This is a genomic window from Paenibacillus sp. 23TSA30-6, from assembly GCF_014858585.1.
In the GTDB taxonomy this organism is placed as follows: Bacteria; Bacillota; Bacilli; order Paenibacillales; family Paenibacillaceae; genus Paenibacillus.
On record NZ_SLTL01000003.1, the window covers coordinates 57672 to 115342 of the forward strand.

Consider the following 57671-nt stretch of genomic DNA (forward strand, 5'->3'; position numbering starts at 1 on the left):
GAAGAAAACCGCCAGTATTTCACGACGGACCGGATATTCATGTCTTGCTTCGGTGACCCGGTAACTGCGAATCATTTCAATAAACGGTTGAAGCTTTACGGGGAAAAGGCGGGCGTAGCTGGTAAGAAGATGACGGCGCACGTTTACCGTCACACCTGGGCTCGCGCAATGATACTTAACGGAGCTGACCCGTTCACCGTTCAGAAGATGGGCGGCTGGTCTGATATACGGACAATGCGGAGGTATATTCAGATGGATACGAACGATATACGGCGAAGTCACGACGAGTATTCGCCAACATCACGCTTTATTAAGAAGCGAGTTTAATAACGACGCTCATCTCTTCGGGGGTGGGCGTTATTTTTGCATAAAAGGTAGGAGGGAAAAAGTAGTAGGCGTTAAGTAGAGGGTGTTGTATAATTAGGCAAGCAGGGCATAGCAAAAAGCGGCTACCCAGGAGGTGACCGCCTATGACCGTATATGAAACGTTGTCACTTATGATAATGTTCGTAGCACTTGTCATCGAAATAAGACGCGAAAAATAGCCGTTATCTTTGGCGGGATGCTCGGCTATTTTTCGTAATTTCATACTTAAATAGGGCCGCGCTATGTCTTGCGATATTAGCGGCCTATTTCTTTTTGTAATACGTTACATTTTTAGTTTACACAATATCATCCCAATTGTCATTATCTAATTGATTAGTTAGATAGTAAAAAAAGATTATTTAGCTGATAGAAAAAGTCAACTAATGAAACAACGCTTAACTAATCCGTTATTCATCGCAGCCGTCGTCGGCCTTGCGTAAGTACGGAGTCGCGCCCGACTTCGGAACGTGGCAGATCGGAGCCGTGAGCGCCTAATTTTACGGTAAAAGCCCGTAATCCTCTACGTTGAGGTCACGGGCTTTTTCGTTGTTTATACGAGTGGAGTTGACCTCCGTCATCGGTTCTGCCCGCGCTGTACTGCGCGGATAAGCTCTTCGTTTCGCAAGTCGGCTTTGTGGCTGTTTACAACGACCAGTGCGTGAATAACACCGGGCACGAAGAAAAATAGGCAAAGTATAAAATTCAAAATAGCCTGGCCGGGTTTGCCACAAAGTAGGACCGCCAGCGGCGGAATCAGAATAGCAAGAAGGTATCGCATCAGATGTAACCCCTTTTACGTTTATTTACTTTGAGCACAATTTTATCAGATAGAGGGGAATTATGCTACGAAAAAACTGGAAATTATGTCCTCGGCGGTTGCGCACGCACTGCTTCGAGCGTATCGCACATAAGGCCGTAATCGTCCTCCGCTTTCTCTGCGCGTGCCTCCGCAAGTTCCCGTGCCTCACGTTCGGCCTTCAGCGCTGCTTTAACTTCGCGTAGTTCGCGGACGGTCATTTCGTCAACAGTTTTGGTGGCGCCTGTTGACGGGATAGTATGCGAAGAAGAGACGAAGGACGAACGGTCGATATCGGAGGGTAACTGAAGGATCTCAAATACTTTACTAGATGAGATTCGGGACGACGTCGTCCCAAGTTCGTCAAATGCCTGGATGAACCTGTTAGCGGACCTCCGCGCCATGTCACACTCCTCAGCACACCAGCGCTCCCAATCACGGTAACCATTAAGACCATACTTTTGCGGCTGATCTCTAACGGATTTGAGACGGCGCCCAATTTCGTAAATCGCCTCACCAGCAACGCGTTTGTATGTGTTGATTTCCGCAGTGATCGTAGGTAAATCCGTTGGTAAAGTTGCGATTTCACTCACGTTGATTCCTCCTGAATATTTATCCCCTTCTTGTGGATACTAATTGTTGTATTAACACTAAAAGGAGGATTAATAAACCTATGACACTAGGCGTAAATGTAGTGAGTTCATTCGAACGTAATGGGAAAATTTATGTCACTTTAGAGATTGATGGGCAAGAAAGTAATGAGACAATGCTCCGTTCAGGTATAAAAATAGGGGATTTTAAAATTGAAGTAAATAGAAGTGGAGATCAATTTATAATTAGCTTGTATTACGGTAGCCACAAAATAAAAGACTGGAATATAAGTATTCCTGAAAATGCATGTGTGAGTTTAGGTGATGAATCATTCGAGATACTCGGTTTTGAGATTAAACTCAAAAATATTCAAATATGCTTAGAGGGATTAAATAAAGTTTGTTTTAAAGCGGAGGTATATATTAAAGTTCCGATTATTGGAGAGAGGAAGCTTGGGGACATTAATGTATGTTCTTAATCCACAAAAAATAATGCAGGCATATACGGATACAGATATGTATCTAAAACCTTAAAAACTAGAAAAAAAGACCGCAGCCCATACTAGGGGTTAGCGGTCTTTTTCGTTTTGATCGGTACTTTCTTTGGCATTCGTTATGTATTTAATTAAATCCCCCGGTTGACAGTCTAATACGGAGCAAACTCGATCAAGAGTCTCGATAGTTATAGACTTTACGTCAACGCCCTCGTTTGTTACCCATTGGCTTATGGTATTTGGACGGATACCTGAACTTTTAGACAATGCGTACATACTCATTTCTCTTTTTTTGAGCATCTCTTCAAGTGTAAAACGAATCATCCGCGACCCTCCTTGTTATTAATTTTATTTTATCATAAAAGAGGCTTGACTGTATTAACTCTATGAGTTATTATCGTATCAGGTTATTAACGTAATGAGTTAATAAAAAGTTTCATCTTTATCCGAGCAACAACGTACTGTTCCGAAGCATCAACGCAATTCATCCTATAATCCCGCTTGGAGGCGAATCATATGTCAATAACGTTAGGTTTCATCCGTAATCGTCGCGACAACCTTATAATCATCACGGTCGGAAGCGGCCGCAAACGTCAAGAACTCCGTATCACATCGGAATTATTCTTCACTATTATACCGCAAGCTGATCCGTATCTCTACGGTGATACAGTCGAAGCTACTCCGGCACAACTCGTCGAACTCGGCTTTGAGTTGGACGCAGAAATGAAGCGGGAAGTCTTCCGTGTCGTCCGTCCGCTAGTTACTCCGGCTCAAGTCCGCTACGTACTCGATCCGACTACGGGCAACTATATACTTCGGTACGTCGGCACACGTCAGGAGCTCGTTATACAGCCGCGGGCGTTCTGGAAAATAACCGGAGTCAGTCGTCGGTCACCACTCGGTAGTTTAACGTTGTCAATGGACGTCATGAAGGAACTCGGGTTCATCGTAAGGAAGGGAGGCGTACAGATTGAACGCAGTAACCAATATATTAACTACGCGTAACATCGTATTATCACGCAAGGCTCGTAAACGTATCGTCGCGGTACTCAAATTCATCTACGCAGTCGTGTTGGTTGCGCGTGAGGTGTTGACGTAATGTCTTACTTGGAAATATTCACGGATTATCGGCTTGGTTCGGAAACCTACGGTGATGCCTTAATGATCGCGTTCCGTTTCTATACACTCGCAGTCGGTAACGTATTGGAGAGTCCGCACTTCACCGATGCCGAGCGGATTGAGACGTTAAAAGAACTAGATACAGCGTTTAACAACGTATTTCCGAATGGAGGCGTTTCTTAATGGCGGCCGATCACTGTTATAGATGCGTCGTCGAGTTCGGAGACATCCGCATGACCTTTCCGGTATACTCGCCGCGCCAGCTTACGAAGGGCGAACTCCGGGCACTTGTGATCGAGCAGGCGGTTCAGAACGCGAATGACACCGGGCACAACGTCACGGCTACCGACATCAAGCCAGTCGGATTTAACTACGAAGGAGTCGATAATTATGGAAACTAAATCAGACGTACTAGAAAAGGCGGCGCTTGCTTACGGCCCGTACGACCTGCCGCATATGTATGAACTCGTGGAGGGCGTTTTGTACGATGGCCGTTATTTCTTCCATCTTGAGACCGGAATTTTGTGGCTCCGTCACGTCCGCAAGGTCGAGCATCCGGAACACACGCACTTATTTATCGACGGAGACTCCGGCGGCCTTCAACTCGGGAAGAACATTCAGCGCGACTTGTTCGGAGTAGTTACGGAAGTCCTCAATCATATCCGCGCCATGAACGGGTTAACGTTTTTGGTGGATGAACTCTTATGGCTCGAAGACCGCGGTGATATCGAATTGAATCTCGTTAAAAAGAAGGGATGACGCGCTCTCTGATGAACTAACGGTGTCCGGAATGGCGCCAAACGTTCCGAACGCCAATATGGGGAGGAGACGCGCGTGTACTATCCGGCTGTCTTTGCGTCAACATTGACAGTCAAATGTCCGTACTTTCCGACGCCAATCGGAGGGATCGCTATGCGGACAAACGCTGAGTAGCGCTAACTGCTCGGTGGTTCTCCGGTCGGTCTACGTAAGACGCGCCAACGTCTCGGTAGGCTGGCCGACTTCATTAGAACGAAACTCGGGTTTCCTTTTAATTACAACGCGATGCGGAGGCGGCAACCTCCGTTCAGGCACATCGCTTCATATAAATAGTGGAGGGACGAACGTAACAGGCTGCGGACGTCTCTTCCGTGCTTTATAATAAGGTATACGATGGGAACTCACGTTTGGTTTCGCAATTCGTGATTTTTCTTGTATTGGACAGATAGTATCCTCAGAGTAATGTATTGATACGCGTAACCACGTGGAGACACCGCTTAGATGTTGCGACGTCACAACATCGGAATTGCCTACTCTACCCTGTATCGACGTCGATACATGTATACCAGGGTATACATCGTTTCAAATTACGAGACGTCTCTAGATTCCCAGATGTTCGAACGTTCGAACGCGTGTCCACATGGGCGCATCATATAAATGTTGCGATGTCGCAACACGTATCCCCGGGGTTACATCGTATTAATGTTTCGACGTCGAAACACGTGTACTCGATTTGAGGTCGCCAGATGTTAGACGTCGATTGAGTGACGATGTGGTTTCAACCCACACCGTCAAATGTCGCGACGTCTGGACATATCTGAGCGGCCACCAACATTCTACGAGGCCGGAGGACTAAGTTGAAATTAGGGCGTTGGTATTAGTGTTCCGATCACTGATTCTTACTGCTTTCCTTCCACTAAAGTGAATAAATAAATCTATTATAGGACAAATCGTACATTTCTCCGACGTCGGAGAAAACGGCAGACATCTACCGAATTGGTACGACGCCGTACCGTGGTTGTAGCAAATTACAACGAGTGCAAACCGAACCCCGAGGTTCGATCTAAAACGAATACGTATTCGCATTTGGCCATGTATGACACGCGTGCCACATATGGGATAGTACGACCACGTGGTCGCATTTGGTCGCGTTTGATACGAGCCTACGAGCAGTTTTCAAATGTTCCGACGTCGGAACCTCGGGATGAGATGGTTCACAAAACGGAAGGGCTCCGTTAGACTAATAGAAAACAAGAATCGGAGGATGCGTATGAACTTCAAAGACTCGATTAAAACATACCAGGAAACAGGCGACCTGAGCGTCATCAATGGAATTATGGATGATGTTGAGACAGTCGACTTCTTGGACAATCCTACACGGAGGTACTTATCGTCTGAAACACGGGATGTAATCATTTCCCTGGCAGAGCCGCGACAATATATCACTTATCGGATCAAGGCTATACGTGAAATGGCGATAAAACACGCTTGGTACGTTCGGCAGCCGTTAAAATATAGCTATCCTGAGTTGAACCGCTATCTCTCCATAATGGCTATCGACTTAAACATTGATATTCCGTTTGAGCCGTTTGAATTTGATAGGTATTTGTACACATACGAAATTAACACGGAACTTATGGCGTGGCTCCGGAAAGAAGAGAACACAATAGAGGAACGTTTTATATACGGCGGGTTCGAACACGATTATAAATGGTATCTTCACGTATTGACTCTTATTGAGAAGACGGAGATAGAGGCAGTTAAAGAGGAAGCGCGCATCCGTACGGAAGTTATGGAAGATATGGAGAAGGCGCTCAAACACGTACTAAAATACGTCGACTTCGAACGCAGCGAACAAGAAATAGTCAAATACGTTAACGCCTCGCTGATGACCCGGTATTATGGCGAGCAATCAAAGCGGAACGGTTTTCGACGTGTCCGGCGTGGTGGTGACGATTGGATGATAAAACCGCAGTTCGCTAGTCCGATCGCGTCCATACTTGGCGTAGATGTGCCACCGTCGAAGTTGGCGAAAAGCCTAACCGAGCAGCAGAGCGAGTTCTTACGCAAGCTTACGGACAAGGCGGAAGAGGACATGCGAGAAAACCGAAATGAGGGCTACAGCGTTACGAGAGAAGGGCGATTCATAATGAAAGGAGCGTATGCGGCGCAGATTAGCGGCCTTCCATACGAGGTAGCAAAGCGGAGGTTAACAAGAATCAAAAATAAATTTCGAAATTTTCGCCTCTAGTTGTCCCTTTTTGACAGTATATTTATAACCTACGAAGGAGCCGATAAGGGGTATAATCATCCAAACATATCATACGCCGAAAACGTCCAGATTGCAACTCAAATTGATCGCTCTCGTGTCGATTGTCTGACGGCGCGATCAGCGGTTTCTTTTTATTTACACTACACGCAAGAAATCTTGCGCAATTAAAGGAGGCTAACGTAATGATTATCGATTTTACCACCGCCAAAAAGCTGCGGCTGATCTACCGTCTATCCCTTGCGGAAATGGCGGCCTTACTCGGCGTGTCCGAATCGCATCTATGGCGCGTGGAGAAAGGAGAACGCCCGATTAATGAAACGATGCGCAGGCGCTGTGTTGAGGAACTCGAACTTACGTCCGATAAATTAACGCGCCTACTCGATATGTACCAGGATACGTTACTACCGGGAAAGTAGACGCTGCAACGGTAGGTATGGCGTGTTCATACGCTTTACCTTCCGCGTCGCTACGCTCCTGCGGACATCCGCCCCTAACCGGGACGTCTGTACATATTCTAAACGCGAGAAAGATTATGGTAGAGATATATTTTCACCGTGCCATCTTTTGGGTGCGGTGAGGCAACGACCGAAGGGAGGCGGCAGCATGGTGTTATGGTATGTTCACATGTATTCTGCGCGTCCAAAAAGAAAAAAAGAATAAGACTTACTATAGGGATAGAAATTCCGAAAAGTCGATAAAAATGGAGGAAAACCGCGGCAGACGTGGGTTTTTAGCCTCTAATCACCAAAAAGTTATGTAACTGAAAGGCAGGGTATCTGGCCGATTTTGTAACTGAAAAGCAGGGTATTTTTCATCCGGGAGGGGTAACATGAGCAATTCTGATAAAAGATCACGTGCCAATCGAGTTTGGAAAAACCTACCGCAAAAGACGAAGGGGGCCGCGATCGTAGCGCAGGAGCGTGCGGATAAACTGCTAGCAGAAGCCGGACTTTCCTCTACGATTGACACGGTCATCCGGACGACTGAGGCGCAGGCACGCGGGGCGCGCAACGTCACAGTACTCGGCCAATGGGCGGAGGAGCACGGCGGTTTTGTGTTCGCGCTCTTTAAAGGCTGCGAAACATTTATCGAGCGGTTCCCGTCGCTCAGTCAATCCGATTATGCTCGTGTAATGTTCCTCGGGACTTATACGAGCTACGACGGCGGCAGGCTCCAGCACGACAACGGGCGGCCCATTAAACGCGCCGGCCTTGCCGATCTCCTCGGCATACACCGTGTTAGATACTCCGAACTACACAGGAAGCTGGTCGCGGAATCAATCATCTCGGAGGACGAGGAAACCGGGGACTTATACATGAACCCGTCAATATTCTATCGCGGCGAGATCAAGAAAGAGAACACATACGATCTTTCCGAGTACCGCTATATCTGTATGTTCCGCAATACTGTACGCGGCTTGTATGAGACTTACGGAAAAGGCCGTGAAGTCAAACAATTAGCGATCCTCTACGCGGTGCTTCCGTTTATCAACTTCAACACTAACATCGTATGTTTTAATCCGGAAGAGACGCAGGAAGACCGGCTGCAACCGATGGACGTCGAGAGACTCGCGGCATTACTCGGGTATAAGGACGCGCAGAAACTTCGCAAAGCACTCGACGCGGTTAAGCTCAACGGCAAGAACGTTTTCCTGCTCGTGCCCGACGTCCATGATAAACGGAAGCGCCGGGTTATAGTTAATCCGCGAGTTGTCTTCGCAGGGTCAGCGGAAAAGCTGGCGGCGATTAAAGTTCTCTTCAATTAAAAAGGCATCACCAAGGCGGCCCTGATTTCCGAGGCGGCTTATTTGTCGTACCCAAAAGGAGGACTTTACGTGGGTAACAAGATATGGCGGATTGACTCGGACAACCTCGCAGCTTACACAGAGGACGCTACCGTCATGGCGAAGATCAAGCGCAGTTATTCGGATTTTCACGTCATGGCCGAGTATTTCCGATTCGGCAAGTTAATCGCGATTCAGTATCGTGTCCCGGAAGCGCGGAAACGGTCAATCAAGCGGCTGTTAAATTGCCAAATCAGCGCATGACGGCGCAGTAACCTATACGTTGAATTAGCGTGGTATTAGCGCTTCAAACGAGCGGAGGAACTATGACCCTCGGCTTATTTTTGCGCGTCTGAAATCAAGCGAAAACACGGAAATGAGCACCGGTTATGCGGGGTTTTAGCGGGAGGTGTGCTAGTGAGTGATCGAGAGGACGCGGCTACATATTGTCCGTATTACAAGCCGGATTCGAGCTGCGTATTGCTTCACGCGATGTCTAAAGCGGATAAGCGGTGTAAAGCCTGGCGCGGCGATGATTCCGTCCGCTGTCGGTATTTGAGTACACAAGTAGCGAGGAGGGTGTAACCATGTTGAACAACGGAGTCAACCAGTATCATACGGTGATATCGTACGCGGACGGCATTACGATTACGTTTGGTGATTCGGTGTCCCGACGATACATACGCCTCAACGCGGCCCGGATCGCTGAGGACGAGCGGAAACGTAGACGGAAGGAGAAAAGGAAATGAGCGATCAATACACACGTGTAATTCACCGGCAAGTAGACGGTAATAACATCGTCAAGCTGTACGACGTGCAGGGACGCGACACGCTAACGGGAACCTGGCCGATCGAGGACGATAAGACGCCACTGGAGAGCGCTGTTGAGGCGTTATGGTCCGGGTACTTCGAGGTGCAAGATCGGAAGCATTTATTCGGAAAGCATCGGGTATCCGTATGGTCTAGCGTGAAGGGCGCAATGGAGCAATTCGTCAAGGAATTTGAAGGGGAGGATGCTGCGTGAGGCCGCTCATCATTGCCAACTTCGAGCGCGTGGAGGATACAACGTTCGTCGTTTCGCAGCTTTTTGGTGAGGATGGATATTTATTCGATACGGTCATGTATCCGTGTGACGACTCGGCGGCAGTAATCGAGCTCATACGCAAACTGGCGGAGAGACACCGTATTGATACATTCGAGTTGTGGACGCGTGAGCCGAGTCTCTATGCTGCTTCTTTAGGTGAGATAGGCGTTGCCGCAAGTATCAAACATCCGTCAGACGTTGCGAGTACCCAATGTGTGATTGAGGAAAACCGGGACGTACTAATCGAGCTGTACGGGTTACGCCTCCAAGAAGAGTCCGCGCCCGTCCGAGAGCTGACGGGTTGGCGTCGAGCTCTTGTTAACGTATTGAAAAAACTAATCAAGAGAATAGAGGGGGCTGTCGGTTATGGAATTTGAAAAAATCGAAGAGTATCGGAAGCAGTCAGAAGATTATCTCGCACAACAAACGGAGCGGAGTCGTCAACGTGCTTCCGTGCTTGAGGAAGTACAGGCGTTAAAGGCGGAGTATGAAAAACTGATGCGCGACTCTCTTGTAAGCGGGACGGACGCCAGCAAAGAACTGGACGATATCTCCGACAAGATTGCCGCCGCCGAACGCACCTATGAACGCAAGAACCGTGAGTATCAAGTAGCGTCGACGTTGTACAACCATACGGTTACGCCGGAGGATGTTATTGCGGCGTGGAATGCAGAATTTAAGCCGCAGTTTAAAGCGGAAAAGTTCGACCCGGCTGCGTCTGCGCTACTGGCGGCAAAGTTGGCGTATATTGACGCATTTCAGGCGTACCGCGAAGTTGTTAAGGAATACACGGACGTCAAGGAGGACGTATCAAGTACGCTCGTACCAAGCGGAGATGACGGCAAGTACCGTTACAAGCTTGAAGAAGTAGACTTCCAATTCACTACGGAGACGGACACGCATTTTGTTAAACAAGCCGACCTGTATTGCCTTGGAAACGGCGAGCCTGTTCGTAGTATTCAATACGTAAAAAGAGGTGACGAGTAATGGAGGAATTGACAGTAACCGCCCGCAAGCTGGAGGACATGAAGCTTATGGCACGTGGAAATCCGCAAAAGATTGCGGAGTATGTGGTTAGAAAACGTGAGTACGACGACACAGTCGATCGGTACTTTAAGGAGCAATATAGCGGTTTTAATTTTGTAGACTTGCCGAGCGAGGAATATGTAATCAAGGCGGAGGCACGTGCGGCTGAAACAGGGGATGACGCCGACGCTATGAGAGCGGCAATCCTACGTGACCGTATCAAGTATCACGAGAGCCAAAAGGACGTTCATAAGGACTGGCGCAGAATCCGCGAAGAACTGACTACTAAGCTGGCAAACGGCGACACGATTACAAAGAGGGACATAGAGAGCGTTGAACACCTCACACGTCAGAACAGTTCGGTCGATAATCTCGCCCTCTATACGAGAGTTAAACGTGAACTGACATCTTAACGGTTTATAGCAATAACACGGAGGTCCTTCGGGGCCTCTTTTTAATTCCCTAAAAAACACATACGGAGGCTGATTATATGACAACAAGCAGACTGGACGCATTACTCGGAGCCACTACGGATTTACAGGAGGGCGTGTACATCCCTCGTTTGGGTACGGACTTCATCGTCAAAGCGCTGGATGAAGATACGCTCGAAAAGGCTCGCGCACAGGCCACTACCGGTAAGGATAGATCGGTCGACGAGTCGCTATTTAACCGTCTACTCATCGTTAAAGCCGTAGCCGATCCGGACCTTAACGATAAGGCGCTGAAAGACCGTTACGAAGCGTCTGACGCAGCCGATGTCGTCAAAAAGGCGTTGTTGCCCGGCGAACAGGCCCGCGTCGTACAGGCGTTGCTTAAACTGTCCGGATTCGTAGACGATGCGAAGTTGATTGACGAAGCAAAAAACTAATCAAGTCGGGCGGGGAGGCTTACGTGCTGCACGAGATATTTCAACGGCTCGGCATCCCGCCCGACGAGGTTTATGCGAAAGAGCGACGGCACCGGATGTTTATGTACGCGTCGATGATGCTCCAGCTTGAACGGGAAGCGAAGGCGGCGCAATAACGATAGGGGGAGTTATATGTCGGACAATATTACGGTAGCTTTTGAGCGTGCGGTCCCGATCACGGTGTTACTGGCGGAGATCATTACGTATACACGGCCGGGTAACTACGGATTCCGGACAAACCATGCGGAGCAGTACGTAACGTGGACGGAGACAGCCGCACAATTCGAGGCTTCCGGGGTTCACTCGATTAAGACCGTTGGCTACCGTATGCGTCGTCTTTCGGATGCGCTAGAGAAAGCGGATGAGGCCGTGGATCGCGGTCGAAACGCTATGAGGCAGACACTAACCGTTCACGATGCGTTGCGTAAGTTACTGCGTGCGATCGATCGTTATCGGGAGTGGGTGGTACGGAATGTCGTTTGATTTAATTGGGCATTTACGGTTAAGAGACGAGATGAGCAGCAAGCTCAGTAAGGCTATGGGCGGCATGATGAAGTTCGGAGCAGCGGCGGGCCTTCTTGGGTCTGCCGTTTCTGCTGTCGCCGTTGCGGGAGATTCCGTTAAAAAAGCAATGGATTTTGAGGAGCAAATGTCCACGATTAAAGCTTTAACGGGTTCTACAGATGCACAAATGAAGCAGATGCAACAGCTCGCGCTGGAGCAGGGAATGGCTACTAAATATTCAGCACTTGAGTCAGCAAAAGCGATCGAGGAGTTGCTTAAAGCGGGAATGTCCACCGCGCAAGTCCAAGCGGGCGGGCTTAACGCGTCCCTTAATCTTGCAACAGCCGGTGGTCTCGAACTCACGGAAGCTGCGGAGACAATGGCAACGTCGCTAAACGCGTTTAAGAAGGACGGGCTTACAGCGGCACAAGCTGCGGATATTCTCGCGGGTACTGCCAATTCCGGGGCAACCGACGTGAGAAATCTCGGATATGCTCTCGCGAGTGCGGGCGGCGTTGCGGACATGGTAGGGGTATCGTTCAAAGACTTTAATACCGCGATTGGTCTAATGTCTAATGACGGGTTGAAATCCGGGTCGGATGCCGGTACCTCTTATAAGTCTATGCTGATGTATCTACAGCCTCAGACGAAGAAGGCTACGCGACTGTTCGAAGACCTCGGCATCGGCGTCGGTAAGGCGAATAAGTTCTTCGAAAAGGGTAAGATCAAGGACTTGGCGGGCGTGGCTGATGTATTGCAGCAGACTCTCGGCAAAATGTCGAACCAAGACCGTACGGCTACGCTGCTGGACATGTTCGGTACGGATGGCGTGAAGGCTGCAACTACGTTGTATAAGGCTGGCTCAAAAGGCGTCGAGGAATTTCAGCGCCAGATGAGCAACGTCACTGCGCTCCAAGTAGCCAAGGAAAAGATGAACAACGCAGCAGGCGCGGTGGAACAATTCAGGGGGGCCGTGGAAACTCTCCAGATATCCGCTTTGCTTCCGACGATGCCGATGATTGCTGCACTTGCAAATAAAGGGTCCGAGTTCGCTATTCAATTAAATAACTGGTTGGATTCCGATCAAGCGAAGTCGTGGGGCAACGCGATTAAGTCTACGTTTAATAGTGTCATGACTGCGTTGGCTCCTATAGGCCAAGCCGTTATGAACGGAGTTAAATCGTTGCTTCCGACGGCGCAGGCGACATGGACCGCACTCGTAAACGGGGTCACGAACGTAGTTGGCATATTTAAAAGCTACTTCCCGCAGATATCGAGCGCTCTCCAGTCAGCTTGGACGTTCATGCAGCCGGTGTTCACGCTGGTTCAATCGGCTATTAAAGCGATCGGTGAGGTTGTGGTCGCGGTATTGCCGACCGTTCTGGACATATTCAACACGGTATTTCCAATTGCAGCCAAGCTCGTCGGATACCTCGCGCAAGGGATTACGTTCCTGATTGATAACGTTGTGAGGCCGATGCTTCCGACGCTCGGAGAATCATTTGCGGCCGCGTGGGAAGCCGTTAAGCCCATCCTGAAGTTTATGGAGGCGGCGATTGATGCGGTGGCTTCTGCGATCGAGTACGCGTATAAGAAATGGCAGGAGTTCAAAAATTCCGACGCGGCGCAGGTATTATCCGGTAATTTTTCACTTGGTATGCCGGAGGCTTTTGGCGGAGACGGCGTTATTCAAGTCGAACGTCCGAATGCGAATGGCCATGCGGGTGGGCTCGACCGGGTACCTATGAACGGTTATCCTGCGCGTCTCCACAAGGACGAAGCGGTCTTAACGAAGCACGAAGCGTCCGAATGGCGTGACCAACAACGCGGTGGCGGATCGGGCGATGTGAACATATATCTCGGCGGGGTCACGATTAACAACGATTCTGACATCGAGGTACTGTGTGGGCGTCTTGTAAAAGCGTTGTCACGATAACCTTACGAAAGGGGAACGATTGAATTGAATGACGTTGCACGTTTAACGGAGCGCATACGTAAACTTCGTATCGAACAAGGATTAGACCAGTACCCGAAGCTCGTTCCTAAGTTCGTCAGCACTCCACTGGCGTGGTCTATAATTGGCCGACTCAAACCGTTTACCGCGATCGTAGTCAAGTACGCTCGGTTACTGGCCGAGGGTGAGGTTACACGTATTGATACGGATAGACTATCCCAATACGTTGAGTATGCGAAACTACTGAAGCACGCGGAGGAGGAACTTTACGGCGTACCGGGCTGGGGCGTTAGGCTATCTCTCGGAGTTATCAACCGCGTGAACAACGCAGTAGATGAAGACAAGCTGGATACACTCGATATTAACGCTCAAGTGCGGAGTCTTCATATTGCACTAAAGTGGTTGACGAGTAGGGACACAATGAAAAAGGTGGGAGCGTTTAGCGATGAGGAAACGTTTCAATCCGCAATAGCCGACGTAAAGAAACGTATAGAGGAGGAGACCAAGTGAGCTCACAGCGTAGACGACTGGAGGAACAGCTTACACCGCAGCAGCAACGGGCCGCGCAATTACTCGTATCTAACGAGTGGGGCGAACTGTTATCGGATGGCGGGAAGAAGCGCACAATGCAGGAGCTTGCGGACGAACTCGGCATAGCGCGCTCAACGTTGTACGAGTGGAAGGCGCAGACGACGTTCGCTGCTTACGTTAACTACCTGGCCGAGCGTCAACTTGATTCGATGCGGTCGACCGTGTACACTCAGTTGATGAAAGCAATTATGGGCGGAAATAACGGTATGCCTTCCGTAAAGGCAATTGACCTGTTCATGCGTAGGTACGGATTGCTAACGGATCGGACGGAGGTTGTCGATATGCGTGAAGAGGTCGAGAACAGACGTAGATCGGACGAAGCTATCCGCAAAGACATCGAAGAGTTGGACCGATTGCTCACGGAATAATCCGACGATTCCGGACATATAGCCTGTTTTACCTACACGAAGCTTCCAGCGCACGCCTGCCTTGTAACTCGGGGGTTGGGTGGCGCGAGGGTTCCAAAATGGCGGATTTACGCTATACGTTCGTTGTCCTATCCAACGTTAAATATGCATAACCACTCGTGTATAAATTACCAGCGTGTACACCCGCCCGGCCGCGTCGTTACGCGGTTTTCTCACGTATTAACTGGAAATGTATATACGGTGTATACGGGCCATTTTCGTACTCGTCCGTCAAACGCAGACGGGGCGCTGGATTCGGACGTTTACACAGGATTGCGGACTACAAATTAGTAATCCCGGATATGAAAGGCGGCTGTATATTTATTCGGCACGTGGGTCTGCGCGTCCGAGTGTCCGATTTATAAGTAACGTAAATGAGTCGGTGAAAAGCGCTGAGTAAAGCGAAGATGAGAACGCTATGAGGATCGACCGTTACCCCCAAGCGCCCCCTCGCGCGGCCCCAAATCTGGTGCGCAAACAATCCGAACAATATTTTTAATCTCGGGGGTAACAAGATATAACGATAAACTAAGCGCTTGTCTCTCCGGAGGCAGGCGCTTTTTCTTCGTTTATAAGCGTTGCGTTCCGCCGCTCATTGGGGTAGAATACGATTAACGTGATTATACGCTGTAGAGGCGTGTGATTAACAAGTAGTCGTGCGGATTAACAATCCCGCCTAACGTTCAAAAACGTTAATCTGACGCGGTTTTGGCCGAGTGTTAGCCTAACGCCAGTTTCACGATTCATAATCCGAATGCAGTAGCGACATGCGGCTGCGGTTCGAGCTTCCGTACAGCTACGGATGCAGGGAAGCCGAACGAAGAACCTTGTTAATTAATGTTTTCGAGTGGTGGTCTGAATTATAGAAGCCTAAATGTCAGGATGGTTCCCTAAAAACATGCGTTTAGGTTGCGGATAACGGCCTTTGTGACGGGATTTTACTCGTTGCGGAGGTCGTTTTTTTGTTGTTTTTTCTGTTTATTATCATCATTTGCTTTTGAAATGCCGATATAACATGGAGCTCTGGAGAACTATTTTCTACATAAATTTTACCTAAAGGAAGTGGCAAGAGAAGATGTTGAAAAAGAAATGGCTTATCACTTCGCTGGTTGCGGTGGCACTGTTTTTCAGTCAATCCGCATTCGCGGCAAATACGTTTTCTGATGTGAACGGGACAAAATATGAATGGGCTGCCGAATCCATTCGTTCGATGGTCGACAAAGGCGTTGTCAAGGGCTATGCGGATGGAACCTTCAAGCCGGGCAAAACCATAACGAAAGCGGAATTTGTAAATATGTTTCACAAGCTTTTTCCAGAAATCAATCATTCGTCCGGAAAAGCTTCAGACTTTGTTGATGCGCGTAAGCACTGGGCGAATAAAGATTTTGCAGCATTATTCAACGGGGATTATGTTTGGCCGTTCACTGAAAGTGTAGGAGGCAAATATCCAAACTATCAATTCTATATCAAGCCCGACAAACCGCTGACCCGCTGGGATGTCATGATGATTGCTTCCGTTCGGACGGATTATACCAATCAGACTCTTCATCCTGAGATCAGGGAAGTAATCTCTGCAGCTGCGCAGTACAAGGATATGAAAATTCGTCAGGCGAATTACAATGACAATTTCTCAATCAACTATCCGGTACTATACATCGACACGACTCAAGAAGAGTATGATGGAGATTCCCAAGAACAAAAGGCAGAAGCATTCTACACCCTGACTAATATGGGCGTTCTTACCGCTAATGAAGGATATCTTCACCCAAAAACGCTAGTCACACGGGCTGAAGCTGTTACCATTTTACAGCGTTTGTACGAAGCCACAAAGCAATCGAAGTGATTTTTAAAGCAATCGAAGGACAGACGAAAGCAAAGAAATGATCCAACTATAAATGAAGGCCCCTATAGCGGTATAGTCGCGTACTATATTGCTAAGGAGGCCTTTTTGAATGTGTTTAAGAAACTTTATTTAAGATCATTATCACTACGTGTGGATTGGACAAATTTACTCAGGGCATTAAAAAAGGCAAATACAACTGTAAAAAGTAAGAGTGCTATGGGTTTAATTTCAATCTCAGAAAAAACACTATATAGAACTAAAAATGCAAAAAAGAGCACTGAGGTATTTATGTTTTGTTTTGTGTACATCGATTTTATAAAGTGCATTTTATCACTCTCCATTTTACTATAAGTGATTACCCTGGCATGACGTATAAAGCAGTGGAGCAACCAATCAAAAGATCGAATATATAAATGGAACTTAAAAGTTACTTTAGTGCCACTCCGCAGACGGATGGTGCTTCCCATCGCCACCGCCCCCGGATTTCTTGAATAAAGCTTATAATTGGGTAGAAATCCGGGGACAAAAGCGACCGCTTCGCTTGTACAGCACCATTCCATCTTCTCCGTTTTTCATGTACATTTCCTAAGTTTAGCTAATGCAGACGAAAAGTACTTACAAAAATAGAACCGCTTTTATAGGCGATCCTTTTCAGAATTTTCAATTACTATGAGTTCAGATATATCATCAATTTCAAGTGCATCCGCGATTTTGATAAGTGTTTTTAGATTTATTTGTTCACGAATGTTCCGTGACATTTCTGATATAGCCGCCTGACGAACACCAGATAGTTGGGAAAGTTGAGTTTGCGTAAGTCTCCGCTGTGTCAAAACTTCGTTCAATTTAAGCCGAATCGTTCTCATATGTACACCATCCTCCAGCCCATTATATCCAATATACGAATATCCGTAAAATAGACGTTGGCTTTATACTAAAAGTCGTATATATTATTACTCATAAACGTATATACGAATTTTAGTATAAAATTTATTTTCCCTTCAGTATTGTTACTATTGATCACTCCGTACTTTGGTTCTAAAATAGAACGGTTTCGATACTAATTTAAGCATCCATGAAAAATTTCTTATAACAATGATTTAGGGAGTGAAGGGGGGCGTTATGTTTTCCAGATCATTCATACACATGATATCAATACAATACATAATTTAATCAGTAATATTATAAGGTAGGGGGATTTATTTATGAGCGAATCTGTTGAATTGAAAAGAGTTGCCATGGTATATGGACCTGATGATGATCCTCATATGTATGAACTATTTGAGGGAGTCCTGTATGATCGTAGCTATTTCTTTTATATTGAACATGGAATATTGTATCTGCGACATGTACGAAAGGTAGAACAACTGGATCATCCGTATCTTTATGTGGATGGGGAAAGTGGGGGGCTACAATTAGCAGAGAATGTACAACGTGAGATTATGGAGGTCGTTACAGAGCTGATCGAGCGTTTGCGTAGTAAGAATGGATTAGCATTTTTACTGGATGAACTGCTATGGCTACAAGGTCGAAGTCATATTGAACTTAACCTCGTGAAAAATAAAGGATAATATATTTCTGTTGGAAACCAACGGTCTGTAACTGCATTATGCTTCTTTTGAGAAAGAATCTGTTAATATTGTTGCTGTGTTCAGTGACGTTCTTTATCAATTATTTCATTTTTCCATCAACATTATTTGTAACCTTCCCCCACTGAGCCGGCACTTAAGATTAAGAACACGAAAGAAAAGAGGCTAGGGACGTATGAGGCAGTGGGTTGAAAAGGCGCGGCAAGGGGATGCAGAAGCGTTCGGGCAGCTGATGCTGCATTTTCGCGGGATGGCATATGCGGTGTCTTATGACATGCTAAAGGATGTTCATCTCGCGGAAGATGCCGTTCAGGATGCTTTCATGGAGGCTTATCAGAATCTGGAGAAGCTGCAGAAACCGTCCGCTTTTCCAGGCTGGTTCAAGACCATTGTCGTAAGACAGTGCCAGCGGACGCTGCGGCGCAAGCATCATTCGATGCTTCCTCTGGATGAAGCCGTGCAGTTATCCGGAGGAGTACCGGGTGTGGCGGAAATTGCGGAGCGTAGGGAGGAGAGCCAAGTTCTGCAACAATCGGTGGAGGCGTTGTCTGCCAAGCTGCGCGTGCCTCTGCGGCTGTTTTATTTTTATGGCTACTCTCTTCAGGAGATTTCCGATTATCTGGGCACTCCGGTCCCGACGCTCAAGAAGCGGCTGCACGACGCCCGCCAAAAGCTGAAAGGTACACTCCCGGTAGCCGATCTCGTTTCCGTGTTCAATCATTTGTATGAGGGAGGCCAAAACATGCTGCATATTGTTAACGGTGATGTTGTAGGTGAGATGTTGAAGCAGGGCGTTGTACAGGGTGATGTGCTTGTATGGAGAGAGGTATATCCAGCAGGGCCGATATTTGCAAATCCAGCGGGGGCTGAAGAACGGATACTGCGGGCCCGGGTTCTGGAAGAAACGATGGGTATTCCGGCCAGCGAATATATAACGGGCTGTGAGGAACAAGAGAAGAAACTTCGTGAATATACCAAGTACGATGAAGTCGTGTTGTGGTTTGAGCATGACCTGTTTGACCAAAGCATGCTCGCCTATCTGCTCCACTGGTTCAAAAGACAGAAACTGGGCCGCACGAAGCTGAGCCTGCTCTGTATTGGGGAGTTTCCGGGAATCGAACGGTTTTATGGTCTGGGACAGCTCACTCCGGCACAGCTTCAGACATTATCCGGTACCTGGCGGACCATTGGGCGGCAAGAAATGGAGCTCGGAAGCGAGCTTTGGCAGGCGTATGCTTCTCCTGACCCTGTTCAAATGGCTGATTTGCTGGAAAACAAGAAGGCAGAACTGTCAGCATCTGGCCTGCCTTTTGCCTATGAAGCCTTCACAGCGCATCTCAAACGGCTGCCTTCGGAACGGAATGGTCTTGGCATTGTGGAACAGACCACGATTCAGGCCGTTCGCAATGGAGTGGATACGCCTTTGGAATTGTTCCGTCAGGTAACTGACGTCCTGCATGTGCTCGGCATGGGCGATCTCGAATATTGGAAAGTTATTCGTTCTTTGGTGGAAGGTGAACATCCTTTGCTGATTATTGACGGGGCTGAGGACGGCTTGGCTTTCAGGCAAATCCCGGAGTTTCTGAACCGCCCGGTAATTCTGACTGAGTTGGGTAATGAGGTACTGAATGGATCAGCGGACCGTATTGCAGTTCAGGGTATCGACGAGTGGTTTGGGGGGCTGCATCTTCACGGACATGAGGTTTCTTGGCGCTGGGATGATTTGGCTGGAGGTTTGGTCCGTCATTGAAGAAACTGTAGAAGCAGATGAATTTTGGAATTGTTTTGTCCCACCCCCATGCCAAAAAAGCATTCTACCAGTTGAATAAATTAAAAATTTCTACATTAATTAAGCAAGTCGAAAACTTTTAGCGGTATGCCGTTGAAAGGGATCGTTCTAATGGAATATTGGAGATAATACTTACAAGCATCACAGTTCCGACAATGTAATCCGTAGAAGAAAAAATTGGTTGGGATCACTGTACAAATCCGTGTTATTGTAGTCTTATATGAGTGTGGGCGTGAAGCTGCAACTAAAAGTAATTTCGAGCTATGATGGCTCAACCAAAAGATAAAGTGCGAAAGAGTTTTCCGGTTATGGAAAGCTCTTTTTTATTTTTAAGTACATCACGTAAAGACAAGAAAAACCACCGAAAATAGGTTAGGCGCCCAGCTATCCGGTGATTTTTACTATATAATCAGAGCTTGAAAAATGAACATAAAAAACGGAGTAGTTGGAATGGTGCTGTACAAGCGAAGCGGTCGCTTTTGTCCCCGGATTTCTACCCTAACCTAATCTTTATTCGAGAAATCCGGGGGCGGTGGCGATGGGAAGCACCATCCGACTGCGCAGTGGCGAAATAGTAACTCTATAGTTCGGTTTATATAGTAGCTATTTCACCGAGCTACAATGCCCTGAAATGATCTTCAACGCCCCATCCATATCGTGCCAAACGCGGGTATAGCACATTTCATCTTCAATGGGTTCATTACCTACTGTTCCTCGTAAAGAAACTCGCGTCACAGTTACCGCAGTACCATCCAGCGGAATCACCTTTTGGTCCAACACTTGCATATCCGTAGCTTTTACTTCTCCAAATCGGTAAAAAGCTCCTGCGCGGTGCGCACAAATAACTGTACAGCCAGAGAAGCATTGTGCAGGGATGGTACAGCGATACCGATTTGACGTGTGATCAGAGGGGTGGTTTCTTTGACAGTCAGATCATGGGGGAACGTGGACAAGGCGAGTGAAGAGACAATGCCCATACCCAGTCCTTGTCGAACCATGCTGACCAGGGTGCTGACATTGTGAGTGGTGAAACGTGCCTGCAACTGACTTTGTTCGCGTTCAAAGCCTTCCATAATGGCGACCTCATGTCCGCCTTTACAGAAGATCATGTCCTGCTGGTTCAAGTCCCGAATGGCGATTCTGCTTTGTGATTGCAAAGGGTGACCGCCCGGCAGGAGGATAACCATATTATCCTGACATAAAGGGATGACATCCACCTGCGGATCTGGCAGCAGAATGATGCCTGCTTCAATCTCTCGGTTATGCAGCCATTCCTTAACCTCATTCGTGGAGCCTTCATGCAGATCGAATATGAGATTCGGGTAATGCTGGCGAATATGATGTATGATTGGAGGCAGAAAATAGGCGGATGCCGAAGGGAAGGCTCCGATGGTGATGGTGCCAACGTCCAGCCCTTTTTCGGCGGCGACCTGCTGCTCCACCTTTTCCATGCTTTGCAGTATCATGCGGAATTGCAGCAGTACCTTTTGCCCGATATCTGTCAGCAGTACGCCTTTTTTTCGGTCACGCAGCAATAGCTGGACATCCAGCTCACTCTCAATACTGGCGATGGCATGGCTGACTGCGGGTTGTGTCATATGCAGCTCATGGGCAGTTTGGGTAAAGTTTAGCGTTTCAGCTACGCGGACAAAGATCATGATTTGGGTAATGGTCATAAGCGAAAAGTTATCTCCCTTATCGGAAACATTCATTTTATTTATTAGTGCCCACAGTATACGCTAGTAAAGTAAAGCTTTGCAAATGGCTGTAAATGACTATAGCCGTATGAAATGAGCGATGATCATCGCTAGGGGAGAGGAAGAAATCTATGAAAACATTAACACCTAAAGCTACGCTGTGGCTTGTATTAATATTAGTGATGGTGTGGGGGATTAACTGGCCGTTGACCAAGCTGGCTTTGCCGGATACACCGCCGATTTTATTTTCAGGCATACGTACGTTGCTGGGCGGGCTAATCCTGCTTATGTTTGCTATGCGTCACAGGGAAACCTTGCGTTTGAGACAGAATGCGTGGACGTATCTCGTTCTGGCGATATTTAATATTGCAGGCTACTATGGCTTGCAGACGGTGGGGCTACGATATTTGTCTGCCGGGTTATTTTCCACTTTAGTATTCCTACAGCCGATCTTGCTTGGATTGTTCTCCTGGTTGTGGTTGGGTGAGCGCATGTTTCCGATGAAGGTCATTGGACTGGTTCTTGGCTTTGGCGGGGTGATCGTGATTAGCTCCGGCGGAATGGCAGGGCATTTGTCCGTCTTGGGTATCGTGCTGGGGCTGGCCTCTGGACTGTGCTGGGCACTCGGAACGATTTATATGAAGAAAAAAAGCAAGCAGTTGGACTCTATTTGGGCGGTGACGATGCAGCTCATTTTTGGGGGAATTCTACTCAATGGGATTGGACTTACCACGGAGAAATGGAGCGATATTCATTGGAGCCCTTCCTTTATCGGTATCTTGCTGTTTATATCCGTATTCGTGATTGCGATGGGCTGGATGATTTATTTTAAACTGATTGACAATGGAGAAGCAGGAACGGTTGGTTCCTATACGTTTATGATTCCGGTGCTGTCTACGATCTTTAGTATGGTGATGCTCAAGGAATCGCTTACCCTGACGTTCGTGGTGGGATTGGTGCTGATCGCGGGCAGTGTGTATCTGGTGAATACGGCTTTACCAGGAAAACGAGGCAACCGAAGCTCAAGAGCCAATGAAACGAAAACCTGCACCGATAAATAGAGAATGAGAAAGTAGGAAGAATATACTAGATTATAAAAGGGGGTCATAGTAAAATATGACTATGTAAATAGAGAGGAAGTTTGCTATGGGGGAATTAAGCAGCCATACTCAGTCTGTGGAGCCGCAACCACAGGCTGTTCGTAAGCTCGCAGTTGTAGCCACGGTCATTTCAGGAATAGCTGTACTCGGATGTATTACCTTGGCGTTATGGAATTATAATCTGACTGCAAAGGTAAATACTTTAACTACAGCGAATGCTTCACTCAACAAGACAACGCAAGCATTGACAAAGCAACAAAAGGATACAGAGGCCCTGCTGCAACGGGTTAGATTAGCAGCCAACCTGTCGTCCATATCGCATGCATTGGAGCAGACTTCTGTCGTTACTGATGATTTTGTATTGGAAAAAGTGACCTTTGATGTAGCAGAGAATGGTACGTTGAAGGGTGTGCTTTTAAATGTGAACAATCAACCGAATCTTGGTTTGGGTGGTGCTTATCAAGGTTATGGTAAATATAATATGGCTTCTTCTACTTTGACGAAGAAGGCGGAGAAAGTCATAGACATAGCTATGAAACAGTATGGTACGTCGGACAAGATTCCGGTATGGGATAAAAATACGAAGGTGGAAATGACGGTACAAAATTATGAACTTGGAAAGCGGGAAGGTGGAATTTTCAAGCTTGCCAGTCAGAAATAGGAGGTACCTTATGAAGGATTTTGATGTAACTAAAACCAAGTATGATCCGAATCAGGAAGAACAGGTGAAAAAGGGATTTTTCAAAAAGGTGAAATCCACGGCCGGGAAGGTTCCTTTTGTGAAGGATGCGGTGGCCATGTACTATTGTGCGATAGATCCTGAAACGCCTCTTTATGCCAAAGGGGTGGCTTTCGGAGCCCTGGCGTATTTTATTTCTCCATTGGATGCGATATCGGATATCATTCCATTGCTGGGCTTCACGGATGATGCGGGTGTCGTGCTGGGGGCCTTAAAAATGCTGAACATGCATATCAAGCCTGCCCACCGGGAAAAGGCGAACGAATTTCTTTCTTGAGTATTGCTTAAAGAGCGGGGGAGCTAAAGAATGGATAGGTACACGTCTACAGCGAGGGAACGCTGGCAGATGAGACAGAGTGAGCCGCAGCCTCAGGGCTGGGTGCTTGCTTTGTTTGCCTGGATTTTTACAGCACAAGGTTTTGTAGAAGGCCTGATAAGAGGTTATAATGAGCATTATCAGTCAGGGAGGTAAATAGCATTGAGCGTCATTATTTCACAGCAGATATCAGCAACGGGCGTGAAGGAATATACGAAGGTGATCAAAACATTTGATTCCCATTTTACACCTTTGGTTGGACAGAAAATCAGGGATACGGCTTTTGGCGATATGCAATATTATGACGTCGAGGATGTATTTATTGATCTGGCAGAGAATGAATACTGGGTGATTTTACCTGCAGTTATGCTGCACACCGATGATATTGAGGATGTACGGGATGCGGTACGTGAGTATCGTTCACATGGTTGGGAATGTACAAAACCTTTGTAAATCCATACTGCATAAGCATCTATACGGAAACGTCTTTCTTTTGCGAGATAGGCGTTTTTTTGTGTATTTATGTATAAAATCTTCCTAATGATTGGCATGAAAAGAAAGAATTAATGCTGAAAATGCGCAAATTGTATCATTTTTTATCATAAAACGACAAGTTGGGAAATGAAAACGGACTTAATGTGTTATACTTAGTATATCAAAGGACAAGAGTCTAAAACGACCGGTAAGGCCCTTTCTTTGAAGAGCCTCGTAAGGTTCAACGTTTATCCAAAATAAATGGTCAAAAGGAAAAGGGGAAATGCTAACGTGAGAGTGAATTTGAAATTTACGAACAAAGGGCAAGTTGCAGTCGAGAAGTTCAACAATGAGGAGCTTATCGAAATCTTTACCCGCTACATTAAAACGTTAAGCAAAAAGTATGATATCTCGGTTACCGTACCGGAAGATCTGAATGAGCAGATCTTGGCAGAGGGCACCGTAAAGGTCGTGTTGGATAAGATTAATTGTGACATGGACGCTTTTTTCAAGGAGCTGAGCCGGGATATTAAGGTGCCACTGGTCAAAAGATTGGGTACCAAATTGGATAACGTGTTTAAGACCGAGGTCGTGGAACAGAACTAAGGACAAGGATCAGGCGAGTCTGAATGATGATTCGCAATATGAAATCATAAAACCTCCCGAATGGGGCGCATGGCTAGGCAATGTGCTCGTTCGGGAGGTTTTATATGTTTAAACTGCTCTATTCAGCAGGAAATCATGCAATGTCGGTCCGTTAGCGGATGGTGGACGCAAGGCGCAGCTTGGCTAAATCAAACGAAGGAACAAGTCCTTCCTGTGCGGCGCGTCCGAGCAGTGCTTCGATGGCTGCGTATCCACTGTCGCCCAGATTGGCGGTAAAGTCGTTCACGTACAGGTCGATATGCGATTGGGCCACATCCGGAGACAGCTCCTGTGCATGGGACAATACATATTCGCGCGAGGCCTCGGGATGCTTCCAAGCATACTCGACAGAGGCGTGTATCCAGCCTGCGATCGCATAGAGGTCCAGAGAACGGCGGGCAATAATGGCTCCAAGCGGAATCGGGAGACCCGTATCTTCTTCCCACCAGTTGCCCAGATCCACTTGCTTGCTGAGACCGTAGGATGGATACGTGAAACGTGCCTCGTGAATAACCAGCCCGGCATCCATATGTCCGTCACGAACAGCAGGCATGATCTGGTCGAACGGCATCACGACAATTTCACCGACCCCTCCCGGCACATGCTTGGCCGCCCACAGGCGGAACAGGAGATAGGCCGTGGAGCGTTCACTCGGCACGGCTACGCGCTTGCCGGACAGGGCTTCCGGGCCTTGAGCCGTGGTGTCTTCCTTGGTCAGCACGAGCGGTCCGCAGCCCCGGCCGAGAGCGCCACCGCAAGGCAGCAGGGCGTATTCATCCAGCACCCAAGGGAGCGCGGCATACGAGATTTTCATGACATCCAGCCCGTTTGGCGTTACCGCCAGATTGTTGGTGATGTCGATATCAGCAAAAGTGATGTCCAGCTCAGGTGCGCCGGGAATCAAGCCATGCGCCAGGGCATGGAAGACAAAGGTGTCGTTGGGACAAGGTGAAAAAGCAATTTGCATCTATATAACCTCCGTTAATGTAGAGAATGCGGCTTCCAACGCTTGCAAAGCCTCTTTGATCCGCCAGGCTGCGCGGTCACGTGGACCCACGGCATTGGAAATCGTGCGGATTTCCATCACAGGCAGCTCCAGCTTGTTCGCCGCTACGGCTACCCCGTAGCCTTCCATCGCTTCGGCAGCAGCCCCGGGAACGCGCGCAGCCAGCCGTTCTGCGGTAGCCGCCGTACCTGTCGCCGTCGTGACGGTCAGGATCGGCCCGGCGACGGCTGTCTGTCCGGCGACACGCAGCGCCTGAACGAGCCGCTGCGTGGTTGCGCCGTTCACGGCAATTCGGCTGGAGCCGAAGCCCAGCTCGTCCACGCTGCTGAAGCCCTCCGCCGTCTCGGCCCCGAGGTCGGCGGCGATGATCGCGTCAGCGACGACGACGCTCTCCAGTGCGGCTACATCCACGAAGCCGCCGCCGATTCCGGCGCTGATGACCAAGCGGTAGCCACCGCCAGCCAGTGCCAACACGGTCGAAGCTGCTGCGGACGGAGCGCCCACACCAGCAAGCTCAACCGCAAAGCGACTGTCGCCTTTCAGCCCGCGCAGCACGGCTTCCCGTTCGCCCTCAACCGCGGTCATGATCAGGATGCGTCCGTCTGATGTTGTAGGCTCCATCGGTTGATTCCCCTTTAAATTTAGATCATATGCTACTTCATCATACTGCTTTTTGAAACGATGTTCAAAAAATAACGACAAAAAAAGCGCTCTATGGCGCCTTTTGGATAAACCTGCAATATGTTCACAAATCGAAAGCCAGCAGCATCGCTGCCTTAAATAATAACGATTACCCTGTGGTAACAGTTGGATATCAGTTATTTTCAAGGTAAAAAAGCAATTCTAATCTGGAAGAACAGTACAGGCATAGCATATAATAATTATATCGGCTGATCCTTGGTGATCAACTGAAACATCGTGATATTGCGGTCATAATGGCTTTGGGTCCCATCCTGATTGCGCACCCGAATCATCTCGCTGCTGAACAATTCGATATATCCGTTGCCAATCTCGCAGTATACGCCCGTCGGGTCCTCCTGCCAGACTGAAACGAGATGTTGAGACAGCGCCGCGGTGAAAAATTCAATGTTTTTTTGCAGTACGCGTGGCGTTTTCTTGGGTTCCATAACGTAAATCCTCCCTATATGATGCCATTTGAAAATAAAGCAATTGAACATGGCTGCTATGTGGTAAGTAACAACATGATAAACATAAAAAACAATAAAAAAGTACGGTTCGACAATTTACCTCAATGAAACAGACGTAAACACTGTACCCTTTAATGCTATTTTTGTAAAGTATCCGAGTGACCTTTTCAACATCAGGCTGCGTTTACACACATTTTACATTGCGTTTACACAGCTATGATGCTAGTGCGTTTCATCTAATAGTACAATGAAGCATAACTATACTGCATGATTGATGGAGGCCATATGTTGATAGAGAGTCAGAATAAGGATAAAGATAAAGCTGGGTCAGAACGCTACTTTAATCGGGATTTAAGCTGGATTGAATTTAACCGCCGTGTGCTTCAGGAAGCGCAGGATACAGATACACCGTTGCTGGAGAGAGCCAAATTTTTGGCGATTGTGTCCAGCAATCTGGATGAATTTATGGCTGTTCGGGTGGCAGAGACGCGGGAGAAGATCAAGGCCGGTTTTATGCAAAAGGACTTCACCGGATATACCCCCTCCGGTTTATACAAACGGCTGATGAAGCGCACGGTCTCGATGGTATCGGAGCAGTATCGAACCTACCGCGAAATTTCTCGCCTGTTGACGAAAAAGGGGATTTTGCTGCTTGAATATGAGGGCTTGAATGCGACACAGCGCAAGTCGCTGGATACGTACTTTCATGAAATTATATTTCCGGTGCTGACGCCGATGGCGGTCGATCAGAGCCGTCCTTTTCCACTGGTTCATAATAAATACGTATATTTGGCAGTAGTATTGAGACGTCAAGGGGATACGGAGGAGGATAAGCCGTTTTTTGCCATCGTGCAGGTGCCTTCCAATATTCCGCGTGTCGTGTCTGTGCCGCTACGTTCCAATAGCAAGAAGAAATCATTCATTTTAATTGAAGAGCTGATCAAGCATCATATTCAAACGCTGTTCACGGGCTATGTGCCGGAATCGGTTCAAGCCTTTCGTGTTACGCGTAACTCCGATTTGTCCATTAATGAAGAAGAGATCGAAGATTTGCTTGAAGAGATTGAAAAAGAACTGCGTCGAAGACGACGGGGAGCGCCGGTAAGACTGGAAGTGGAAAAAGGGATTCATCCCTATGCCCTGATGGAGCTTCAACGCGAATTCAAGCTGTTCGATCATGTGTTTGAGATGGACGGGCCGTTGGATCTGACGTTTTTGTCGTCTTTTGCCGATCATTTGGAGGGGTATTCGCATTTGAAATTTCCGGCAATCAAACCACTGTATCCGGAAGAACTGCCCCCGCAAGAGGATATTTTCAACGTACTTCGCAAACGGGACGTGCTCGTGTACCATCCGTATGAATCATTCGATGCGGTAACTGATTTTATCACTGAAGCGTCCGAGGACCCGGATGTGATGGCGATCAAAATGACTTTGTACCGTGTCAACGGTGAATCCAAGTTGATCCCGGCATTAGCTCGTGCGGCTGAATCGGGCAAGCAGGTAACGGTGGTCGTGGAGCTGAAAGCCCGCTTTGACGAGGCACGTAATATTGCCTGGGCACGCAAGCTTGAAAAAGCAGGCTGTCATGTAGTGTACGGTCTGGTCGGCTTGAAGACGCATGCCAAAATTATTCTCGTGGTACGCCACGAGCGTAACGCGCTCAAACGCTACGTGCATGTGGGCACAGGCAATTACAATGAAAGCACAGCACGGGTGTATACGGATATCGGTTTGTTCACATCCGACCCGGTGCTTGGCGAGGATGCTTCCGAGTTGTTTAATGAAATTACAGGCTTTTCCGCGCTCAAGACCTTGCAGGCTTTCACGGTGGCTCCAACAGGGATGAAGAATAAGCTGTTCGAGCTGATCCGCAGGGAAGCAGAGCAAGCTTTGGCAGGCAAGCCCGCCCGGATTATCGCCAAAATCAACTCCTTATCCAGTCAGGAGATGATTGATGAACTATATGCAGCTTCTCAGGCGGGTGTGAAGATTGATCTGATCATTAGAGGGGTTTGTTGCTTGCGTCCCGGTGTGGAAGGATTCAGTGAGAATATCAGCGTCATCAGTATTGTGGATCGCTTTCTGGAGCATTCCAGGCTGTTCTATTTTGAAAATGCAGGGGCTTCGGAGTTGTTCCTGTCCAGCGCGGACTGGATGACTCGCAACCTGACACGTCGGATTGAACTAATGTGCCCGATTTATGATGACCGGATTAAGGGGATGCTGTCGGATATTTTGCATTTGTCCTTGAGAGATAATGTGAAGGCGCGGCAGCTTCTGCCTAACGGAAGCTATCAGTTTGTGTCCAGAAACGACGAAGAGGCCCCTATGCGGAGCCAATCCGAAGCCATGAAGGTTAGAAATTGGAAGAAGGAAGAATGGACCATGACAACGTAAGGTTCCATGCTTTTTGAAAATCTTTGGCGACAGCCTCCAGCTCCCGCTGTTCCAGAATTGGTTCACCCGTGCTTTCCAGACGAAGATGCAGTGCATCGTCTCCTGTGGCGGGATTGATGCTGGTGATAATGCCGGATTCGCTCCGATCCATGCCAATCGCAAGCTGGAGCAGCGAGCCGAGTCGATGTACACGCGCCTCGTCGGAAGACTCCAGAATGTCGGCATGTGTGCGCAACAGGCGAGGCGTCCGATTCTTGGGATGGTAGTCCGCAATCAGCGCGGCCAGCACCGTTTCCCGATGGGACAGACCGCCGATGCCTGCATGTAGAATCCAGAACACGGAATGCTGCCGGAAATGGTAGTAGTTCAAGGCCGCTCCGGTTTTGTACAGTGTTGCGGCGGTCAGCAGCAAACGTTTGTCCATCGCTGAGGATGACACGTCAGCCCATATGTCAACGAGTTCGTCATAAAGTCGGACAGCGTACTCGTTCACCCGTTTGACGTGCGCTTCGCTAACCGGAACAGCGAATGAAAGTATATTGCGGATCGACGCGATGAGTGGATTGTCGACCACGGGCTGTTCGGAATTGACCAGCTCATGAAACAGTCCGTCACGCAAGCCCGCTCCGCTGACCAAATAGGTGGAGCCTTGAGCGGCCTCGAATATCGTTTTCAAGATAATTAGTCCCGGTACAATAATGTCGGCTCTGTCTTTGGACAGGCCGGCTGTTTTTTTGCGTTTTTCATAGGGAAGATGGGGCAGACTGACATAAAAATAATCGACATCTTCTGTCGTCATTTCGTAATGGTGCGTCACGGGCAACGAGTAATCCTGCCGCTTCTGATTGATTTTAGCCAAGGTACGCAAGGTACCGCCCAGACCGATGAACGGCAGGCCCGGATTGGAAAAGATCCAATCATGGTTTTGCAGCGAAGAACGGACGAAGCTCTCCATCTCCTCAATCTGTTGAGGAGACCATTCGCCGTTCCTGACTTCCCGACCAAAGCGCCAATTCATGTTGACCGCGCCAAAAGGAAACGATACGGTATGAAGCCGCTGCCGCTCACGGAACAGCGTAATTTCGGTGCTGCCGCCCCCAATATCTATAATAATCCCATCGCTCACATTCATTGTATTTACCACGCCCAGAAAGCCCGCATAGCCCTCCTGCTCTCCGCTCAGTATTTCCAGCGTTAAGCCCGTATCCTCAGCGATCCATTGGACAATTTCATCTGAATTCGCCGCATTGCGGATGGCGGCCGTAGCTGCTGCCCGCATACGAATGACCCCGTGCATACGGCATACCGTCAAAAATTGATTCAGCAATGGAGCGATGCTCCGAATGTCCTCCCGTTCCATACGACCATTCGCCCCAACCTTCTCGCTCAGTCGTGCGGCTTCCTTACATTCCTGCACAATCCGGTAGGCGCCTGTCTCTGTCATTTCATAAATTACTAGACGAATGGAGTTTGATCCAATGTCCATGATGCCGATTTTGCTGTTCATGGTATGACCTCCTTGTCGAAAAAAACGATTTGCCCGTAAATTTCGCTACTCCGTGCAAATGGTAGTCAGATTATTGTCATTGTACCAGTGATATCAGGTGCATGCTACCGTTGGCAGGGATCTTGCCCAAATGGACTTGAACCTTGGACTATCATCCAAGAATAGTTAGTTGCTGTTGAGTATGTATAAGTATACCTGACGGCGAAAGGAGAAAGGGTATGATGAGACAACTTGCAAGCAAATGGTTAAAGACGAAGGCGCTGTTGCACCATCCACATACCGCCGTTTATATACCGGAAACCAGTCTTTATAACGAGGAACAGTTGCGCATGATGCTAAGGCGGTATGGCCTTGTATTCATAAAGCCCGTGAAGGGCGGCGGTGGAATCGGAGTTATTCGTGTGGCTAAGGAACGCAGGGAATACACCTGCACGCGCATGGAACGCACATACCGGTTTAGTAGCTTTCGAGCGCTTGCTGTCGGAATCGGAAAGCTCCGGCTCCAGCGTCCGTATTTGATTCAGCAGGGTATTAGGTTGGCCACTATTCAGGGCAGACCGGTTGACTATCGGGTAAAAGTGGTGAAGGTGGGCCAGAGATGGGGTTTCCGGTCGGTGGTCGCACGTCATGCTCGCCCCGGACTGGTTATTACGAACCTCTGCAAAGGGGGAACTCTGATGAAGGGAATGAATGCGCTTCGGATGATTTATCCCCGTCGGGTAGCTGCCCGAAAGCGACGTGAAATGGTTAATCTTACACAGCGGTGTATTCCTGTACTGGAGGGCAGATTTCCGGGGATTGGACAATTGGGATTTGATTATGGGCTTGATCCGAATGGACGGATATGGATTTTGGAGGTAAACACAAGACCCCAATAATCGTTGAATTTCTTAAATTAACCTCCATTAATTTCAATTTATTAGATTGTAAATATAATATATATGTGTAAACTATAAAAATATTTTTTTTATTTAGAAGCGTCAAAACCCTGTGTATAAGTATTGTCCACATTATCCCCTGTCACATATATGGGTTAACGACACTTACCAACAATTTATACACAGGATTTCCACAACATGCTGTGGATAACAGAACGCTTGTTCCGTTTTTGGTATTTTGATAGAATAGATTTTGAAATAAAAGGAAAGGTTGTGTCGAGGATGGCTATGCTGACGGATGAAATGCTTTTGGATTCCTATCAGATGGCAATCGAGCTTAAACTTGAATGTGACTTCATTGCACTGTTGCTGGCTGAGATTCACAAAAGAAACTTAGAGATGAATACAGCCGTAGTCCTTCATTAGACCGGACAAGCTCTCGTACTGCGACTGTGAAGTCATTCAGGGTTCGAATGACTTTACGGACAATCACTGCAACGAATAGGCACACCGTAGAAAAGGGTATTTCACTCCAACGATTCAAATTTGGAGTAAAATACCCTTTTTTGTCATAGTCTAGAATAGACTACAGTTTCATGTTACTGCTGTGACCCGGGGACAGCTTGGCGTCCGGGTCAACATAAACCTTGGCGTTGTTGACGGCCGTAGGCGCTTCACCGAAGCCGACAGCAATCAGCTTGAGCTTGCCTGGATAGGTCGTAATGTCCCCAGCGGCGAAAATGCCGGGAATATTCGTTTCCTGACGGGAATCGACCACGATGGAGTTACTTTCGATTTCGATTCCCCATTCGGCAATCGGGCCGAGAGTGGATACAAATCCAAAGTTAACGATCACATCGTCCACTTCGATTTCCTGAGTTTCTTTGGTTTTTACATGAGCAAGGGTAACCTTCGTAATCGAGTCTTCCCCGTGCAGCTCTGTAATTTCAGTCGGTGTAACGACGTTTACTTTGGAAGCGAGGAGGTTTTCTACACTGTGTTCATGCGCACGGAACTTGTCGCGGCGGTGAATCAATGTAACCTGTTCTGCAATCGGTTCCAGCATGAGCGCCCAGTCTACCGCAGAGTCGCCGCCGCCGCTGATCAGCACTTTCCGGCCTGCAAATTTGCTCAGGTCGCTGACAAAGTAATGGAGGTTCGTTTTTTCAAAACGATTTGCGCCCGGCAGTTCCAGTCTGCGCGGCTCGAAAGCACCCACGCCAGCGGTAATGATGACCGCTTTTCCGTGATACTCGCCGCCTTTATCTGTTTTGACGATGAAGTGGCGTTCTTCCTTTTTCTCTAAGGATACGACCTTCTCTTCTAACTGTACTTCTGGGTTAAAGTGGTTCATCTGCTGAACCAGATTGTTGACTAGTTCCTGTGCAGTCACTTTAGGAAAGCCAGCGACGTCATAAATATATTTTTCAGGATAAAGGGCTGCAAGCTGGCCCCCGAGTTGGGGCATACTTTCAATTAAGGTGACGGATGCCTGACGCATTCCCCCGTAGAAAGCAGCGAAAATACCGGCTGGGCCGCCTCCGATGATAATCAGATCGCGGAGTTCCCCACCTGTGGATTGAACTGTCACTCTAAAAACACCTCCGAAAGGGATAGTATGGATAATGGATATTGAATGTAGAATCAGCCGCATAGAGGTTAAGAAAGCCGCCGAACGCATGATTCACTGTTTATCATTATAAACTGCCGGGTTCCGCTTGGAAAGTTTAAGTGATTAATATTTTGATGAAGGTTATCCGGCGTGTATAAATCATCCATTTTGAGAGCAAAGCTGTGAATAATCACTGATTACGTAAACCGGAAGGGGTAGAAGCATGAGCAGTGTTCCCAAAATTGTCATTGTGGGTGCCGGGTATGGCGGTATTTTGACGGCTCAGCAATTGCAAAAGGAACTCAAGCACAACGAGGCAGATGTCACGCTGGTTAATCGCCATGATTACCACTATATAACAACGCATCTCCACATGCCTGCGGCGGGTACAGATACGATTGAGCATTCACGGATTCCGATTTCGCAGCTGATCGATGAGTTCAAGGTGGATCTAATCAAAGGGACGGTTAAGGAAATCATACCTAAGGAGAAAAAAATCGTGCTGGAGGATGGATCGCTATCCTACGATTATCTGGTAATCGGATTGGGCGGGGAACCGGAAACCTTCGGTATTCAGGGGATGGATAAGTTCGCGCTTACCATTCGAAGTATTAACTCGGTCCGCTTGATCCGTGAGCATGTCGAATACCAGCTTGCCCTGTATAAAAATGACGGGAACCCCGGACGGCTAAATTTTGTAGTCGGAGGTGCGGGCTTTAGCGGGATTGAATTCGTAGCGGAGCTGGCGGATCGTCTGCCGCAATTGGCAAGAGCCTATGATATTGATTTTAACCGGATTCAAATTATTAACGTCGAGGCGGCTCCTACGGCATTACCGGGCTTCGATCCAGAGCTGGTAGAATACGCGATGGATGTTCTCAAGCGCAAGGGCGTCACCTTCCGCATCGGTGTTCCCATTAAGGAATGTCTTGAGGATGGCGTCATTGTCGGTGAGGGTGAGAAAATCGAAGCTTGCACGGTCGTGTGGACTGGAGGTATTCGTGGTAACGGTCTGATCGAGAAAGCCGGATTTGAAGTGATGCGTGGACGTGTGAAGATCGACGATTTTCTGCGTGCACCGGGTCATGAGGACATTTTTATTATCGGGGACAGTTCTTTAATGTTTAATCGCGAAGGACGCCCATATCCGCCGACCGCCCAAATTGCGATGCAGCAAGGGGTACTCTGTGCGAAGAATTTAGCAGCTACGCTACGGAAAAAGGAGCTGCACAAGTTCGTATTTTCCAATAAAGGAACGGTTGCTTCTCTTGGAAAAGGGGAGGCTGTCGCGGTCGTGGGCAATCGCAAAATAAAGGGCTGGATTGCCGCGCAGCTGAAAAAAATTGTGGATATCCGCTATCTGTTCATCATTGGCGGGATTCCGCTGGTGCTGAAAAAGGGACGGTTTTTCTAACTTGAACATGTAATAAACATAAAAAATCCTGTGCGATCTTTGGGAGCTTGACAGATGCCAGGATTTTTTGACGTTAGCCGAGCGTTCTGGCGACAAACAATCCGGTATCAGCATCCTTGTTTCCCTTTTTGGGGAAGCGGGGATGTTTTTTTGATATGAAAAAGCAAGGAAGAAAAATGAACCCATTAGGGGAAATGGTTTCGTCAATATGCATTTCATAAGGCCAACGTGAGGGCTATTATAAGCTGAACGTAGCAGATTCGGGTCTTTCCAATATAGTACAGAAGTCTTCTTACGATCAACGAACAAATGTTCTATAATATAAGGACACATCTTATGTAGAAGGAGTAATCCTATGACGCTTGAAATGACGGAATCATATGTAGATGCTATGGCTCCCAACGCGGCAGCGATAAAGAATGCTCAAGGACTTATCAAGAAGAAAAAGTTCGTCCATCTCCATCAATCTTCGGATGGCATGCTATTATTCGCTGAATGCTCCGGCAGTGGCAGCACAAATTATATATGCTCCGCCGATTTTATACAGCAAGAAAAGCCTGTATTTCGCTGTAATTGCCCCAGCCGCCAGTTTCCGTGCAAGCATGCTCTTGGGATGCTGTATGCCTACGTGGCAGGGGATACGTTTGATATAGCCGAAATACCGGAAGACATCGTGGCTAAACGTGAAAAAATAGAAAAGCGCGAAGAAAAGCAGGCTCAGGCCATCGCTGCGGCTCCAGAGGAATCTGAGGCCAAAAAGAAACGGAAAACCACCGCCAGCAAAAATGCGCTCAAGAAAAAGGTGCAATCCCAGCTGGATGGTCTGGATACGCTGGAGAAGCTTACGTTGTCTCTCATTCGTGACGGTCTGGCAACTGTCGATAGCAAAATGGTCAAAAGCATTCAGGATCATGTGAAGCAGATGGGCAATTATTATTTATCGGGCGCGCAAAATGAGCTGCGCCGCCTTTCATTGCTCTTATCTGACGTTGCTCAACGGGAGCACTATTATACATATATCATCGGGCAATTCACCCGAATACATGCCCTGATTAAGAAAGGGCGTCAACACTTGCAAGCCAAGCTGGATGATCCGGACCTGGCCCTCGATCATGAATCCACCATTGAGGAGTGGCTGGGTCATGCGTGGCAGCTTAGCGAGTTGAAGGAAGTGAACCGCGTAACGGAACAGGCTGAACTGATTCAGCTATCCTTTGTCAGTTACGACGATGCGGCCAGGCAGGAATATGTGGATCTGGGGTACTGGTTCGAGCTGTCCACAAGCCTTGTACGCCGGACGTTACAATATCGTCCCTATAAGGCAGCCAAGCGCATGCGGGAGGAAGACAGCTTTTTTGATGTGGCCTGTGTAGACACACTGTACATTTATCCGGGTGACCTTAATCCCAGAGTACGCTGGGACGGCATGGCGAGCAGACGATCTACGGCTGAGGATGTACAAGCCGTTGCCGAGCAAGGTGCGCATAGCTACAGTGAGGTACTGAAAATTGTGAAAAATCAGCTCAAAAACCCATTGGCAGACCCTCATCCAGCTGTATTGATTTATGCAAATGAAATTCAGCAGACTGGGGATGGTACGTGGGTGGTAGCGGATGAACAGGGGCAGCAACTGATACTGGCTGATATTTCTGTAAACCTTCCGGGGACTGTTAATTTATTACCTTATGTACCGGAAGCACAACTAACAGACATGACTTTGTTCGGTGTATTCGAGCACCAAATGGATACCGGCCGATTGGTATTCCAGCCTTTGACGATCATTAAGGACCAGCAGATCACGCGACTATTATATTGATCCGGCTTTATCTCAACTATGCATAACAGGAGGGATCTTATGAGTACCGTATTATTACAGGAGGTATACAGTGAAGTACGCCGATTATATATTGCAGGCAGTGAACTGGCTTCCGATGATTTCAGGTTGAAGAAATTACTGCCGCGTGTGCAGCAATTAGGCGAGAGAGCGCCTGTTTTCAAGCGAATTGGCGAAGGAATAGCCGCGCTTATTACGCCGGATGCATCTTATCCGTCAGCGGAAGCCGAAGCTTCTACGTTGTCGGCAAGACGCTTGCAGGAGCTTGCTTTGCTGCTCACTTCAGTATTACGGACGCAGGGAAGCACAGCAACGGAAGGGAAGCTGGTAAGGGTGGAAACCCGTTCGCTGGATACTTCCAGCGCTTATTCTTATCGGCAAATAGCCGCCGTACAGGAAGCTTTGACGACGACCGGGGGCGGACGGTATGAGATTGTGACGAAAGCGTATAAGGAAGGTCTTTTTCAGGATTTACGTCTGATTCCGTTGGCGATCAGAGCACTTGAAGACCCGTATATAGAAATTGCCGAGTTCGCCATGAATAAGATTCTGCCTTCGTATGGCAAACCGATCGTTCCCCATCTGCTGCAAACCCTTGATGCGCACGGTGGTAAACTGGAGTCACGCAAGTTGTCGGTCATTGGCAGTATTGATAAGGAAGGCTCACGGGAAGTAATTTATGAGGCGGCAGCATCCGGCTCCAATGATGTAAGAACGACGGCTATCGGATTTTTGGCAGGTCAGGAATCGTATGTGGAGTCGTTATTGGAGTGGAGCGGAGATAAAAAGAAGCCTATCCGTGAAGCCGCTTATGCGGCTCTTGCACAGAGCGATTCTATTGCAGCCCAGGAACGATTATACGAAGCCTTTTCCAGTAAAGATATCGAGTTGGTGACGCTGGCGCTACGTGCCCATTTGCCTGAAGCGCTTAAGGAAAAGCTAGCCTTGGATTTCAAGGAGGATTTGCACGCGTCCTTTGAGCTGAAAACCGATGCGAAGAAGTTGGACAAGCTTTCGAAAAAGATAGAGCACTTGTGTGCTGTATTTATAGATCGAACCAGTCCGCTACTGGATGAAATATATATATCTGTATTAAAAGATTCAGAGCATTTTAATGCGATTGGCTGGCATGTACTCATTAATCATGCGCTGGATCATACGGAAAACATAGGTTCAGAGGATGTATTGGACTTGCTGTTTCAGATGGAAGAGCGCAGTATTCACTATTTGCCTCATGCTTTCCGTTGCGCCTATCGGCTGTTATCCCCGACACAGTTATATGAACGATATGTGCTAAATGTAGATTTGAAATGGAAATCCAGAGTGAACATGGAAGCCAAGGTAAGACGCCAAAAGCTGGTACAGACCTTATCTTCCTACATCATTCAACAAATCAGCGAGTATTATTCCTTGCCTTTTGAGGATCATGATTATCCGCATCTGTTGAATGTATGGGAGCTTCTTCCGCAGGAGGAAGTTCAACTGCGTTGGGACCCCCGTTGGCTGGATTGGGTGATCGAACAGGACGAGCTGGAATTGGCAGCCGGATTTGCACGTGCGGATCATCCGGAGAGTCAGACATTTTTACGTGATAAATTAAAGAAAAATCCCGAGTTCCGCAATCGCTGGAGCTATCTCTTGTTGAAGGCACTGGAGCGGACGGGTATTTCGGCCAAGGAGAAAAACGACTTGCTGCTTACGATTTTGGGAGATAAGCGTAACAAGGATTGCTATATATTGCAGCCGTATTGGTTTAACCAACTGCTACAGATGCCTCCTGAGGCAGCAGAACAGGTGGAAGAGGCTCAGTCCCGACATTATCATGAAGCCAAAAAGCAGCTTGCCTATATAACGGAAACACTGAAAGGGATGAGAGCATGACGGAAAATGTACAGGAACCATTGCAGGATATGATGAGGCAACCAGCCGAGCATTTGTATGAGCATGAGTTGGAGGCGTTGCGTCAGCATGATAAGGGGAGAATTCCGGCAGGGTGGCAAATGTCGCCTCAAGCGGTGCTGACCTTTATTACAGGCGGAAAAGCGGGCAAAACTGAAATCACACCCAAATATATCGGCAACCGACGTCTGATTGAAATGGCGATTGCTACTTTGGTGACGGATCGGGCATTGATGCTGATCGGAGAACCGGGCACCGCCAAATCATGGCTGTCCGAGAATCTGTCTGCTGCGATCTACGGTCATTCCGGTCTGGTGGTGCAGGGCACGGCAGGTACAAGTGAGGAGCATGTACGCTATTCGTGGAACTATGCCATGCTGCTGGCGAATGGACCGACGCCCGAAGCGTTGGTGCAAAGTCCGATTATGCGTGCAATGGAGAAGGGGGGGATTGCGCGTTTTGAAGAAATTTCCAGATGCGCCTCCGAGGTGCAGGATGCGCTCATTTCCATTTTGTCTGAAAAAACAATTTCGGTACCCGAGCTGGGCAAGGAGATGAATGCACGTAAAGGCTTCTCCATTATTGCGACAGCCAATACGCGTGATCGCGGGGTTAATGAAATGTCGGCAGCGTTAAAGCGCCGCTTTAATATTATCGTGTTACCTGCGCCTTCTACTCTCGAAACCGAGATGGAGATTGTCAAAAAAAGAGTCGGTGAAATCGCATCGGCTTATGACTTACAGGCGGCTGCTCCAGCAGACGAAGCTTTACATAAAGTTGTGACCATCTTTCGTGAATTACGCAGCGGTATGACAATTGATAAAAAGGATAAGGTGAAATCGCCCACAGGTGTCATTTCGACGGCAGAAGCGATTTCATTGCTGACAAATAGCATGGCACTGGCAGCCAGCTTTGGCAGTGGAGAATTGACGGATGAAGATCTGGCAGCAGGGCTTCAGGGGGCAATCGTCAAGGATGACGAGAAGGATCAGCTCGTATGGAAAGAATATTTGGATCAGGTGATGAAAAAACGGGGTGCGGAGTGGCGCGGACTGTATAAAGCATGCAAGGAGATTAACGGGTGAGCATGAATGGCGGAGCCGTAGAGCAAGTAGGCGTGCATATATTTGGCGTGCGGCATCTTTCCCCCGGCGGTGCCAAGCATCTACTGGATGAATTAAATCATATTCGCCCGACTGCTGTTCTCATTGAGGGACCGTCCGATGCGACAGAAGAAATCAGGCATCTGGCTGAGCAGGCAACCCGCCCGCCTGTAGCCTTGCTTGCTTTTACAAGTGATTTGCCTGTACGAACGGCTTTATGGCCATTTGCTTCCTACTCACCAGAATATCAAGCAATGAAATGGGCCAACGCACATCATGCGATGTGTGCATTTATCGATTTACCTTCATCCGTCATGATCGGACTGGAAGATCTGAGAAGACAGACGCTCAAAGATGCGAATACTCCAGTTCAAGCAGAACATATAACGTCTTTTTCGATCTATGATCGAATTGCTGTCCTGGCTGGTGAGGACGACTATGATATGTACTGGGAGCGTAATTACGAACACAATTTGAATCAAGGGGCATATCGGGAAGCGATTCTTGCCTTTTCATCTCATGTACGTGCTTTAACGGAGGAAGATGAACGTGTCTCAGCCGTACACGAATTTGCTTATAACGCGATTCGCGAATCGTATATGCGCCGTAAAATTAAAGAGGCCATCACAGCGGGGCATGAACCAGAGCGTATTGTCGTCATCTGTGGTGCTTACCACGCTGCGGCTCTTGCTGATTTGTCTCACAGCATGACGGATGAGGAATTGAATTGTTTACCCACGCGTGCCACACGTCTAACTCTCATGCCTTATTCGTATTATAAATTATCCTCCATGTCCGGCTACGGGGCAGGAAATCATGCACCCTATTATTTTGAAATGATGTGGAGCCGGATGCAACAGGGAACATTAGACGAGCTTCCTCATGAATACTTATCATCTGTTGCTCGACAATTACGGCAAAAAGGGACGCATCGCTCCACCGCCGAGGTCATTGAAGCGGTGAGAATGGCGCAATCCCTATCCGCGCTCCGTGGCGGAAGCGTCCCGGTGCTGAGGGATTTGCGTGATGCGGCTCAGACCTTGCTTGGTCATGGCGATCTGTCTGTCGTTGCGGAAGCTTTGTCAGAGTTAAATGTAGGGACGGCGATTGGACAGCTGGCGGAAGGTGTCAGTCAGACGCCGCTTCAGGATGACTTGAACCGTTTATTCAAAAGCTTGAAGCTGACCAAGTACAAAACGACTGTAGCGACAGACTTGATGCTGGATCTACGGGAGAACCGACGCGCCAGCTCTGAGGCATCCGCGTATTTGGACTTGAACCGTTCTTTTTTGCTACATCGTTTAAAGTTGCTGGACATCCCTTTTGCCCAGTTCAGATCAGCGGGTCAGGAGCAGGCGACATGGGCGGAGCATTGGGTAGTACAATGGTCCCCGGAGACCGAAATACAGGTTGTTGAATCTACGCTGCTGGGCGAAACGGTGGAGGTCGCGGCCGCTTATGTCATGCAGCAGAAGCTGGACGCCTGCCAAACGATTGCTGAGGCTTCACAACTGATTGTGATTGCTTGCGAATGCGGTATGGTAGCTCAATTAGAAAACGGTAGAAAAAATCTACAGCGCTTGGCAGCCGATCAGCAGGATGTCATACAAATGGCAGCTGCGGCTAAAGGATTATCGACCCTTATTCGTTATGGCGACATCCGGCGAATGGATACTTCGCTGCTTGTACCGCTTTTAGAGCAGTTATTTATGAGGTCCTGCCTGTTCCTCACTGATGCCAGTCATTGCAGTGATACGGTGGCTGTGGACATGGTAGAAGCGATTCAGGAACTCAACCGTATCGCTCTGGATCATAGTGAGCAGGTCGACCAGGAGTTATGGATACAGGAACTGCATCATCTCGCTGCACAGGATGACCTTAACCCCAAATGTTCAGGCTTTGCCTGTGCGTTGCTCCTGGAACGAAATGAGCTGACCCGTGAAGAATGCGCTGCTGAGGTATCGCGTCGGTTGTCGCCGGGTGTACCTGCTGATCTGGGGGCAGGCTGGTTTGAAGGCTTATCCATGCGTAACCGATATGTACTGCTGTCCCGCATGAGTTTGTGGGAGCAGCTAAATGAGTATATCGGCGCTTTGGACGAGGATGAATTTGTACGAGCTCTTGTATTTTTGCGCCGAGCTTTCAGTGTATTTAACTCCGGTGAAAAAACGATGATTGCTGAGCTGTTAGGCGAGCTATGGGGTGTGAATACAGAGCAGGCAGCGGAAGTATTGACGCAAGAGCTGAGGGAGGACGAGGCGAAAATGCTTGATGACTTGAATGATTTTGATTTTGAGGATTTTTAGAGATGACGATAAGCGGAGAAGATCAATCCCAACCGAAAGAAATGGATGCAGTAGATGAACGTCGTGCAGTATCCCGTTGGCGGCTCATTTTGGGACAGACGGCCGAGCCGTCGTTACGGAACAGTGGCGGTGGGGAAGCTATTGAACTGACGGAAGACGAGCAGATTATGGATCAGGCGTTAGCGGCCATTTATGATGATACCTCCACTTATTCGGGAGAACAGAGTGGCTCCGGAAGTAGGAGGGGAGCTCCGGGCAGTGGTACAGGGGCATCGGCTCCACGCTTGTCCAAATGGCTGGGTGATGTACGTACCTTTTTCCCGGAGGATGTTGTATCCATTATTCAAAATGATGCCATGGAGCGCAAAGGATGGAAGCAGCTATTATTTGAGCCGGAAGTGCTGTCACAAGTAAAGCCGGACATTAGCATGGTTGGTACATTAATGGCGTTAAAAGGGAAAATTCCTGAGAAAACGAAGGAAACGGCCCGCCTGCTGATTCAGTCTGTGGTAGATGAACTGGTCAGAAGATTGGAGCATGATTTACGCCGAGCGGTCACTGGGGCCATTAACCGCAGACAGCATTCCCCGTTGCCCTCATTAAGCGGGTTGGACTGGAAACGGACCATCCAGCGTAATCTAAAGCATTATGACGTCGAGCGTCGTCAGATTGTGCCTGAAAAATTTTATTACTTTGATCGCGCCCGTCGCAGCAAGGAGTGGAAGGTCATCGTGGACATTGACCAGAGCGGTTCGATGGCGGAATCTATTATCTGGGCATCGGTTACAGCTTCCATTTTCGCCAGTATGCCTGCACTCGATACGCAAGTTGTCGCTTTTGATACATCTGTCGTCGACCTGACGGAGCAATGTGCCAATGATCCAGTCGATATGTTGTTTGGTATTCAGCTTGGTGGCGGGACGAATATCGATAAATCGGTTGCGTACTGTGAGCAGTTTATCGAAGAACCCAAAAAGACGCTATTCATCTTAATTTCCGATTTATACGAAGGTGGCAGTCAAGCCAGACTCGTACGGCGTATGCGTGAAATGAGAGAATCCGGTGTCAAAACGATGTGTTTGCTCGCCTTGTCGGATGAAGGTCAGCCCTTCTATGACAAGCGACTGGCCAAGCAATTGTCCAGAGACGGTACACCAAGCTTTGCCTGCACGCCAGCCTTGTTGCCGGCTTTGGTGGAAGGGGCGCTCAAAGGTCAGGATCTGGCTGATTTGGTTAAACGATTGGGGATATCTGCTGGGTAATTCAACGGGTATAGCTGGTTAATAATAAGGTTAGAAAAAAAGGTTTTCGTGACTCCTGGCCAGGGAGCTTGGAAACCTTTTTTATTAATGTACCCTTAAAAAGGGTATTGACACATAACTATACGGCGACGTATAGTGTGGGTATTAATTACAGAGGGGGGCCTTCACGTTGTATTCTGATTTTAACTTCAAGAGTGATCCCAAAAAGATAAATTTATTGGCAGAAAAATTTCCCCATGTGGACCCCCAATCGTTGAGTACGCTAGCGCTTTTCATTCAGACAGCTCATGAAGTATACAATGGTGTGTCCTCCAGACTGTCCGAATATGGACTATCGATTGGAAGTCTGAAAATTTTAATTCCGCTGTATCTGCATGAACGTGCGTTGACTCCATCTGAACTGGCCGAATATTCAGGAGTTACACGTTCAACCGTAACCAGTGTAATCGACAAGCTGGAACGTGACGGTATCATCCGAAGAAGTACGCTGGTAGATCGCCGTATGACTGCGATCTACTTGACTGAGGAAGGAAGACAGTTAATGACGGAAAGAATTCCGATGTTCATTCAGCTTTTTTCGGATTTATTGAAGGAATTTACGAAGGAAGATCATGTTCACTTCGCTGGGATGCTACAGAAGCTTTCCACAGGTCTGGAGAGAATAAAACGGGAATAATACCTTTCCCGAGGCCGATAGTTAGACGTCGTACTATCAGGTTGCGTACTTGTTTTTTTAAACAATCATTTTCCGCTTATCATTCGCTAAATCATCATGAAGGAGAGTTTATTGCAATGAATAAAAAAATCATCGTGTACGTTCTACTGGTTGTCGCATTAGGTACTGGAGGTACGCTGATGGCTATGAGCGGCAAGGATGCTGTGAGTATGGCTGCCACACAAAAAAACACGCTGCTTACGGCAGATACCGTAAATGCTGCCTTTCAGGGCGTTGGGGGAAGAGTGAACACCATTGAGGTGAAGGAGGAACAACAAGTGAAAAAAGGAGATGTGCTCATGACCCTCGATCCTGTGGACCTGGACCTGCAAATTGAGAAATTAAAAACAGATATCGCGCAGGCTGATGTGAAAATAAAGCAGGCTAAAGACGGACTGCAAAATCAGTCAGAGAAAATTTCGACTTCAGAAAAACAGGGGCAACTCGATATTCAGGCTGCGCAAGCGGGAGAATCCCTGTTGAATCAAGGTACACGTGTAGAGGACATTCAAAAACAAAAGCTGGCGATTGAAGCAGCACAGCAATCGTTGGATGCAGCTCTGACAGGAGTGGAGACAGCTAAAACAAATGCGGAGATTGCACAAAAAACAGTAGCATCCAGGCAAGAGTCTCTTGACTTGGCCAAAGTGAATTACAACCGTTTCCAAGCGTTGTACGATGCCGGTGCCGGAACCAAAGCAGAACTGGATAATGCCAAAAACCAACTGGATAATGCCCAAATTGCGCTGGATACAGCCCGGGATCAGGTGGAGATTGCCAATAATCAGATTACTGCGGCCAGCAAACAATCCGACATTGCTAAAAATAGTATCGCCCAGCAGCAAACCGCTCTGGAAAAAATGGAGGCAGGTGCAACCGCAGAGGAACGCCAACAGGCCCGCATCAAAACAGAAAAGGCCAAGGAAGCATTAACCCAGACCTCCCAAACACGTAAAGATGTTAAAAATAGTGAATACAACGTGGATCTTCTGGCTCAACAAAAGCAGGCATTAAGCGTTCAACTCAAAACCTTGGAATTGCAGCGTGGACGTATGGTGCTGAAGGCATCTACAGACGGTAAAGTGTCCCGCATTGTACCCAAGATGGGAGAAATCGTTGCTACGGGGGCAACAGGCGTCGTTATTGAAACCAACCATCTATACTATGATATTTATGTGGATGAGGATTCCATCTCACAGTTTAAAGCAGGGGAAAATGTGGCTTCATATGTTGTAGCTTTAGACAGAAATATTCAAGGCAAGGTGAGATACGTTACCTCTGCTCCGCAATATACCAACATGAGAATGAGCCGGGATAAAGGTTTGTCGGATATAAGTTCCTTTCAGGTGCGGGTAGATGTCCCGCGAACATCTGAATTATTACCTGGAATGACGATAGAGGTTGTGACGAAATGAAGGCGTTTATAGAAGAATGGAAGCTATTGGTCAGCGGCAGGATGGTGTTCGTACTGCTGCTCGTCCCGATTCTTGTGGCGGTAGCCTTCGGGTTTGTTTTCAAAAATAATCAGCTGAATGATGCATCTGTCGCTGTAGTCGATTTAGATCATAGCAATTATAGCCGACAGCTTATTAATAAATTGGATGCATCCCAGTATATTGACGTACGTTATGTACAAGAGAATGAAGCCGATCCGAATTTACTCCTATATAATGAAAAATTTTTTGCAGTGATTTATCTTCCGGCAGGTCTGGAGGAAAATAGGCTTAAGGGAGTTCAGAGCAACATCGGCTTTTATGTAGATAACACGGTAGGTCAGGCCACAGGGAATCTGCGCTCGGCGGTCACAGAGATCTTTGCCACGGAAAATGCAATACTGGCTGGTGGTGGACTAAAGGGCATGGGGATGAGTGACAGCCAGGTAACAGGACTTACTTCCAACATGCTACTCCAGCAACGTCTGCTGTATAATCCCACCAATGCTACTTTAATGACCTCGGTTATGGGATTCATCAATACTGTCATGATTTCACTGATTGGTGCTGCTGCACTGACCATTGTCCCACGCTTGCGGGAGCAAGGCAGATTAAAAGAGGAGCTACAGCATTCGTACGGTTTGATTCTAAGGGTGCTACCGTATGCGTTAGTAGGATGTGTGTCCTTTTACTTGTCCATTGGTTTGCTCAAGCGGATCGGCGGACTTCGGTTTGAAGCGAATGTATGGGAGATCAGTATTCCGTTTCTACTGTACATGATTAGTCTAGGCTTGTTTGCGATGGCTTTGGGGTGGAATGCGGCGAGCCCGGGAAAAGCCTCTCCGCGTCTCATGCTGATTATATTGCCTTCGTTCTTGCTGAGCGGTGCTCAATTGCCAGTAGCTATGCTGCCTACATCGCTGCAATATATTAGTAATATTCTTCCATTGACCTGGCATTTCAAGTTTTTGAGAGGGATGGGATTCAAGGGCGGAGGCTTGAAGTATTTCATTCCTGAGGTTGGAGGATTTTTGATCCTGTTAAGTGCTTTGTTGCTTCTGATCTTTATTCTGATTGCTCTGGAGAAAGGAAAGCTGGCAAAAAGCAAGGATGCAGTGTTAGTGGTTGAACCTGTGTTACACTAATATCAAAGAATATGATTTTTCAGGCGCCTGTGAGGGGGCCTTTTCTCATCTTGTGCAGCTTTGCAGCATATAAAAAGGATTCCGCATTCCCTAAAGCGGGAGTTCACGAAATCCTTGGTAGTCTTATTTTAAAAGGGTTCTGATGATTTACGTTTTATAGCTTTAACATGTTTTCAAATGTTTCTTCGTTCAGGACGCTGCCGACATAGAAGGAGCCGAACTCGCCGTAACGGGCGCTGACTTCGTCAAAACGCATTTCGTAGATCAGCTTTTTAAATTGAAGTGCGTCGTCGGCGAACAGCGTGACACCCCATTCCCAATCGTCGAAGCCGATAGAACCGGAAATGATTTGCTTCACTCTGCCAGCATAGCTGCGTCCGATCAAACCGTGACTGCGCATCAGAGTGCGGCGCTCATCCATCGAAAGCATGTACCAGTTGTCGTCCAGCTCGCGTTTTTTGTTCATCGGATAGAAGCAAATATAACGAGCCTTGTTCAAAACAGGCTTCAGGCGTGAAACAATTTGCGGATTTTGCATCGGATCTTCTTCTTTGCTCAAATAGTTGCTCAGCTCCACCACACTCACGTAAGAGTAGGTTTTAGTCGTATATTTGGCAAAGGTGGTTTTGTTAAACTCATTTTCGAGTTTGTTGAGGTCTTCCAGCGTTTCGCGTAGATGTAACATAACAAAATCAGCCTTTTGTCCGATTATAGTATATACGGCAGAGCTGCCCAGACCCGCTTCCTCGGTAACGCTCCATTCCTTCATAAACTCTTGAAGCTCGTCCAGCGCTCCGGCGCGTTCTTCATCGTCTGCTGTTTTCCATGCCGTCCAGTTGATGGATCGGAAATCGTGAAGTGCATACCAGCCTTCCAGCGTGGATGCTACTTCATTTGGCGTTGATGGGGGTTGTTGAGGTTGATGTTGGTTCACAATGGTCACTCCTTTTTCAAATCTGTAAATAATCATCGGCATGGCCGAAACATGTGCGTTTTAAGTATGTCCTGCGAATGAAAAATGTGTAATGCTTAACTATTATATTGTAGCCCAAATAAAGGATTTTCACCAATGAAAGAAATGTGAAGAATTTTATTTTTTCCGTGATGCAGGTCACAAGTCGTAAAATAGTTAGTATTCTCGAAAAAAGGGGAACACGGACGAATGAGGCTGCCAAAAAGGAGGACAATTGGACTTATTTTGCTGGTCTCAGTTGGGGTCAAGTATGATAGAATAGAAAAACATCTTGGAGACCGTTATGTCAGGAAAGGAAGAATGTTGGAATGCGGATGAAAAACCTGCTGCACTATACTGAGAACCACCGCTACTGCGTTTATCGGGAATTCGGCTTGAGCGCACTGGATGAATTGATGCTGGGAAGCGTCTATCAGCCGATGGTAGGCGCATTTGCGGTCAGCCTGTATCGGCTATTGTTCCAGCATGTGCCAGCCGGACAGATTGGTTATTCGCCGCTGGAGCAGCAGCGTCGTCTTTTTCTGACACTAGGGCTGGAGCCAAGCGAGAAGGGACGCAAGTATCTAATTGAACAGACCTCCAAGCTGGAGGCTGTCGGTCTGTTGCAGACGTCCAGGCTGTATGCACCGGAAACGGACGACTATATGTATGAATATGAGATGCAGCCACCGCTTGCGCCTGCCGATTTTTTTAGGACGCAGCATCTTACTCTTTTGTTGAGAGACAAAATTGGCAAGTTTGCGGTGCTTTCTCTGCGAGAATCGCTGTGGAGCAGCGAATCTGCGGAATGGTCGCAATCTTCCTATAATAAAGAGAATATATCTATTCCGTTTTACGAGTTATTTGAGCTGAACACCCATGTCATTGATTACGAGTTGGAGCAGGCGCTGTCCGAGGTGTCTTCGGGCCGTCACAATGGGGCTTTGGCCGCAGAGTCGGAGGAAGGGCTGAATTATGCGGACATCATTCTCCGTTTTCCGCGCGAATCCGTCAACCGCAAGCATGTGGAGCGTCTGCGTTTTGAACACGAGCAGCTAGGCATGGTCAATTACGTTGTTCGCAAATTTGACTTATCTGTACAGGACATCAGCCGCTTGCTGGATGAGGACGGCATTTTTACCGAAGCGGGCGATTTGCTGCTAGACGAGCTTCAACTCCGGGCCAGCCAGCATTCCAGACAGGATCGGAAGCGTCAGGAGGAACAGCAGGTGCAGGCCGCCAAAGTGGTTGCCCTGCGTCAGAGAGAAGCTGCCACTCCGGAAGAGCCGCCTGCGGAGCAAGCCGTGGAGATGGAATTCTATGTGGAGGTTCCACCACAGTTCACAGCCAAATGCGACATTCACCAATATAATATGATGCTGCGCAACGAGCCTTATCGTCGTTTGCTGCAAACCTTTTTCCCCGGCACGGTTCCCGGTAACCTGCTGGATATATTCGAAAAGATTGATATCAGCTACAAGCTGCCCGGTGAAGTCATCAATGTACTTATCCATTATTTAATGTCCCTGCTGGTATCAGGAAGCGATCAGCGGATTAACCGCAACTTTGTCGAGGCTGTCGCTTCCAATATGCTGTTAAAGCAGGTAAGTACCTACGAAAAGGCTGTTCAATATATACGTGATCAAGCCAAGGTAAAAGGCAAGCAGTCTGCTGCTTCTCCTTCCGGCGGCCGTTCCCGTTCGTATGCTAAAAACAACGGCCCATCCAAGCCATCCATTCCCATCGTACAGGATCACCCCTCCGAGGAATCCGTATCCGAGGAAGAACTGGATGAATTGCTGCGCCTGGCCGAACGAATGCAATCCGGTAAACAGAAAAAGGTGTAGTGGATAGCTCTACACATTTTAGAAAGGAGGAGCGTTCTTGGAATCATTGGGCGATTTGCTACAGCAGATGCAGAACCCTTCGTTTCGCCAGCGCACGCGCAATGTGGCCGATCAGGTTCTCAATGATCCGCTGGTGCAGGAATTTTGCGCTGCGCATCCCGATATTGACGAAGCACAACTGCGATTAAACATGAGCATGCTTTTTCAGTATACCCGGGATCGTAAGAATTGCGGCAACTGTCCGGGACTCGAACAGTGTCCTAACGATTTTCAGGGACATTTTTGCAAACTGGGCGTGGAATATCCGAATGGTACAGCCGAAATGGTGGACATCCGTACCCCTTGCGCCAAACTGGTAGCTTCACAGCACGAACAGCGGGTGCGTCAGCGGATTAAAAGCTTTTATGTGGATGAGCGTGCGCTCTTGGAAGGCTATAATGCCCTTGAGATTGCGCGTAAGGACTCACAACGTATGCCCGCAGTCACACAGCTATTCCGTTACATCGAAGAAACGAAAAGCCAGGGCGTATCCAAAAAAGGACTCTACCTGGAGGGTACGTTTGGTACGGGTAAGACCTTTTTAATGGGATATCTGCTGCACGAGCTGGCCTTGTCCGGACTGAACGGTGTGATCGTGTATATGCCTGATTTTGTGGAGGACTTAAAGTCCATGATTCAGGAAGGGCAGAAGCTGAAGGAAACGACTGAAATGCTTAAAAATTGTGATCTGCTCGTATTTGACGACATTGGAGCCGAAAATTTGAGTCCATGGGTACGGGATCATGTGATGGGCTCGATTTTAAATTATCGAATGAACCGCAAACCTACCTTTTATACTTCGAATTATTCGTTGCAAGGGCTGGAGAAGCATCTGAGCTTTACGAGCAAGGACGGTGAGGAATTGTACAAGGGACAGCGTTTGATGGACCGGATTCGCCCTTTTGTAGATGTTATTACCGTTAAAGGGAAAAATCAGCGAGGATCATTGTAAATCAATTTGCTATTTTGATATCTTACAATTAAAAAACTATTGTGATATAATTAAAAGGTGTCAAAAAAGAAATTACAGGTTATAATAATCTTGACTTTTCTATAAAGGAGGAACATACAATGGCAATTGTTAACGTGTCCGACCAATCCTTCAACGCAGAAGTCGAAGGTACAGGAACCGTTTTAGTTGATTTTTGGGCGCCATGGTGCGGTCCTTGCAAAATGATCGCTCCTATTCTGGAGGATCTCTCCACAGAAGTTGGCGACAGCGTCAAAATCGCGAAAGTGAACGTGGATGAAAATCCAGAGTCTGCTTCCCGTTTCGGCGTTATGAGCATTCCTACCCTGATCGTCTTCAAAGACGGACAGCCCGTTGATAAAGTGGTGGGTCTGAACTCCAAAGAAGCACTGAAAAGCATGCTTACCAAACACCAGTAATCATCGCATGTGACCCATGCTCCTGCGGGGGCTTGGGGAGCGGGCATGAACGGTCAATGCCTCCGGTTGTAAATACCGGGGGCGTTTTTGTGTATTATTCCAGTATATTATATAGTAGTCGAAGTCATTTAAGAATGGAAGGAGGAACCGGGCGAATGGAATCTTATGCGGAGGACTTGCGGAATCAGGAGAAGGCGCTGGAGAACATACGGCACAAATTAGCGTTGCTGCCGGATGCATCGGGCTGTTACTTGATGAAGAACAGCGAGGGCACCATCATTTATGTCGGCAAGGCCAAAGTGCTGAAAAACCGGGTTCGTTCCTATTTTACAGGTAGCCATAACGGCAAGACGCAAAGACTGGTTTCCGATATCCGTGATTTTGAATATATCGTTACGGGCAGTAATATGGAGGCGCTCATTCTGGAGTGCAACCTGATTAAAAAGCATCAGCCGCGCTATAACGTGCTGTTGAAGGATGACAAAACTTTTCCGTATTTGAAAATTACGAACGAGGAGCACCCCAAGTTAGAGGTGACCCGGCGCGTTCTGAAAGATAAAGCAAAATATTTTGGCCCTTATCCTAATTCCTACGCGGCACATCAGACGAAGAAGCTGCTGGACCGCATGTATCCGTTACGCAAGTGCGGTGTGATGCCGAAGGAAGTGTGCCTTTATTATCATATGCATCAATGCCTGGGCCCTTGTGTGAAAGAGGTTGAGAAGGAAACGTATGAACAGATTGGTCAGGAGATCGGTTCTTTTTTGAGTGGCGGGCATGAGGAAATCAAAAAGGATCTTCAACGCAAAATGCAGGAGGCCGCAGAGGAGCTGTACTTTGAGCGTGCCAAGGAGCTACGCGACCAGATTATCAGCATTGACGCGATGATGGAAAAGCAGAAGATCACGACAGCCGATGCGAAGGACCGCGATGTATTCGGATTTTCGGTAGACAAGGGCTGGATGTGTGTGCAGATCTTATATGTTCGTAAAGGTAAAATGATCGAGCGGCATATGTCTACGTTTCCTTTTTACGGCGAGGCCTACAGCGACTTTATGTCCTATGTGACGCAATATTATAGTGATAACCCGGCGGTGCCGCAGGAAATATTGCTGCCGGATACACCGAAGCTGATGAAGCAGGCGGAACAGGGGGATGTCGGTCAATCGGCTGTGACGGAAGCTGTTTCTCACACTGCAACAACCGAGGAAACCGCACAGACCAGTAACAATGCTGTACAAGAAGCAGGGACATTATCGGATGTGCCAAATGAAGAGCAGCCGTTCGAGCGTTCCGCGGATGCACTGCTGGTGGCCGAAGAGCGTGCTTCTTATGGAGAAGCAACGGATCGAGACCATACTGAAACCCAACTGTCAGGCGGGCTGGAGGAACCAGCTACGGCGGCTCTAGCTCTGGCTGAATGGCTGGATGTAAAGGTACTGGTGCCTCAGCGTGGACTGAAAAAGCAAATGACAGGGATGGCTACGGAAAATGCACGGGTCGCTTTGGATGAGAAGTTTAAGCTGATTGAACGGGACGAGGAACGGACATTCAAGGCTGCAAGCAATCTGGGGCGTGCGATTGGGCTGGATAGCCTGCATCGCGTGGAGGCGTTTGATAACTCCAATATACAGGGGTCCGATCCAGTCTCGGCAATGATTGTGTTCATTGATGGCAAGCCTGCCAAGAAGGAATACCGTAAATATAAAATCCGTTCGGTGCAGGGGCCGGATGATTATGAAACGATGCGTGAGGTCATTCGGCGTCGATATGAACGTGTGCTCAAGGAAAATCTGGAGCGTCCGAATTTGATCGTCGTCGATGGTGGACGCGGACAGATTAAGGCCGCTGTGGATGTGCTGGAGAATGAACTGGGTTTGTTCATTCCTGTGTGTGGTCTGGTGAAGGATGCCAAACACAGAACCTCTCAACTACTGGTGGGGGATTCTCCCGAGGCCGTGACACTGGCCCGCAACAGTGAAGAATTTTACCTGCTGCAACGGATTCAGGATGAGGTTCACCGATTCGCCATTACATTCCATCGTGAGCAACGGGGCAAATCCATGGTAACCTCTCGTTTGGACTCGATTTCGGGAATTGGCGAGAAGCGGCGTAAGCTGCTGCTTAAGCATTTTGGTTCGCTTAAAAAAATAAGAGAGGCCAGCGTCGAAGACTTCCGGCCTCTCTCTATTGGTGATAAGCTTGCGCGTCAGATTATAGCTGCCCTTCGGGAGGAGGAGTCGTAGAATACGGCTCTTCTTTTTTTATGGGCTCAAACATGACTCGATTTGGCTTCTTTGGACTAAACCAGTAAATGATGTAGCCCACAATGGCCGGCAATACGATCCAGAACAAACCTGCGGTCAGGTTTACCGTGTCTCCCAGACTCATCACGCTAAGACCCATCAGAATGCTGTCAAAAATAACGTGGCTGAACATGGCGGCAATAAAGCCGTAACGCAGAAATACAAAACTGAACAGCAATCCAAGGAAGGTCAGCTCGATAGGTCTGGAAATGACCGGATAGATTGGATACAGTGTGTGCCCCAATGCCCAAATCAGCGTGGTAATCAGACAGGCAACAAAAGTATTTCTCACCATCTTTTTCACCATCGGGATACCAAACAGACGGTATACGGCTTCCTCTCCAATGCCTGCCATCCATGCCATAATCGGCAGTAACCATGGATAGGCCATGTTGTAAGGAGATTGTGTGGCATCTGTTGTGGAGAACGTATTAAACGTACGCTCCAGCACAAAGAACAAAATGGATTGTACACCGAGTAAAATAAAGGCCCACAAGTAGCCCACATACATACTGCGAAGCACATACAGCCCGTAGCCCGGCTCTTTGGCGCGTGGCCAGGCATTCAGTCCAACCTTGCGCATCAGCCCGTCACCGCCAACCAAGGAGAAGTAGAGCGATACGGCCATTACGAAAGTAATAAAAATTTGCAAAATCATAAGAAATATAAGCGCTCCCCGACCGCCTGCTTCTGCTTGCAGTATAGGAAGCATGTTAAATGTCCCTGCCATACTGGCAGCAAAATATACAATGGACAGCACAATGCCCCGTACAAAGGAAGTGTGGCGTCGTGTGAGTGAGGCGTATACGATGCCAAGTATGCCTAACACCAAGCTAAATAAAGCATAGCCTGCGTAGGTCATCCAGTTAGCCCAGTACGTTTGCTTTTTGACATAATCCGTATAGGACGATGGGGCGGAAAAGCTCTGTGTAAACGAGCGAACATTTCCGTCTTCAAACGTAAACGCCAGCGTAAGCACAGAGGAGCCGATTTTTTTGTCGTTTACGGTGTACTTCAAACCGCCCTCGCCTTCGGATGTCGCAAGCTTCAAGTCCGATGGTTTAAAGCCAAAGCGTTTTACCCAGGCTGCCGCTGCCTGCTCCTTTGCTTCCAACGTCATGTCTCCTTCGGCTGCGCGTACAAGCCTGCTACGTGCCTGCTCATCCGTTGAAATATCAGCTTGTGTGTAACTGGTGCTGGAGGTAATTCGTTTAAAGCTGACGACTTTGCCTGTGGACAAATCCACATGAACTTGCACTTTGCTTTTGGAAGAAGGTTCCGGCAAATCGACCCGGAAGGTTTCGTAAGGATAACTTTTTTTCCATGTACGGTCATACTGTTGAAGCAGCTTTTCTCTGGATAAATAACCGTACAGGTCCGTTTCAGCCTGATAGGTCACGACAGGCTTTTCCGGCTGCGATTCGGTATAGCCCAGCTCGGAGCGGGCGAAGTCCAGCGCGTGTATGACCGCTTCCTGCTTGCTGATGACCTTGGCATTCGTCAGTGCTTCCGGATTCGGATTACTAAACGAGGGAATAAGCAATTGAAAGACAAAAAAGCAAATCAGGCCAATCCCGCCCAGCAAGCCTAATCTTTTGAAGTTGGCCGTGAGCACGACCGGTTTCCCGATAGGATTCATGAGTTTCCTCCTTAATCTGTAAATAAGAACATCCATTAAAGATATCATACTGCACAGGTTCCCGCCAACAGACCTAGGATATTCATGAAAATGGAGTCAAAGCACTATAAAGTTTCAATAAAATAAGATAAGCTGCGATTAAAGGTGGACTATTCTCAAATTACCGCTAATTTAACGTTATTTCGAAGAAATCGGTTTTGTGCTCTGTATATAGAAGGATTATAATCTGTTGAGACAATGCATATGAAATATATAGGTAACGATATACATTTGAGCCGAATTTCCATAGGAAAACGGGGGAACCATGTTACTGGGGTGAATTTTACAGCCGGTCCCGGACCGGAAGTGTGAATAGGGCATACTGTGCAGCCCGAATCCGTCAGCTAACCTCGTAGGCTGTGAGCAGGAACCAAGTCAGGCACTCGGATTTCCGGTGTCTTTTTTTGTGCGAATAAAAGTTGGATAATTAAAACGTTGCTGAGTTAAGTCCGCTTCGCGCTCCATTTGATCTTCCGATCGCTGTTGTCTCTGAATTTTATTGGATTAGATAAGCCCTGTTAAGGTTAAAATTCAGAGACAAAGGCGAGCGCTACCGCTTCTCCAGATTTTCAAATGGATCGCTGCGCTGCTGCCCGCCTTAAAGTCACTAAACGTTTCGTGAGGTATGAAGTGTGATGAGTACTGATAGGTAAAAGTATCTTGCTCTGCGGATACTTTTCTGTTTGCTAAAAAACGGACTAAAGAAACTGAAAAGAGATTGGTGATTTTATGAGCTGGCAGTAGCGGAGGGGGCAGAATTGTTCTGAAGAAGCGCCAGCGTTTGCCTTTACCACCGGATTTTAACCATTAAAAGTGCTTATAAAATCAGAAAAAAATCCGGGGGTAACAGCAATCGGAAGAACAATCTGCACCCGGAGCGTCTCCATGCTCATAATTCACCAAGTAGGAGCAGTGATAAATAGATGAATCCCAATGCAAGATGGCTTCGGCTTTCTCCACCGCAGATATTCGTTGTGGGCTTTGCCATTATCATTCTTATAGGCAGCTTGTTGTTAATGCTGCCGATTTCCAATACAACGGGAAAGCCGCTTGCATTTATTGACGCTTTGTTTACAGCCGCCTCCGCAACCTGTGTAACAGGTCTTGTTGTTAAGGATACTGGCACCTTCTTTACCACCTTTGGACAGGTGGTTATCGTCGCGCTGATCCAGATTGGTGGGCTCGGCTTTATGACGATGGCTACCTTGATTGCACTGGTGTTCAAGCGTCGTATTTCCTTGCGGGAGCGTCTCATTTTGCAGGAAGCGATGAATCAGACTTCTGTAGAGGGAATTGTCGGGTTAATCCGTAAGGTATTACTGTACTCACTGGTTATTGAAGGCGTATGCGCTACGATATTCTCGGTTCGCTGGTCCTTTGATATGCCCGTAGGCAGGGCGATTTATTTTGGGATTTGGCATGCGATTTCGATGTTTAACAATGCAGGCTTTGATTTATTTGGTCACTTTCGCAGCCTGACAGGTTATGTATATGATCCGATTGTTAATTTTACAGCTATGTTTCTGATTATTTCGGGTGGCATCGGCTTTGTGGTCATGTCCGATCTGGTGGAATACCGCAAGCGAAAGAGACTGTCCTTGCATACCAAGGTGGTACTCAGCATGACGGCTGCTCTGATTGTAGTCGGCACGCTTGTCATCTTTGTATTCGAGTTTACCAATCCGAAGACACTGGGCTCGCTGGATTGGGGTGGAAAGCTGCTGGGATCTTTATTCCAATCCGTAACGCCCCGCACCGCAGGTGCCAATACGCTGGACATTGCAGGCTTACGACAGGCTACGCAGTTTTTTATCATCATACTCATGTTTATTGGGGCTTCCCCTGGCTCCACTGGAGGCGGGATTAAGACCACAACATTCGCCCTGCTCATTGGAGCGGTGATTTCGATGCTGCGAGGGCGGGAAGATATTGTGCTGTTCAGGTACAGACTTGCGCAGGGACGAATTTACAAGGCTTTGACCATTACACTGCTGGGGCTGCTGTTTGTCATTGGGGTGACAATGATTTTGTCGGCAACCGAGGATCATCATTTTCTGATGATATTGTTCGAGACGGTGTCTGCATTTGGTACGGTGGGATTGTCCATGGGGCTAACATCTGATTTGACGGTTATAGGCAAGCTGGTCATTACCCTGACGATGTTTGCCGGCAGATTGGGTCCGCTCACACTGGCTTATGCACTGACTCCGAAAAAGGGTAAGGAATTATATCGTCATCCGGAAGGCAAAATGATTATAGGATAAGGGAGTTTTCGAGTAGATATGAAAACGCAGCAGTTTGTGGTTATTGGTTTGGGACGCTTTGGCTCAAACCTGGCTTTGCAATTGGTGGATATGGGATGCGAGGTGCTTGGCATTGACCAGAATGAGGATATTGTGGATAGTATGAGTGAGCTGTTGACGCATACCGTCGTAGCGGACGCTACAGACGAGGATTCGTTACGATCGCTAGGTATTCGCAATTTCGATTGCGGCATTGTTGCGATTGGTAATGATATTCAGGTTAGCATCCTGGCTGCCATTTTGCTAAAAGAGCTGGGTGTGAGCAAAGTCGTTGCCAAAGCGATTTCTGTGCTGCACGGACGGGCGTTGGAAAAGCTCGGTGTGGACCGGGTCATTTATCCCGAGCGGGATATGGGGATACGGGTTGCGCACCAACTGGTTACGCCTAACTTGCTTGATTATTTGGAGCTGTCCAAGGAATACAGAATTGTGGAACTCAACGTTCCTGCATGTCTGCATGGCAAAACGCTATCTGAGCTGAATGCCCGCACTCGCTTTGGTTGTAGCATCGTAGCGCTTCATACGGCGAACGGTATCCTGATTGCACCCACAGCGATGGATCGGCTAAAAGCGGACGATATTATGGTTATCATCGGCTCCAATGACAATATCGGCCGCTTCGAGGACGAGGTCGTTAACGTGAACGAGGAAGGC

Annotated in this window: 63 protein-coding genes, 1 pseudogene and 1 riboswitch (2 of these 65 cut by a window edge); of the genes and pseudogenes, 51 read left to right on the forward strand and 13 right to left on the reverse strand. The window is 47.9% G+C overall.

The features are described from left to right. On the forward strand, nt 1-327 hold the 3' end of the coding sequence (locus tag E0698_RS03470) for a tyrosine-type recombinase/integrase (RefSeq protein WP_192510609.1). The gene continues 708 nt to the left of window position 1, outside the view; only the last 327 of its 1035 coding nucleotides appear in the window; the start codon falls outside the window, past its left edge; its stop codon occupies nt 325-327. 613 nt (nt 328-940) lie between these two features. On the opposite strand, the gene E0698_RS03475 is transcribed toward E0698_RS03470, so the two are convergent. Continuing rightward, a complete protein-coding gene (locus E0698_RS03475; RefSeq protein WP_014282210.1) occupies nt 941-1144 on the reverse strand; it encodes a YqaE/Pmp3 family membrane protein in 204 nt (67 codons plus the stop codon). A gap of 83 nt (nt 1145-1227) precedes the next feature. Continuing rightward, nucleotides 1228-1755 (reverse strand): DUF3102 domain-containing protein, encoded by a 528-nt coding sequence (locus E0698_RS03480; RefSeq protein ID WP_192510610.1) that lies wholly within the window; start codon nt 1753-1755, stop codon nt 1228-1230. A gap of 80 nt (nt 1756-1835) precedes the next feature. On the opposite strand from E0698_RS03480, the gene E0698_RS03485 reads away from it, so the two are divergent. Beyond that, nucleotides 1836-2231, forward strand: coding sequence for a hypothetical protein (locus E0698_RS03485; protein WP_192510611.1), 396 nt, complete (start codon nt 1836-1838; stop codon nt 2229-2231). Nucleotides 2232-2321: 90 nt separating this feature from the next. Here E0698_RS03485 and E0698_RS03490 read toward each other — a convergent pair whose 3' ends face one another. Next, the gene (locus tag E0698_RS03490; protein WP_192510612.1) at nt 2322-2570 is read right to left on the reverse strand and encodes a helix-turn-helix domain-containing protein; all 249 of its coding nucleotides are present in this window, start codon (nt 2568-2570) and stop codon (nt 2322-2324) included. Nucleotides 2571-2762: 192 nt separating this feature from the next. Here E0698_RS03490 and E0698_RS03495 point away from each other — a divergent pair, with 192 nt between their 5' ends. From E0698_RS03495 to E0698_RS03590, 23 genes and pseudogenes are all read left to right on the forward strand, one after another. Further along, the gene (locus E0698_RS03495; protein ID WP_192510613.1) at nt 2763-3251 is read left to right on the forward strand and encodes a hypothetical protein; all 489 of its coding nucleotides are present in this window, start codon (nt 2763-2765) and stop codon (nt 3249-3251) included. Continuing rightward, entirely contained in the window at nt 3217-3345 is a 129-nt protein-coding gene (locus tag E0698_RS27290; protein WP_273041339.1) for a hypothetical protein, read from the forward strand. Before E0698_RS03495 ends, E0698_RS27290 begins: the two co-directional genes overlap by 35 nt. Beyond that, a complete protein-coding gene (locus E0698_RS03500; protein WP_192510614.1) occupies nt 3345-3548 on the forward strand; it encodes a hypothetical protein in 204 nt (67 codons plus the stop codon). Before E0698_RS27290 ends, E0698_RS03500 begins: the two co-directional genes overlap by 1 nt. Nucleotides 3549-3598: 50 nt before the next feature. Next, nucleotides 3599-3766, forward strand: a complete 168-nt coding sequence (locus tag E0698_RS03505; RefSeq protein WP_192510615.1) for a hypothetical protein — start codon at nt 3599-3601, stop codon at nt 3764-3766. After that, nucleotides 3756-4124, forward strand: a complete 369-nt coding sequence (locus tag E0698_RS03510; protein WP_192510616.1) for a hypothetical protein — start codon at nt 3756-3758, stop codon at nt 4122-4124. Before E0698_RS03505 ends, E0698_RS03510 begins: the two co-directional genes overlap by 11 nt. Nucleotides 4125-5394: 1270 nt before the next feature. Continuing rightward, nucleotides 5395-6375 (forward strand): hypothetical protein, encoded by a 981-nt coding sequence (locus E0698_RS03515; RefSeq protein ID WP_192510617.1) that lies wholly within the window; start codon nt 5395-5397, stop codon nt 6373-6375. Between the two features lie 122 nt (nt 6376-6497). Beyond that, nucleotides 6498-6812: a helix-turn-helix domain-containing protein gene (locus E0698_RS03520; protein WP_273041340.1), complete on the forward strand. Its 315-nt coding sequence runs from the start codon at nt 6498-6500 to the stop codon at nt 6810-6812. Nucleotides 6813-7225: 413 nt separating this feature from the next. Then, nucleotides 7226-8161 (forward strand): hypothetical protein, encoded by a 936-nt coding sequence (locus E0698_RS03525; protein ID WP_192510619.1) that lies wholly within the window; start codon nt 7226-7228, stop codon nt 8159-8161. Nucleotides 8162-8230: 69 nt separating this feature from the next. Further along, nucleotides 8231-8443 (forward strand): hypothetical protein, encoded by a 213-nt coding sequence (locus E0698_RS03530; RefSeq protein WP_192510620.1) that lies wholly within the window; start codon nt 8231-8233, stop codon nt 8441-8443. Nucleotides 8444-8596: 153 nt separating this feature from the next. After that, the gene (locus E0698_RS03535; protein WP_192510621.1) at nt 8597-8764 is read left to right on the forward strand and encodes a hypothetical protein; all 168 of its coding nucleotides are present in this window, start codon (nt 8597-8599) and stop codon (nt 8762-8764) included. Nucleotides 8765-8766: 2 nt separating this feature from the next. Continuing rightward, entirely contained in the window at nt 8767-8928 is a 162-nt protein-coding gene (locus E0698_RS03540; RefSeq protein WP_192510622.1) for a hypothetical protein, read from the forward strand. Continuing rightward, nucleotides 8925-9203, forward strand: coding sequence for a hypothetical protein (locus tag E0698_RS03545; protein WP_192510623.1), 279 nt, complete (start codon nt 8925-8927; stop codon nt 9201-9203). The genes E0698_RS03540 and E0698_RS03545 overlap by 4 nt, the downstream gene beginning before the upstream one ends. Beyond that, nucleotides 9200-9640, forward strand: coding sequence for a hypothetical protein (locus E0698_RS03550; protein ID WP_192510624.1), 441 nt, complete (start codon nt 9200-9202; stop codon nt 9638-9640). The genes E0698_RS03545 and E0698_RS03550 overlap by 4 nt, the downstream gene beginning before the upstream one ends. Then, nucleotides 9630-10250, forward strand: a complete 621-nt coding sequence (locus tag E0698_RS03555; RefSeq protein ID WP_192510625.1) for a hypothetical protein — start codon at nt 9630-9632, stop codon at nt 10248-10250. The genes E0698_RS03550 and E0698_RS03555 overlap by 11 nt, the downstream gene beginning before the upstream one ends. Continuing rightward, a complete protein-coding gene (locus tag E0698_RS03560) occupies nt 10250-10702 on the forward strand; it encodes a hypothetical protein (protein WP_192510626.1) in 453 nt (150 codons plus the stop codon). The genes E0698_RS03555 and E0698_RS03560 overlap by 1 nt, the downstream gene beginning before the upstream one ends. 77 nt (nt 10703-10779) lie before the next feature. Continuing rightward, nucleotides 10780-11157, forward strand: a complete 378-nt coding sequence (locus tag E0698_RS03565; RefSeq protein ID WP_192510627.1) for a phage tail assembly chaperone — start codon at nt 10780-10782, stop codon at nt 11155-11157. A gap of 23 nt (nt 11158-11180) precedes the next feature. Further along, a complete protein-coding gene (locus tag E0698_RS27295; RefSeq protein ID WP_273041341.1) occupies nt 11181-11312 on the forward strand; it encodes a hypothetical protein in 132 nt (43 codons plus the stop codon). A 16-nt stretch (nt 11313-11328) separates the two neighbouring features. Further along, complete coding sequence (locus E0698_RS03570; protein WP_192510628.1) at nt 11329-11679, forward strand: hypothetical protein; 351 nt, start codon at nt 11329-11331, stop codon at nt 11677-11679. Beyond that, nucleotides 11669-13636, forward strand: a complete 1968-nt coding sequence (locus E0698_RS03575) for a phage tail tape measure protein (protein ID WP_192510629.1) — start codon at nt 11669-11671, stop codon at nt 13634-13636. The genes E0698_RS03570 and E0698_RS03575 overlap by 11 nt, the downstream gene beginning before the upstream one ends. 24 nt (nt 13637-13660) lie before the next feature. Continuing rightward, nucleotides 13661-14164, forward strand: a complete 504-nt coding sequence (locus tag E0698_RS03580) for a hypothetical protein (RefSeq protein ID WP_192510630.1) — start codon at nt 13661-13663, stop codon at nt 14162-14164. Next, nucleotides 14161-14613, forward strand: a complete 453-nt coding sequence (locus E0698_RS03585) for a phBC6A51 family helix-turn-helix protein (protein ID WP_192510631.1) — start codon at nt 14161-14163, stop codon at nt 14611-14613. Before E0698_RS03580 ends, E0698_RS03585 begins: the two co-directional genes overlap by 4 nt. A 765-nt stretch (nt 14614-15378) precedes the next feature. Continuing rightward, nucleotides 15379-15486 (forward strand): annotated as a pseudogene (locus E0698_RS26605) (iron-sulfur cluster assembly accessory protein); the annotation flags it as partial. A gap of 241 nt (nt 15487-15727) precedes the next feature. After that, entirely contained in the window at nt 15728-16495 is a 768-nt protein-coding gene (locus tag E0698_RS03590; RefSeq protein WP_192510632.1) for an S-layer homology domain-containing protein, read from the forward strand. A gap of 635 nt (nt 16496-17130) precedes the next feature. On the opposite strand, the gene E0698_RS03595 is transcribed toward E0698_RS03590, so the two are convergent. Continuing rightward, nucleotides 17131-17358: a helix-turn-helix domain-containing protein gene (locus E0698_RS03595; protein WP_192510633.1), complete on the reverse strand. Its 228-nt coding sequence runs from the start codon at nt 17356-17358 to the stop codon at nt 17131-17133. Nucleotides 17359-17697: 339 nt separating this feature from the next. Here E0698_RS03595 and E0698_RS03600 point away from each other — a divergent pair, with 339 nt between their 5' ends. Then, a complete protein-coding gene (locus E0698_RS03600; protein ID WP_192510634.1) occupies nt 17698-18063 on the forward strand; it encodes a hypothetical protein in 366 nt (121 codons plus the stop codon). A gap of 193 nt (nt 18064-18256) precedes the next feature. Further along, entirely contained in the window at nt 18257-19831 is a 1575-nt protein-coding gene (locus tag E0698_RS03605; protein WP_192510635.1) for a sigma-70 family RNA polymerase sigma factor, read from the forward strand. Nucleotides 19832-20473: 642 nt separating this feature from the next. Here the strand turns inward: E0698_RS03605 and E0698_RS27435 are convergent. Together E0698_RS27435 and E0698_RS03610 are read right to left on the reverse strand one after the other, a co-directional pair. Next, nucleotides 20474-20656 carry a nuclear transport factor 2 family protein gene (locus E0698_RS27435; protein WP_262384708.1) on the reverse strand — a complete coding sequence of 61 codons (183 nt, stop codon included), beginning with the start codon at nt 20654-20656 and terminating at the stop codon, nt 20474-20476. Between the two features lie 11 nt (nt 20657-20667). Further along, nucleotides 20668-21546: a LysR family transcriptional regulator gene (locus E0698_RS03610; RefSeq protein ID WP_192510636.1), complete on the reverse strand. Its 879-nt coding sequence runs from the start codon at nt 21544-21546 to the stop codon at nt 20668-20670. A 152-nt stretch (nt 21547-21698) separates the two neighbouring features. Here E0698_RS03610 and E0698_RS03615 point away from each other — a divergent pair, with 152 nt between their 5' ends. From E0698_RS03615 to E0698_RS03640, 6 genes are all read left to right on the forward strand, one after another. After that, a complete protein-coding gene (locus tag E0698_RS03615) occupies nt 21699-22628 on the forward strand; it encodes a DMT family transporter (protein ID WP_192510637.1) in 930 nt (309 codons plus the stop codon). Nucleotides 22629-22713: 85 nt separating this feature from the next. Beyond that, nucleotides 22714-23328: a hypothetical protein gene (locus E0698_RS03620; RefSeq protein ID WP_192510638.1), complete on the forward strand. Its 615-nt coding sequence runs from the start codon at nt 22714-22716 to the stop codon at nt 23326-23328. A gap of 10 nt (nt 23329-23338) precedes the next feature. Further along, a complete protein-coding gene (locus tag E0698_RS03625; RefSeq protein ID WP_149094675.1) occupies nt 23339-23683 on the forward strand; it encodes a YkvA family protein in 345 nt (114 codons plus the stop codon). A gap of 30 nt (nt 23684-23713) precedes the next feature. Continuing rightward, on the forward strand, nt 23714-23878 hold the full coding sequence (locus E0698_RS03630; RefSeq protein WP_192510639.1) for a hypothetical protein: 165 nt from the start codon (nt 23714-23716) through the stop codon (nt 23876-23878). 6 nt (nt 23879-23884) lie between these two features. After that, nucleotides 23885-24175: a hypothetical protein gene (locus tag E0698_RS03635; RefSeq protein ID WP_192510640.1), complete on the forward strand. Its 291-nt coding sequence runs from the start codon at nt 23885-23887 to the stop codon at nt 24173-24175. A 312-nt stretch (nt 24176-24487) separates the two neighbouring features. After that, complete coding sequence (locus E0698_RS03640; RefSeq protein ID WP_013311820.1) at nt 24488-24802, forward strand: hypothetical protein; 315 nt, start codon at nt 24488-24490, stop codon at nt 24800-24802. A 151-nt stretch (nt 24803-24953) separates the two neighbouring features. Here the strand turns inward: E0698_RS03640 and E0698_RS03645 are convergent, their stop codons facing one another. From E0698_RS03645 to E0698_RS03655, 3 genes are all read right to left on the reverse strand, one after another. After that, a complete protein-coding gene (locus E0698_RS03645; RefSeq protein ID WP_192510641.1) occupies nt 24954-25808 on the reverse strand; it encodes a 1,4-dihydroxy-6-naphthoate synthase in 855 nt (284 codons plus the stop codon). Next, nucleotides 25809-26468 (reverse strand): futalosine hydrolase, encoded by a 660-nt coding sequence (locus tag E0698_RS03650; protein ID WP_192510760.1) that lies wholly within the window; start codon nt 26466-26468, stop codon nt 25809-25811. Between the two features lie 260 nt (nt 26469-26728). Then, on the reverse strand, nt 26729-26974 hold the full coding sequence (locus tag E0698_RS03655) for a hypothetical protein (RefSeq protein ID WP_134912850.1): 246 nt from the start codon (nt 26972-26974) through the stop codon (nt 26729-26731). Between the two features lie 306 nt (nt 26975-27280). Between E0698_RS03655 and ppk1 the strand changes: the two genes are divergently transcribed. Beyond that, nucleotides 27281-29395 carry a polyphosphate kinase 1 gene (ppk1, locus tag E0698_RS03660; protein WP_192510642.1) on the forward strand — a complete coding sequence of 705 codons (2115 nt, stop codon included), beginning with the start codon at nt 27281-27283 and terminating at the stop codon, nt 29393-29395. On the opposite strand, the gene E0698_RS03665 is transcribed toward ppk1, so the two are convergent. Further along, complete coding sequence (locus tag E0698_RS03665; RefSeq protein ID WP_192510643.1) at nt 29355-30902, reverse strand: Ppx/GppA phosphatase family protein; 1548 nt, start codon at nt 30900-30902, stop codon at nt 29355-29357. The genes ppk1 and E0698_RS03665 overlap by 41 nt on opposite strands. A 221-nt stretch (nt 30903-31123) precedes the next feature. On the opposite strand from E0698_RS03665, the gene E0698_RS03670 reads away from it, so the two are divergent. Together E0698_RS03670 and E0698_RS03675 are read left to right on the forward strand one after the other, a co-directional pair. Next, complete coding sequence (locus tag E0698_RS03670) at nt 31124-31780, forward strand: YheC/YheD family protein (RefSeq protein WP_134914566.1); 657 nt, start codon at nt 31124-31126, stop codon at nt 31778-31780. Between the two features lie 282 nt (nt 31781-32062). Then, nucleotides 32063-32206 (forward strand): sporulation histidine kinase inhibitor Sda, encoded by a 144-nt coding sequence (locus tag E0698_RS03675; RefSeq protein ID WP_007431918.1) that lies wholly within the window; start codon nt 32063-32065, stop codon nt 32204-32206. Between the two features lie 160 nt (nt 32207-32366). Here E0698_RS03675 and E0698_RS03680 read toward each other — a convergent pair whose 3' ends face one another. After that, a complete protein-coding gene (locus E0698_RS03680) occupies nt 32367-33371 on the reverse strand; it encodes an NAD(P)/FAD-dependent oxidoreductase (protein ID WP_134912855.1) in 1005 nt (334 codons plus the stop codon). A 244-nt stretch (nt 33372-33615) separates the two neighbouring features. Here E0698_RS03680 and E0698_RS03685 point away from each other — a divergent pair, with 244 nt between their 5' ends. The 9 genes from E0698_RS03685 to E0698_RS03725 all read left to right on the forward strand — a co-directional run bounded on the left by E0698_RS03685 (nt 33616) and on the right by E0698_RS03725 (nt 46503). Then, a complete protein-coding gene (locus E0698_RS03685) occupies nt 33616-34806 on the forward strand; it encodes an NAD(P)/FAD-dependent oxidoreductase (protein WP_134912857.1) in 1191 nt (396 codons plus the stop codon). 355 nt (nt 34807-35161) lie between these two features. Beyond that, complete coding sequence (locus E0698_RS03690) at nt 35162-36622, forward strand: SWIM zinc finger family protein (RefSeq protein WP_192510644.1); 1461 nt, start codon at nt 35162-35164, stop codon at nt 36620-36622. A 39-nt stretch (nt 36623-36661) separates the two neighbouring features. Continuing rightward, complete coding sequence (locus E0698_RS03695) at nt 36662-38521, forward strand: HEAT repeat domain-containing protein (protein WP_192510645.1); 1860 nt, start codon at nt 36662-36664, stop codon at nt 38519-38521. Continuing rightward, the gene (locus tag E0698_RS03700) at nt 38518-39624 is read left to right on the forward strand and encodes an AAA family ATPase (protein ID WP_192510646.1); all 1107 of its coding nucleotides are present in this window, start codon (nt 38518-38520) and stop codon (nt 39622-39624) included. Before E0698_RS03695 ends, E0698_RS03700 begins: the two co-directional genes overlap by 4 nt. 2 nt (nt 39625-39626) lie before the next feature. Beyond that, a complete protein-coding gene (locus E0698_RS03705; protein WP_192510761.1) occupies nt 39627-41948 on the forward strand; it encodes a DUF5682 family protein in 2322 nt (773 codons plus the stop codon). A gap of 41 nt (nt 41949-41989) precedes the next feature. Next, complete coding sequence (locus tag E0698_RS03710; protein ID WP_192510762.1) at nt 41990-43210, forward strand: VWA domain-containing protein; 1221 nt, start codon at nt 41990-41992, stop codon at nt 43208-43210. A gap of 169 nt (nt 43211-43379) precedes the next feature. Beyond that, on the forward strand, nt 43380-43886 hold the full coding sequence (locus E0698_RS03715) for a MarR family winged helix-turn-helix transcriptional regulator (RefSeq protein WP_192510647.1): 507 nt from the start codon (nt 43380-43382) through the stop codon (nt 43884-43886). Nucleotides 43887-44002: 116 nt separating this feature from the next. Next, nucleotides 44003-45340 (forward strand): HlyD family secretion protein, encoded by a 1338-nt coding sequence (locus E0698_RS03720; RefSeq protein ID WP_192510648.1) that lies wholly within the window; start codon nt 44003-44005, stop codon nt 45338-45340. Beyond that, a complete protein-coding gene (locus tag E0698_RS03725) occupies nt 45337-46503 on the forward strand; it encodes an ABC transporter permease (protein WP_192510649.1) in 1167 nt (388 codons plus the stop codon). Before E0698_RS03720 ends, E0698_RS03725 begins: the two co-directional genes overlap by 4 nt. Nucleotides 46504-46657: 154 nt before the next feature. Here E0698_RS03725 and hemQ read toward each other — a convergent pair whose 3' ends face one another. Beyond that, on the reverse strand, nt 46658-47437 hold the full coding sequence (gene hemQ, locus E0698_RS03730; RefSeq protein WP_192510650.1) for a hydrogen peroxide-dependent heme synthase: 780 nt from the start codon (nt 47435-47437) through the stop codon (nt 46658-46660). A 347-nt stretch (nt 47438-47784) separates the two neighbouring features. On the opposite strand from hemQ, the gene E0698_RS03735 reads away from it, so the two are divergent. The 4 genes from E0698_RS03735 to uvrC all read left to right on the forward strand — a co-directional run bounded on the left by E0698_RS03735 (nt 47785) and on the right by uvrC (nt 52976). After that, nucleotides 47785-49302 (forward strand): DnaD domain protein, encoded by a 1518-nt coding sequence (locus E0698_RS03735; protein ID WP_192510651.1) that lies wholly within the window; start codon nt 47785-47787, stop codon nt 49300-49302. A gap of 37 nt (nt 49303-49339) precedes the next feature. After that, entirely contained in the window at nt 49340-50293 is a 954-nt protein-coding gene (gene dnaI / locus E0698_RS03740; protein ID WP_192510652.1) for a primosomal protein DnaI, read from the forward strand. A gap of 119 nt (nt 50294-50412) precedes the next feature. Beyond that, complete coding sequence (gene trxA, locus E0698_RS03745) at nt 50413-50730, forward strand: thioredoxin (RefSeq protein WP_010347861.1); 318 nt, start codon at nt 50413-50415, stop codon at nt 50728-50730. Nucleotides 50731-50885: 155 nt separating this feature from the next. Next, complete coding sequence (gene uvrC / locus E0698_RS03750) at nt 50886-52976, forward strand: excinuclease ABC subunit UvrC (RefSeq protein WP_192510653.1); 2091 nt, start codon at nt 50886-50888, stop codon at nt 52974-52976. On the opposite strand, the gene E0698_RS03755 is transcribed toward uvrC, so the two are convergent. Continuing rightward, nucleotides 52945-54675, reverse strand: coding sequence for a CPBP family intramembrane glutamic endopeptidase (locus E0698_RS03755; protein ID WP_192510654.1), 1731 nt, complete (start codon nt 54673-54675; stop codon nt 52945-52947). The two genes, uvrC and E0698_RS03755, sit on opposite strands and share 32 nt — an antisense overlap. A gap of 263 nt (nt 54676-54938) precedes the next feature. Then, nucleotides 54939-55088: riboswitch (cyclic di-AMP (ydaO/yuaA leader) on the forward strand. A 549-nt stretch (nt 55089-55637) separates the two neighbouring features. Between E0698_RS03755 and E0698_RS03760 the strand changes: the two genes are divergently transcribed. Next, entirely contained in the window at nt 55638-56978 is a 1341-nt protein-coding gene (locus E0698_RS03760; protein WP_134912869.1) for a TrkH family potassium uptake protein, read from the forward strand. 18 nt (nt 56979-56996) lie between these two features. Next, on the forward strand, nt 56997-57671 hold the 5' portion of the coding sequence (locus E0698_RS03765) for a potassium channel family protein (RefSeq protein WP_149094685.1). Its footprint extends 3 nt past the window's final position; the window shows 675 of its 678 coding nt (coding positions 1-675); it begins with the start codon at nt 56997-56999; the stop codon falls past the right edge of the window.

What these genes read in the sequence shown, in the direction of transcription:
- E0698_RS03605 (WP_192510635.1), top strand. Translation starts at nt 18,257, where the DNA reads ATGAGGCAGTGGGTTGAAAAGGCGCGGCAAGGGGATGCAGAAGCGTTC.
- E0698_RS03565 (WP_192510627.1), top strand. Translation starts at nt 10,780, where the DNA reads ATGACAACAAGCAGACTGGACGCATTACTCGGAGCCACTACGGATTTA.
- E0698_RS03705 (WP_192510761.1), top strand. Translation starts at nt 39,627, where the DNA reads ATGAATGGCGGAGCCGTAGAGCAAGTAGGCGTGCATATATTTGGCGTG.
- E0698_RS03590 (WP_192510632.1), top strand. Translation starts at nt 15,728, where the DNA reads ATGTTGAAAAAGAAATGGCTTATCACTTCGCTGGTTGCGGTGGCACTG.
- E0698_RS03670 (WP_134914566.1), top strand. Translation starts at nt 31,124, where the DNA reads ATGAGACAACTTGCAAGCAAATGGTTAAAGACGAAGGCGCTGTTGCAC.
- E0698_RS03695 (WP_192510645.1), top strand. Translation starts at nt 36,662, where the DNA reads ATGAGTACCGTATTATTACAGGAGGTATACAGTGAAGTACGCCGATTA.
- E0698_RS03475 (WP_014282210.1), bottom strand. Translation starts at nt 1,144, where the DNA reads ATGCGATACCTTCTTGCTATTCTGATTCCGCCGCTGGCGGTCCTACTT.
- E0698_RS03505 (WP_192510615.1), top strand. Translation starts at nt 3,599, where the DNA reads ATGACCTTTCCGGTATACTCGCCGCGCCAGCTTACGAAGGGCGAACTC.
- E0698_RS03570 (WP_192510628.1), top strand. Translation starts at nt 11,329, where the DNA reads ATGTCGGACAATATTACGGTAGCTTTTGAGCGTGCGGTCCCGATCACG.
- E0698_RS03755 (WP_192510654.1), bottom strand. Translation starts at nt 54,675, where the DNA reads ATGAATCCTATCGGGAAACCGGTCGTGCTCACGGCCAACTTCAAAAGA.
- E0698_RS03710 (WP_192510762.1), top strand. Translation starts at nt 41,990, where the DNA reads ATGGATGCAGTAGATGAACGTCGTGCAGTATCCCGTTGGCGGCTCATT.
- E0698_RS03525 (WP_192510619.1), top strand. Translation starts at nt 7,226, where the DNA reads ATGAGCAATTCTGATAAAAGATCACGTGCCAATCGAGTTTGGAAAAAC.
- E0698_RS03515 (WP_192510617.1), top strand. Translation starts at nt 5,395, where the DNA reads ATGAACTTCAAAGACTCGATTAAAACATACCAGGAAACAGGCGACCTG.
- E0698_RS03650 (WP_192510760.1), bottom strand. Translation starts at nt 26,468, where the DNA reads ATGGAGCCTACAACATCAGACGGACGCATCCTGATCATGACCGCGGTT.
- E0698_RS03560 (WP_192510626.1), top strand. Translation starts at nt 10,250, where the DNA reads ATGGAGGAATTGACAGTAACCGCCCGCAAGCTGGAGGACATGAAGCTT.
- E0698_RS03760 (WP_134912869.1), top strand. Translation starts at nt 55,638, where the DNA reads ATGAATCCCAATGCAAGATGGCTTCGGCTTTCTCCACCGCAGATATTC.
- E0698_RS03630 (WP_192510639.1), top strand. Translation starts at nt 23,714, where the DNA reads ATGGATAGGTACACGTCTACAGCGAGGGAACGCTGGCAGATGAGACAG.
- E0698_RS03510 (WP_192510616.1), top strand. Translation starts at nt 3,756, where the DNA reads ATGGAAACTAAATCAGACGTACTAGAAAAGGCGGCGCTTGCTTACGGC.
- E0698_RS03575 (WP_192510629.1), top strand. Translation starts at nt 11,669, where the DNA reads ATGTCGTTTGATTTAATTGGGCATTTACGGTTAAGAGACGAGATGAGC.
- E0698_RS03600 (WP_192510634.1), top strand. Translation starts at nt 17,698, where the DNA reads ATGAGCGAATCTGTTGAATTGAAAAGAGTTGCCATGGTATATGGACCT.
- E0698_RS03555 (WP_192510625.1), top strand. Translation starts at nt 9,630, where the DNA reads ATGGAATTTGAAAAAATCGAAGAGTATCGGAAGCAGTCAGAAGATTAT.
- ppk1 (WP_192510642.1), top strand. Translation starts at nt 27,281, where the DNA reads ATGTTGATAGAGAGTCAGAATAAGGATAAAGATAAAGCTGGGTCAGAA.
- E0698_RS03500 (WP_192510614.1), top strand. Translation starts at nt 3,345, where the DNA reads ATGTCTTACTTGGAAATATTCACGGATTATCGGCTTGGTTCGGAAACC.
- uvrC (WP_192510653.1), top strand. Translation starts at nt 50,886, where the DNA reads ATGGAATCTTATGCGGAGGACTTGCGGAATCAGGAGAAGGCGCTGGAG.
- E0698_RS03690 (WP_192510644.1), top strand. Translation starts at nt 35,162, where the DNA reads ATGACGCTTGAAATGACGGAATCATATGTAGATGCTATGGCTCCCAAC.
- E0698_RS03665 (WP_192510643.1), bottom strand. Translation starts at nt 30,902, where the DNA reads ATGAACAGCAAAATCGGCATCATGGACATTGGATCAAACTCCATTCGT.
- E0698_RS03675 (WP_007431918.1), top strand. Translation starts at nt 32,063, where the DNA reads ATGGCTATGCTGACGGATGAAATGCTTTTGGATTCCTATCAGATGGCA.
- E0698_RS03725 (WP_192510649.1), top strand. Translation starts at nt 45,337, where the DNA reads ATGAAGGCGTTTATAGAAGAATGGAAGCTATTGGTCAGCGGCAGGATG.
- E0698_RS03545 (WP_192510623.1), top strand. Translation starts at nt 8,925, where the DNA reads ATGAGCGATCAATACACACGTGTAATTCACCGGCAAGTAGACGGTAAT.
- E0698_RS03700 (WP_192510646.1), top strand. Translation starts at nt 38,518, where the DNA reads ATGACGGAAAATGTACAGGAACCATTGCAGGATATGATGAGGCAACCA.
- E0698_RS03735 (WP_192510651.1), top strand. Translation starts at nt 47,785, where the DNA reads ATGCGGATGAAAAACCTGCTGCACTATACTGAGAACCACCGCTACTGC.
- E0698_RS03720 (WP_192510648.1), top strand. Translation starts at nt 44,003, where the DNA reads ATGAATAAAAAAATCATCGTGTACGTTCTACTGGTTGTCGCATTAGGT.
- trxA (WP_010347861.1), top strand. Translation starts at nt 50,413, where the DNA reads ATGGCAATTGTTAACGTGTCCGACCAATCCTTCAACGCAGAAGTCGAA.
- E0698_RS03655 (WP_134912850.1), bottom strand. Translation starts at nt 26,974, where the DNA reads ATGGAACCCAAGAAAACGCCACGCGTACTGCAAAAAAACATTGAATTT.
- E0698_RS03595 (WP_192510633.1), bottom strand. Translation starts at nt 17,358, where the DNA reads ATGAGAACGATTCGGCTTAAATTGAACGAAGTTTTGACACAGCGGAGA.
- E0698_RS03645 (WP_192510641.1), bottom strand. Translation starts at nt 25,808, where the DNA reads ATGCAAATTGCTTTTTCACCTTGTCCCAACGACACCTTTGTCTTCCAT.
- E0698_RS03490 (WP_192510612.1), bottom strand. Translation starts at nt 2,570, where the DNA reads ATGATTCGTTTTACACTTGAAGAGATGCTCAAAAAAAGAGAAATGAGT.
- E0698_RS03625 (WP_149094675.1), top strand. Translation starts at nt 23,339, where the DNA reads ATGAAGGATTTTGATGTAACTAAAACCAAGTATGATCCGAATCAGGAA.
- E0698_RS27435 (WP_262384708.1), bottom strand. Translation starts at nt 20,656, where the DNA reads ATGCAAGTGTTGGACCAAAAGGTGATTCCGCTGGATGGTACTGCGGTA.
- E0698_RS03495 (WP_192510613.1), top strand. Translation starts at nt 2,763, where the DNA reads ATGTCAATAACGTTAGGTTTCATCCGTAATCGTCGCGACAACCTTATA.
- E0698_RS03540 (WP_192510622.1), top strand. Translation starts at nt 8,767, where the DNA reads ATGTTGAACAACGGAGTCAACCAGTATCATACGGTGATATCGTACGCG.
- E0698_RS03620 (WP_192510638.1), top strand. Translation starts at nt 22,714, where the DNA reads ATGGGGGAATTAAGCAGCCATACTCAGTCTGTGGAGCCGCAACCACAG.
- E0698_RS03685 (WP_134912857.1), top strand. Translation starts at nt 33,616, where the DNA reads ATGAGCAGTGTTCCCAAAATTGTCATTGTGGGTGCCGGGTATGGCGGT.
- E0698_RS03615 (WP_192510637.1), top strand. Translation starts at nt 21,699, where the DNA reads ATGAAAACATTAACACCTAAAGCTACGCTGTGGCTTGTATTAATATTA.
- E0698_RS03610 (WP_192510636.1), bottom strand. Translation starts at nt 21,546, where the DNA reads ATGACCATTACCCAAATCATGATCTTTGTCCGCGTAGCTGAAACGCTA.
- E0698_RS03485 (WP_192510611.1), top strand. Translation starts at nt 1,836, where the DNA reads ATGACACTAGGCGTAAATGTAGTGAGTTCATTCGAACGTAATGGGAAA.